The organism is Bacillus sp. L_1B0_5 (genome assembly GCF_000836715.1).
GTDB lineage: Bacteria > Bacillota > Bacilli > Bacillales > Bacillaceae_G > Bacillus_A > Bacillus_A thuringiensis_S.
In genome coordinates this window covers 57,672-115,342 of the sequence record NZ_JXIS01000014.1, presented here as the reverse complement: position 1 = coordinate 115,342, position 57,671 = coordinate 57,672, and the positions used below count along the sequence as shown (strand labels likewise).

The following is a 57,671-nucleotide window of genomic DNA, read 5'->3' as shown; positions in this document are numbered from 1 at the left end:
ACCTCTTTTTACTCTTTTCTCATAACTTCAAACTCTTCTGCGGTTAGCGTTTTTGATAATCCATATCGTTATTACCCATTTCCTTCAATTTATATATATCCATTAATAATATCCAAAATAAACCTTACGTAGTAAAATATAGCTTATTACATAAAAGGAGATTATATATGTTTAGCTTCCTTTGGATTGTTTATATGCCCCTTCTTGTTTTATGCGGATTTTTCGGTGGTATTTTTTTAATTATTACTAGTATTAAACATCGGAAATTATTTATTGGTTTAATGGGGGTACTTAGCTTTTCCTTTGTAACGCTACCTTTTGTTTTTTGGAGCATGGGGGTGAATAGCGAGACAATCCTCCCTATTTCAACTACTTTATATTGGATATTGTTTTCTTTAACTGGATTATCGGCAGGAGTAAGTGGATTACAAGCAAAAATTAAAAGTATACGCAACATAGGATTTATTATTTTTATTGCGGGACTACTGGGGGTTATTTTCTGGGAACTCATGTCTGCAGGTGATTCATTCTACATCTAATTGAATCCTTTTATAGGAAAACAAAAAGCAGGGAAATTAATTCCCTGCTTTTCTATTTGGTTTATTGCCTGATTGTAAGAAGAACGATAACACCCAAGCAATACCTGCTAGTATCGTTGCAATTAAGAAGGCATCGTTAATACCGTTAATTGCAGATAGCTTTGAAATTTGTCCATATAATAGTTGTGTGCTCATCGCATCTCCTGCTTGAGCTGATCCAGCTAAAGCAGCTAAGCTTTGACCCATGCCGTGTACTTTATCAACTAATATTGGGTTTGAAGTTGTTAACATGTTGCCGTAATCTGCTACGTGAGCAGTTGTTTGTTGCGTCATAAGTGTGATTAAAATCGCTGTTCCGATTGAACCAGCTACTTGTCTTGACGTATTTTGCGTTGCTGTACCGTGAGAAATTAATTTCATCGGCAGTGCGTTCATACCAGCTGTCATAATTGGCATCATAATGAATGACATACCAATTGAACGTATAATATAATCCGTCATAATAACACTATACGGTGTATCCATCGATAATTTTGTAAATTCATATGTCGCATAGGTCGTAATTGCCAATCCAATTATCGCTAATGGACGAATGCCATATTTATCGAATAATTTACCCGCTACTGGTCCCATGATCCCCATAATTAATGATCCTGGAAGAAGTAGTAAACCTGATTCAATTGGCGTAAAGCCGCGAATATTTTGCAGATATACTGGAAGTAATAACATACCTCCGAATAATGCCATCGTAACGATTGCATTAATTACTAAAGTAAAAGTAAATACTGGGTATTTAAACACTTGTAAATCAAGCATTTTATTGTCCGTTGTTAACTCTCTCCAAATAAATAATGCTAAACCAATTACACCAATGATAAGTGAAATAACAACTTCTGCACTAGTCCAACTATTATTTCCAGCCTCACTAAATCCGTACAGTAAGCTACCTAGTCCAATACTTGAACTAATTACACCAAATACATCTAATTTCGTTTTAGACACTGGCTGAGCGAGTGTAAAGAATTTTAAAGATAGGAACGTAATAATTAAACCGATAATAAACATCGCATAGAACATTAAATTCCAGCTATAGTTTTCAATAACCCAGCCTGTTACAGTTGGTCCAATAGCTGGCGCTAAAATCATTGCAACACCTAGTAATCCCATCGCTGCTCCGCGCTTATGAGGCGGGAATAACGTCATAAAGATGTTCATACCAACTGGCATTAAAATACCTGCACCGACCGCTTGAATAATACGACCTGTCATCATCATTGTAAAGTTTCCTGATATAGCACAAATGATAGACCCTACAGTGAAGAATAACATTGCTGCTACAAATAATTTACGATACGTAAATCGTGAAACTAAAAAGGCACTAATCGGTACTAAAATACCATTTACAAGCATAAATCCTGTAATTAACCATTGCGCCGTTGAAGTTGATACGTTAAATTCATTCATTAACGGAGGCAATGCAACGTTAATGATTGTTTGGTTTAAAATAGAAACGAACATGCCGAGAATTAATACTGTTACAACTGCTTTTACATTCACATTCTCTATAGGCATAGACGTTTGTTTTTTCGGCATTTCTTTTTCTTGTTTTACTTCTTCTTGCTTGCCTGTTTCTAATTCAACTACATTAGAAATTTCTACTTCTTGCTTTTGTTCATTTTCTTTTTCTTCTGCTTCTAGCTTACTTACTTCTATTTTACTTACGGCTGGGACTTGTTCTTCTCCCACGTTCGTTTTTTTCTTTCGTAAAAGACGATTTACAAGGAAGAAGACGATTATACAAAATAGTGCATATCCTACAATTGTAATTGAGGACATCTCATCTCCCCCTTACTTATGAATACGAACTGACACATTCATTCCAGGAACAATATTTACTGATTTACTATGATCTAAAGAAATTTTAACTGGTACAACTTGCTTTACTTTCGTATAGTTCGCTGTTGCATTACTTGATGGTAACATTGAGAATGTATTTGCTGTTGTTAATCCAACTTGTTCTACTTTCCCTGTTAACGTTGTATCTGGGTATGCATCTACATATACATCTACTGTTTGACCTTTTTGAACATCATCAATCACTGTTTCTTCAATGTTTGCTGTTACCCATAAATTGTTCATATCGAATGCGTAAGCAATCGGGCTACCAGCTCCAACGAAAGCATTTGTTGTTGCGTTTGATTGTACAACCGTTGCATTTTGTGGAATTGTTACATCTACTGTTTGTTCTCCATTAGCTGCCGCTACAGTAACAGCACCTAATTTATCGTTCTCATTATAATTTTTTCCTACTTCAGCTTTCCAGTCAGTTAGTTTACCTGCTACTGGCGAAGCAACCGGAATTACCTTTCCATCAATCTTTGCATTGTCTGTTTTCAAGTAATTTTCCGTTTGGTTGTAATAGTAATAACCGCCAATACCGCCGCCAACTAGTACAATTAATGTGATAATGTTGATAATTACCATTCTTCGAAACTGATTCATTGCATTCCTCTCCTTATATCGCATATAATTTTTTTCTAAACTATTTATGTCCTTATTGTTTAGATTGTTTAATTGTTAATTATATTAACCTTTTAACAAAAAAATCACACCATCTGCAGCGTAAATCGAAACTTATCTACCTGCGAGCGGTGCTGATTTCTGAAGGACTATCGTTTATAATTATAAATAATTATTTTGAATCTACAACCGACAATTTACGCATGAAATGTTGCTTAAACAACAATATAATACCAATATGTTGTTTAAGTATAGAAAATTAAACGAGGAGAAGTAAAATGTCTATTAAAAATACAAATGATCCACGTGTAAAGCGAACGAGACAACTCATTCAGGATGCTTTTGTCGCTTTAGTAGGCGAAAAAGGCTTTGAAAATGTAACTGTGCAACATATCGCAGAACGCGCTCCAGTAAATCGTGCTACATTTTATAGCCATTACCATGATAAATATGACCTATTAGACAAAAGTATTGAAGAAATGTTAGAGAAGCTAGCAGAAGTAATTAAACCGAAAAATAGAAATAAAGAAGATTTTCAACTTACATTCGATTCACCTCATCCTACATTTTTGGCTTTATTCGAACATATCGCAGAAAACGTGAACTTCTATAACGTTATGCTTGGGGATAAGGCTGCCGGAAACTATTCTTATAAAATGATGAAAACGATACAAGTGCATTTAACATTAAGCTTGTCTATTTCACAACCAGATGACGAAGATCTTATGGTTCCTCGTGATATTTTGATTAGTTATGTGACAGGGGCTCACATCGGAATGATTATGTCATGGTTAAAAAGAGGAATGATATATACCCCGCATTTTATGGCGATGCAATTAACTCGTTTAATTATTTTAGGCGCTCATACTGCAGCGGGATTAGAGCGACCTTTTTAAAACACAAAAAAGCGAAGGAAAATCTCCTTCGCTTTTTCTATTAATTAAATGTAATGTTATGTACAGCATCCTTATCAAGACGTTTAATAACTTCTACAATTAACTTTACTGCATTTTCATAATCATCACGGTGTAACATTGCTGCATGTGAATGGATATAGCGTGTTGCAATTGTAATTGCCATAGAAGGAATACCGTTTACAGCAATGTGAATCGCACCCGCATCAGTTCCCCCGCCGGCTACTGAATCATATTGATACGGGATTTGTAATTCATCAGCAACATCAACTACGAAATCACGTAAACCTGTATGTCCAATAACAGAAGCATCATATAAAATGATTTGTGGTCCATCGCCCATTTTACTTTGCGCTTCTTTTGACGTTACACCCGGTGTATCTCCAGCGATACCAACATCTACTGCGAACGCGATATCTGGTTTAATATAATTCGCAGATGTTTTTGCGCCACGAAGACCAACTTCTTCTTGTACAGTTCCAACGCCGTATACAACGTTTGGATGCTTTTCATCTTTTAATTGTTTTAATACGTCAATTGCAATTGCACAACCGATTCGGTTATCCCATGCTTTTGCGAGCAACATTTTTTCATTTTTCATCACTTGGAATTCAAAATAAGGTACAACTTGATCTCCTGGTCGTACGCCCCACTCCATCGCTTCTTCTTGGCTAGAAGCACCAATATCGATGAACATGTCTTTAATTTCAACTGGCTTTTTACGTGCTTCTGGAGGTAAAATGTGCGGTGGTTTTGAACCAATTACACCTGTTACATCTCCTTTACGCGTTACAATCGTCACGCGCTGTGCAAGCATAACTTGTGACCACCAGCCACCAACCGTTTGGAAACGAAGGAAACCTTTGTCATCAATTTGCGTAATCATAAAGCCAACTTCATCTAAATGACCTGCAACCATAATTTTTGGGCCGTTTTCTTCCCCTACTTTTTTCGCAACTAAACTTCCTAAATTATCAGTAGAAAGTTCGTCCGCAAACGGCTCAATATATTTCTTCATTACTTCACGTGGCTCACGTTCATTACCAGCAATACCACGTGCATCCGTTAATTCTTTTAGCATTGTCAATGTCGCGTCTAATTTTGTCATTGCCAACACCCTCCTTTTTCTTCAGTCAATTCATTATACAATAATTAAATTGAAATATTCAAAAATTAAATTAGTATCCTTGTGTTTGACGCTGATGATTAACTTCATTTTTATCTAAATACGCTTTTTCAATCTCTTCTTGCTCAAATTCAAGTGCTTGTCCAAGTCGAAGATAGCTCGTAAATAATTCAATATAGTTTGTAATAGATGGTTGATCTGTAAAACGAATTACTTTCGCATATGTGTCTAAGAAAATTTCCACTTGTGTTTTATTCGTTTGTGCACATTTATAGAATAGGAAGTTTTTATCAATACCTAAATCAATTCCGATTGATAAAATAAAATGCAAACCATCTACGTATTCTTCTAATATTACTTCACGTTCCGAAGCTGGTTTGTTGCTCCAATATTTAAAACAACGTGTTTCATTTGCAAGTTCTCCAATTTCTACAAGAAGAGCTAACATTTTTTCTTTTAACAATTTTTTCGGTTGTAAGTCATGTTCTTTTGCAATACGGTCATCTAATTCTTTTTGTAATTTAAATAGTTGTAGTAAGTCCATTCTATTGTCCTCCTCCAACATCGCATGTTACGCAACAATGTTGTTTCATCTCAAAGTTCATTATTATGTTTCAGTTCTTATGAATAAGTCAGCTATCTACCTCTTTATAAAATAGCTTGTCCTTAATTTGCAAATACGTTTCAGTCATCACTCTTAAATTGTTCATCTGATGAAAGTTCCATATCATCTTTCCATTATAGCAGTGTCGTTTCGGCTAGGAAAGATACTCTTCTTTCCAAACGTGCATAATTAAAAAAAGCCAGGAGGATTCTCCTGACTTCATATATATATTCTTCTATATCACTATAGTTTTTATGTTGATTTTGTCATATCGATAACAACACATCCGTTAGTCTTTAGAACTTCAAACTTCTCTCTGAATACAAACAAAAAACCTTAGAAGAAAATTCTTCTAAGGTTTCAACTAATTAATTAGTTAATGTTGTTTTTTGCAACTGTTGCTAATTCAGCGAAAGCTTTTTCGTCATGAACAGCTAAGTCAGCAAGCATCTTGCGGTTAACTTCGATGCCAGCATTTTTTAAACCGTGCATTAAGCGGCTGTAAGAAAGACCATTCATACGAGCTGCTGCGTTGATACGTGTGATCCATAATTTACGGAAGTCACGTTTCTTTTGACGACGGTCACGGAATGCATACATTAGAGATTTCATAACCTGTTGGTTAGCAACCTTGAATAATGTATTTTTTGAACCGTAGTAACCTTTTGCTAATTTTATAACTTTTTTACGACGTTGACGAGTAACTGTACCACCTTTTACTCTTGGCATAATATTACCTCCTAATTGTTCTATATATCAGCCGAACTTATTTTAAGTTGTCAAGCATTTGACGAATGCGTTTGAAGTCACCAGCGCTTACTACACCAGCTTTACGTAGTTTACGTTTAGCTTTTGTAGATTTGTTAGCGAATAAATGGCTTGTGTAAGCGTGAGAACGTTTCAGTTTACCTGATCCAGTCTTTTTGAAACGCTTTGCAGCGCCGCGATGAGTTTTTTGTTTAGGCATAGGTATTTCCTCCTCTATCTATTACTTATCGTTTTTCGGTGCTAAAACTAAGAACATACTGCGTCCTTCCATTTTAGGCTTAGATTCAACTGTACTAACTTCAGCACAAGCTTCTGAGAAGCGATCTAAAACACGTTGACCGATTTCTTTATGAGTAATGGCACGTCCTTTAAAGCGAATTGACGCTTTAACCTTGTCGCCTTTCTCTAAAAACTTGATAGCATTACGAAGTTTTGTGTTAAAGTCGTGTTCATCAATTGTTGGACTTAAACGAACTTCTTTCATGCTAATTACTTTTTGATTTTTGCGCTGCTCTTTTTCTTTCTTCTGTTGCTCAAAGCGGAATTTACCGTAGTCCATAATGCGGCATACTGGCGGTTTCGCATTTGGAGCAACTAATACTAAATCAAGATTAAGATTTGCAGCTAAGTCTAAAGCGTCATTACGAGACTTGATTCCAAGTTGATCGCCATTTGCGCCAACTAAACGTACTTCACGTGCACGAATTTGCTCGTTAATCATCATATCCTTGCTAATAGTAAGCCACCTCCAAGGTTTTCTCAGAACATATTTTGTAGTCATAGAACCCGACAAAAAAAAGTGCGGGCATACGACACCCACACTTGTAAAATCTTAAGTAAGAAATACATTTACCTGCTAACTGCGAATGCGTCCATCAGGTGAGAAGCGGGTGCTTCTACTTGTTCCACAAAACAATATTCTATTATCCTTGATGAGTTTATCATAGGACATGACGTCTGTCAAGAAGACGCGATGTGTTTTACTAACAACAAGAAATATTGTAACAAACAACTAACATACTTGCAATACTTTTTTATGATAAGTGTTACATGGTTATTTTTTCTAATTCTCCTCAAGTATATTACATAAAAAAGCCGCGGTATACCGCGGCTTTTTCTTATCGTTTTCCTTCTACTTTAATCATGTCAACAAAAGCATCTAATGCGATTGTTTCTGATTTTTGTTCACCATATTTACGTACGTTTACGCCGTTTTCAGTTACTTCATTGTCACCTACTACAAGCATGTACGGAATTTTTTGCATTTGTGCTTCACGGATTTTGTAACCGATCTTCTCTTCACGAGTGTCTAATTCAACACGGATACCCGCACGACGCAATTCGTCTTGTACTTTCTTCGCATAGTCTAAATGTACTTGCGGAGAAACTGGAATTACTTGTACTTGAACTGGAGCTAACCAAGTTGGGAATGCACCTTTGTATTCTTCAATTAAGAAGGCTACGAAGCGTTCCATAGTTGATACAACACCACGGTGAATTACAACTGGACGATGTTGCTTACCGTCTTCGCCAACATAAGTTAATTCAAAGCGTTCTGGAAGTAAGAAGTCTAATTGTACAGTTGAAAGTGTTTCGTCTTTTCCAAGAGCAGTACGGACTTGAACATCAAGTTTTGGACCGTAGAATGCCGCTTCACCTTCAGCTTCATAGTAATCAAGACCCATTTCATCCATAGCTTCTTTTAACATACCTTGTGCTTTTTCCCACATCTCATCATCCGCATAATACTTTTTAGTATCTGCTGGGTCGCGATAAGATAGACGGAATGAGTAGTTCTCTAAACCGAAATCTTTGTACACTTCTAGCGTTAAGTTTACAACACGTTTTAACTCTTCTTTAATTTGATCTGGACGAACGAAAATGTGCGCATCGTTTAAAGTCATTCCGCGTACACGTTGTAATCCAGATAACGCACCTGACATTTCATAACGGTGCATTGTTCCAAGTTCCGCAATACGGATTGGTAATTCACGGTAGCTGTGAATATCATTTTTATAAACCATCATATGGTGAGGACAGTTCATTGGACGAAGAACTAATTCTTCATTATCCATTTCCATTGATGGGAACATGCCATCACGGTAGTGATTCCAGTGACCAGAAGTTTCATATAACTCTCTACTTCCTAATACTGGAGTGTATACGTGATCATAGCCTAAGCTTGCTTCTTTATCAACGATGTAACGCTCGATAATACGACGAATTGTTGCACCCTTTGGTAACCAAAGTGGTAAACCTTGTCCTACTTTTTGGCTATTAGTAAATAGTTTTAATTCTTTACCTAATTTACGGTGATCGCGCTCTTTCGCTTCTTCAAGCATACGTAAGTGCTCATCTAATTCTGCTTTCTTAACGAATGCAGTACCGTAAATACGTTGTAACATTTTATTATTGCTATCGCCGCGCCAGTAAGCACCTGCAACGCTTAATAATTTAAACACTTTAATTTTCCCTGTAGATGGAAGGTGAACACCACGGCAAAGGTCGAAGAATTCGCCTTGCTCATAGATTGAAATAACTGCATCCTCTGGAAGATCGTTAATTAAATCTAATTTTAACTCATCACCAATTTCTTCAAAGCGACGAAGTGCTTCTGCACGTGGTACTTCGTGACGAACGATTTCTAAGTTCTCGTTCACGATTTTTTGCATTTCTTTTTCGATTTTCTTGAAGTCTTCAACTGTAATTGCTTCTTCCATATCAATATCGTAGTAGAAGCCATTTTCGATTACTGGACCAATACCAAGTTCAAGCTTAACATCTTTATATAAACGTTTTAACGCTTGTGCTAATAGGTGGGCTGTTGAATGGCGTAAAATGTATAAGCCATCTTCAGAATCTAATGTAATAATAGAAACTGCTCCATCTTCTTCGATTGGTGTAACAAGATCAATCATCTCATCGTTTAATTTTCCAGCCACAGCTTTTTTCTTTAAGCCTGGGCTAATAGAAGCTGCGATTTCTTCAGTTGTTACGCCTTTTGGAAACTCCTTCACAGCTCCATCAGGGAAAGTAATTTTAACTACATCTGCCATCACTGGTCACTCCTCTTTTTCTCAAAATAAAAAACACTCATCCCGTAAAAAGGGACGAGTGTTGAATTCGTGGTTCCACCCTTGTTCCAATTAACATAATCGTTAATTGCTCAAGTTCAACATAACGGTGTTGTCCGTTAGCAATTACTAAAAGAATCGTTCACTGCTAAAGTTTAGAGGTGGTAAGTAATAATCCCGTAATAGGAAGCTCACACCCTAAGGCTTCCCTCTCTGAAAATCGTAGAAAACTACTCATGTCCTCATCATGACATTTCAATATATTTCATTTATGTAGGTAATTATATGCTCAAAAACTTAGAAAATCAAGGGCGTTACCTTTATTTTTTAAATTTTTCACATTGCGCTCAAAATCATGTAATCCATGTAATTGGACCCGTTCTTGAAACACATTTCGCAAAGTAATAATCATATTATGGTCTTGTTCTTTCGTATATAAATAAATCTTTTTTGGCGAAATAGAAAGAAGCGGCGCAATTACTTTCGTATCAATATATACATCATTTTGTTTTAATAATTCCTCATCTATATATTGGACCAACTTCTCCTGTTTTAAACGTCTACCTTTATCATCATAAAAGATAAAGCTTTCATCAAAAACAAGATGCACACAGGACAATCGTGATTTACGGCTACTCACTTGTTGCCGAAGCGTCTCAATAAACATTTGGTATTCTTGTTCCATCTTATACTCATCAATTGCCACTTCCGCAAGTTTAGCCACCATTTCCCTATATGTACGAAGACGAAAACGGATATATGATGAAAACGAGAATGAGAGTGGATCACAAAGCCAATTATTTAAAGAAGACTTAATATATGACTCAAATGCGTTACGCGTTAAATCCTGAGCTACCCCTTTTCTTCTTCCCTTTAAAATCTCATGTGCCATGTGCAATATTTGATGACACTCTTCTTGTTCTTCATAAAAAAACTTTTCTTTTAAGATCGTATAAATCCACTCATTTTGTTTCACATTCACAATAAAATACACCATTACCGGCAATAAGATCTTTTCAATATAATTCGATTCACGTACTGGTATGTGAATCACCACTTTTTGTTCCTGTAAATACACACTCGTTTCCTTATATAATACTTCCGCTCTTTTCAGCAATTGTCTATATACGTGCATAGCATCATTTTTTTCTTCGAAGCAAATTTCAATCACTTTTGTCCCCCCTTTTATCCCTGCTCTAAAGGACTGTATCTATACGTTACAAATCCTATAAGAGTCCTTTCCGCGTGAAGTTCACTCTTAGTAGAATTACATTTCCTATCGTTAGAAAATCCACTCAATATGGCTTGCTAATTTTATATATATTAAGGGAGGGAGAAAAAAATGATACAAGCTACTATGAATTTTTTTATTGTATACTTTACTTATTACTAAAGGGAGGTATCTGAATGTTTGAATATAAATTCGTAAAAGTCGAATTTCATTGGGGGCTCACTCGCTCAAAACTAGCTGAAGACTACCAAGAAATTATTCAAGAACATGCTAGAGATGACTGGAGGTTCGTACAGATTGTTGCCCCTACGATTGGCAGTTCTGGACAACCTGAATATTTCGATCTCATATTTGAAAAGAAAATATCACTATAATACAAAAGAGCAAGCTTCTCAGCTTGCTCTTTTACTTATGACGACGGTTTTTCCCACCAATTGGAATTGGTTTCGCTAAATATTTAATTCGTTCCATAATACGTGCTGCCTTCATTTCTTCAGCCTCACCACGCTGTGTATACGTTAAATGATGTTCCAGTTGTTTAAAATCAAAATTAGACGTAAAGAACGTCGGTAAGTTTTCTAACATACGGAATTGCAAGATTGCACCAAGCACATCGTCACGCACAAAGCTCGACATCGCTTCTGCCCCGATATCATCTAACATTAGAACTTGTACGCGTTTAACCGCATCAATTTTTTCGCCAATCGAATTATCTTGAATCGAACTTTTAATTTCACGTAAAAATTCCGGGAAGTATACGAGCATCGAACTTATTTTCTTTCGAGCAAGCTCGTTCGCAATTGCTCCTAAAAGGTACGTTTTCCCTACACCAAATTTACCGTACAAATATAAACCTTGTGCTTTTTTTCCTGGTTCATATGTACTTAAAAATTCATTCGCTGCACCAATCGCATCGATACGTGCATTTAAATCAGAAGGGTCTAAGTTTTCCATAGTTGCCTGTAAAATATCCGTTGGCATATATACACTTTGAACGAGTTTTTCATATTTCTTTCTCTCGTCATATGCTACTTTTCTAACGCAGCGATCGTATTGAATATCAATCATTTTCCCTTGAATAACAAGCTTTGGCTCATACCCTTTCAGCATATTTTTACATGCACCCAAATCCGGACAATCTACGCAACCTACACTTTGTCCAATATATTCATATAACTTCACAAGACTGCGCTCAATCATAGAAGTCGTTACTTCACCTTTATGTTCGTCTATAAATTCTTTCACACGCGGATGCGCCATTACTTCTGCCTTTAATACTTCATATCTATTTTTAAAGTTTTCATTTTCCATTAATTTTGTAAATGAATTTTGAATATGCTCCATTTTCTCACCTCAAAGAGCGTTCATTCTCTTCTATTAATCACGCTTATATTTTTTTAACACTTCTTCTAATCGTTTTCGTTCATCTTCTAGCGTACTTGCATCTTTTTCTACACTTACATCTTTCTTCGCTGTTTCTTTCTCTTGTTCTTTCGGCTCTTCTTCCTTAAGCCAATCTGGCACCATTTCTTTTCGTACCGTTTTCTTCGCCGTACGGCCTTTTTTCTTCGTCTCAGCCCACTCTTGATATTGACGATTCTCTTCTTTCGCTAACGCCATCGCGTCCGCTACTGTGCCGACCTTTTTACGTGCCCAATGCCCAGCAATCTTCTCAACATACGTTTTCGCAAGTTTCATATCTGAGCGTAGCATAACGTAATAAATAAGTACATTCACAACTCCTGGTGTCAATTTTTGATTAATCATGACATCTTCAACAATTTGCAAGTCCGCTTTCGTTGCCTCTGCACCACCAGAAATCTCTTTCAATAGTTGTTTTGGCGAGATTTCCTCTAGCTGCTTTATTAGCATCTCCTCTTGTGATGAAGGCTCTTTCTCTTTCATCGTACGTGCAGCATGAGGCTGTACTCTTTCACTTAGTACCGGTAATGCTTGACCATTTTCAAATTGATACCAATCGCGCGCTCCTTTTCTAAGCCTTTCCATATCAATTGTTTGCATCTCTGTCACCGCACCAAGAACGATATTTTGCATCGATAACACATCTACACCATACACGTAAGCAAGTGTTATAACGCAGTCTCTTACTTGATCTGTAATCGCCTTTTTAGGAACAAGAGCGGACAATCCATCTACAAATAAAGAGAAATCAAAGAAATCATTCAAAACTTTCGGAGCGTCTCCCTTCTCGTTACTTGGCATAGTTGTCGTTTTTGGAATACGAAGGTCTTCTTGCGCATGCTCAAGCTGTCCTGGATTAAACGAACCAAACACATCATTGAAAGAGCGCGTAACATTTTCATAAGAAGCAAAATCAAATTCTTCTTCTAAGAAATATTGCTTTACTTGATTATATTTTGTCCGACTCAATCGATTGTATAAAAAGATACTTAAAACAATATCATCAAAAAACTGCTTCGGAGATAAAGGTGGTTGCAATTCATATATGAACATTCGAATATCTTTTTCTTTCTTAATATATACCTTCAAAAGCCCAATTGCCTCTAACTTTACTCGTTCCTCATATATTTCAGGAAGTTGCATTTGCATAGTCACCATAAGGGAATGATGTGTATTCTCTTTTCCAAATACACGATCTTGCTCTAGCTCCCCCCATAGTGTCATGTATAAGCTAAAAGCTCTACTACCTATTAACGGCTGATACAACATCGTTAATACTTTTCGGTCGTAATTATGCAGTAGCCCTTTCGCACTTACTTTATAACGATCAATCGGCAATAGCTCCATCCATGATTGTTTTTCCATTCTTGCTTTTCCTTTCTCTCATCCAATCTATCCTCTACTTCATTCGCTCTATCTTCATTATATAAATTCTTAGTGAAAAAGAGCTATTAGCTTACGCTTCTAGCTCTTTTATCCTATTACTTACGGTATGTAAAGAGAATAAAATACAACTTCTACTCTCTTTCTTTTTGCAGTATATCTTTTAATTCTTCAATAAATACATTTAAATCTTTAAATTGACGATATACAGAAGCAAAGCGTACGTAAGCAACATCATCAATATCGCGAAGTTCTTCCATAACAATTTCACCAATCATATCACTTTTCACTTCTGATATACCTAAATTACGCAGTTCACGTTCCACGCTTTGTGTTACTTCTTCTAATTGTCTTAAAGATACTGGTCTTTTTTCACACGCTTTAATTAAACCGCGTAAAATCTTTTCTTTATTAAACTCTTCTCTTGTGCCTTCTTTTTTAACAACGATAAGAGGTGACTCTTCTACCCTTTCAAAGGTCGTAAAGCGACTTAAACAACTTTCACACTCTCTTCTTCTTCGAATAGAGCGCCCCTCGTCTACCGGACGCGAATCTAACACTCTTGTACCATTATGAGAACAGGATGGACAACGCAATTCATTCACTCCTTTACACTATACTCTTTATTTTTCTCTACTCAATTCACCTAAAATATATATACAATATTATATAACTCATTCTAACTCTCTTACCACTTTAAGTTTCAGCGCACCACTTTATCATCTCATACTTAAAAATAAGATGGTATATAGGGCACTACCTCATTTGCAAGAGTCCAATTTATTCAACTAACAAGTACGTTATATTTTCCCTTTTTTATAAACTAAAAAAGAGGTGCATTATACACCTCTTTACATTTTAAATCAATTATGTTCTTTTTTAAAGAGCTTTTGTTTCTCTCTGCTTAATTTCGAAGCTACCAGTGCCTCGAGGAAGCTCGATGCTCTCACGCGTTTTCGCGTTTAAACCTTCTGCAATATATTCTGCAGCAACATTTGGATCAATACGATCCCCACAAGTATAAACATCAATACTTGCGTAACCGTGCTCCGGAAAGCTATGAATTGTTAAATGTGATTCTGAGATAATTACTACTCCACTTACACCTTGTGGTGCAAATTTATGGAAAGCAACCTCACGCACTTCAGCACCAGCTCTTAGTGCTGCATCCACAAATAATTGTTCAATATACGGCATGTCATTAAGCTTGTCGAAATCGCAATCCCAAAGTTCAGCGATCACGTGACGACCCATCGTATCCATAGTATCCATTCTACAGTTCCCCCTTGTAAATTTATTCTAACTGTTCGAATTGAAAACTAATTTGCAATTTGGCTTGCTCCACTACCACGGGGGAAAGTTAGTCCAGAGAGGTCCTAACCCTTTAAGTAGTGACTACGTACCTCAGCTCTTAAGTTTACGAGTGTTAGTATACTTTGTTTATTTTCATTTTGCAACAACAGTTTTTTCGATTTTCTGTCATATTTTCCTCTTTACTTTTCCCTAAAAAAAATAAACGATTCACAAATGCAGTAATCACAACGTTTCGTGGTATGTCCACTTTTTAAAATATACTTATATAATTTTTTTCCTTTTCAGAAAAAAATAAAAAAAGAGGGCAAATATTGCCTTGCCCTCTCCCTCATTCACTTAAATGTGTTGCACATTTTCTTGTTTCGCTAACTCTTCAACAACTAACGTTACAAGATCTACAACACGACGAGAGTAGCCCCACTCGTTATCATACCAAGCAAGTACTTTCACTTTACGATCACCCATTACCATTGTAGATAAACCATCAATAATAGCTGAGTGTGTATTTGTATTAAAGTCGATAGATACTAAAGGCTCTTCGCTGAATTCTACAATACCTTTTAACGCACCGTTTGCAACAGTTTTGAATGCATCGTTAATAGCTTCAACTGTTACATCACGTTTTACGTCTACTACTAAGTCAACAAGAGACACGTTTGGCGTTGGTACACGAAGTGCCATACCATGAAGTTTTCCGTTTAAATGCGGAAGAACTTTTGCTAGCGCTTTCGCAGCACCTGTCGTTGTCGGAATAATTGATTGTCCGCAAGCACGTGCTCTTCTTAAATCTTTATGTGGGTTATCAATATTTTTTTGGTCATTTGTATAAGCGTGAACTGTCGTCATTAAACCGTTTTCAATTCCGAACTGCTCATCTAACACCTTAACAACAGGCGCTAAACAGTTTGTTGTACAAGATGCATTTGAAATAACAGTATGTTTTGTAATATCTAATTGGTCTTCGTTCACACCAACTACAATTGTTACATCTTCATTTTTACCAGGCGCTGTTAAAATAACTTTTTTCGCTCCAGCTTCAACGTGAAGAATTGCTTTTTCTTTCGAATTAAATTTACCAGTTGCTTCAATTACAACTTCAACACCTAAATCTGTCCAAGGCAATTCCTTTGGATCGCGGTTGTTTAAAAGGCGAATCATTTTTCCATCAACTAATAAGTGATCTTCAAATGCTTCTACTGTTCCGTCAAACTTGCCATGAACTGTATCATATTTAATTAAGTGTGCTAACGTTTCAGATGGATAGCTTGCATTGATTGCTACAATTTCGAATGCGCTTTCTTTTATTGCTTGACGAAATACCATTCTCCCAATACGTCCAAATCCATTAATTGCCACACGAGTCATAATATGTTATCCCCCTTGAATGCGTTATACTATTTATCTCCAATCCCAATAATAGTATAACACAAAAAGGGGATATGTCACTAAGCATTTTCATTAATTTCACAATTTTTTAGTCAATAATGTTCCACTTCTTTAAAATTACCTGCAATTGTGTTTTCGTTCCCATAATTGTGCCATCATTATTTATCACTTCATCTGCATTTTTCACTTTTTCTGCTAACGGCATTTGAGATTGAATACGAGCTGTCGCTTCTTCTTCCGAAAAACCATTTCGTTTCATCAAACGTTCTAATTGTGTATCAGGCGTAACTGCTACAACTAAAATGCGGTCAACGAGACTTGTTAATTTGCTTTCAAATAAGAGAGGAATATCTAACACAATCGCTTGCATACCTTCTTTTATGTACATTTCCTTTTGTCTATTCATTTCCTCACGCACTGCAGGATGCACAATTTTATTTAACTGCAATCGTTTTTCTTCATTATAGAAAACGATGCTTCCCAATTTTGGACGATCCAGTTCCCCATCTTGTTGTATCACTTCCGCTCCAAACACTTCTACTATTTTGTTATATGCTGGTTTTCCTTGCTCTACAACTTCTCTTGCAATAATATCTGCATCAATAACTGGTATGCTCAGTTCACGAAACATTTCTGATACCGTACTTTTTCCGCTTGCAATGCCTCCCGTTAATCCAATTACTACTGTCATAATAATCCTCCTCATAATAAAAGGCGCGAAACTAATGTTCCACGCCCATACTTACATTTTCCAAATTCCAATAATGATGAGTAATACTCCAGGCAGGAATGTGAATTTTTGTAACCACTTCATATTTGATAAAACCGTTCCAAGTTTCATTCCAATAAATAAAAACAAAGAACTCATAACTGCAACTAATATCGCCATCATAGCGGGTGCATACCCTAATAAAGATGCACCAATTCCGGCACCAAATGAATCTACAGAAAGAGCTATACCAAGAAGTAATGCTTCTCCTGCAGAAATGGTGCCTGATTTATCAAAATCTGCAACAGTCGGTTTCCGTAAAATTTGAATCACTAGCCCTAGCGAGGCAATCTCTAATTTCCAGACCTTCTCCTCTTGCTTCGATTCTTCTTTTTTCTCACTTCGAAAAAATTGATATAATACCCAAATCCCTATTCCAATAAGAACAAGCCCACCGATACGCGTTGCGATAACAGGTGAAAATACTTTCGCGATCATATGTCCAATTCCCATTGAAACAAGCATAACAGCCGCTGAACACATTCCGATAATTATAATTGATCTTAGTGGAATTCTTACGCTTCTTAAACCATATGTTAGCCCTACACTACAGCTATCTAAGCTTAATGTAAAAGCTAATAAAATAAGAGATAAATAAAGGTACATCGGTAAGCTCCTCCCTTATACATAGCTCTGCTGTATGTATATGACAAATGCCTATCCGATGTTATCTCTTTTCTATATTCTTGGCTGACAAATTGGGCAGTAATGCGTTCCTCTTCCGCCAACAACTGTTTTTTCTAATATCGTACCGCAAGTTACACACGGTTCTCCTTTTTTTCCGTATACATTTAGGAGTTCTTGGAACGAACCAATTTGCCCTTGTGAGTTGATATACGTCCGAATTGTACTTCCGCCACGTTTTACTGCTTCGCCTAGCGTTGTAACGGTAGCCTCATAAATCCGCTCAATTTCTTCTACTGTTAAAGACGAAGCTTCTCGTTCCGGATGAATTCGAGAACGGAATAAGACTTCATCAACATATATATTTCCAAGCCCTACTAAAAGACGCTGGTCCAATAGCACAACTTTTATTTTACGATTTGTCTTTTTCAATCTTTCTTGTAAATACTGCGGTGTCAATTCAGCATCAAACGGCTCCGGACCTAAGTCAGCAAGAGGCATTTGGTTCATCTCTTCACCTTTCTTAAAGAGATGCATCGTACCAAACTTTCTCACATCTTTATAATGTAATTCAGTTCCATCTGTAAATAAGAAACGGACGTGCGTATGTTTATCAATCGGCTCATCCTCTTGATGTAGTAAAAACTTACCTTCCATACGCAAATGTGAAACAATAACATAATTTGTTACATATAGAAGCAAAAACTTTCCTCTTCGCTTTATATTTTCAATCTTCTCGCCTTTTAGCATTTCTTTAAAGATTTCTGCATCATCTGGTCGTTTCACTATTTTTGGATAAGTAACAATGACATCTTCAATCGTTTTTCCTGTTACAAGATTTTCAAGTGTCCGTCTGACGTTTTCAACCTCTGGTAATTCAGGCATTTCATCACTTCCTTATTTTGCGTCGTACCAAGTTGGACCGTAAGAATAATCAACTTTCAGCGGAACTGCGAGTTCAATTGCATGCTCCATTACTTCAGGTACAAGCTTCTCTAATTTTTCAATTTCTTCTTTTGGTGCTTCAAATATTAATTCATCGTGTACTTGCAGAAGAAGACGCGCTTGTAATCCTTCTTCTTCTAAACGATCTGCCATAATAATCATCGCTTTTTTAATAATATCTGCTGCAGTACCTTGAATTGGTGTATTCATCGCTGTACGCTCAGCGAAGCTACGTAAATTGAAATTACGACTCGTAATTTCTGGAATATAACGACGACGATTTAATAATGTAGCCACATATCCTTTTTGTTTCGCATCTTTTACGATGTCCTCCATGTATTCTTGTACACCAGGGAAACTTTCTAAATACTTTTCAATAAATTCCGCTGCTGCTTTTCTTGTAATTCCTAAGTTTTGTGAAAGACCATAATCACTAATACCATACACAATTCCGAAGTTAACAGCTTTCGCTTGTCGCCTCATATTTGAAGTTACTTCATCTTTTTCAACGCCAAATACATCCATAGCTGTTTTCGTATGAATATCCATGTCATGCTGGAATGCATCAACTAACCCTTTATCATTTGCAATATGAGCTAATACACGCAGTTCGATTTGTGAATAGTCAGCCGCATACATAATCCAACCTTCTTCTGATGGAACAAATGCCTGACGAATCTTTCTTCCTTCTTCTAATCGAATCGGGATATTTTGCAAGTTCGGATCCGTTGAACTTAATCGACCTGTTTGCGTTAATACTTGATTAAAGCGAGTATGAATTTTAGATGAATCTTCATGTACAACTTTCAGTAAACCTTCAATATAAGTTGAATTTAGTTTCCCTAATTGACGATAATGTAAAATGTTTGGAATAATCTCATGGCGATCCATAAGCTTTTCTAATACATCGGCTGACGTAGAATAACCTGTTTTCGTCTTTTTAATAACCGGTAAGTTTAAGTTCTCAAACAGAATTACACCAAGCTGCTTCGGTGAATTAATATTAAATTCTGTTCCCGCAAGCTTATAAATTTCCTGTTCCATTTCCTTTAATCTACCTGCAAGTTCTTCTCCCATATTACGAAGACGCTCCGTATCAACTTTTACACCTTTTACTTCCATATCAGCTAATACACGCGCAAGTGGCAATTCTAACTCTGTAAACAGTTCATATTGCTCATTCTTCTCTAACTCTTCAACGAATGTTTGCTTTACATCATATAATACATGCACTTTACGAGCTACATGCTCCGCTACTACATCTAACTCTGGAACAGCTCGTTTTGCACCTTTTCCGTAAACTTCTTCATCAGATTTCACAGCATGTGTTTCTTTCATTTTCGCTACAGTACGGAAATCTTTATCCGTATCGGCTGGATCAAGTAAATAAGCAGCGATTAATAAATCAAAATCAATCCCTTGAATATCTATCCCATTCCATTTAAGTGCAACGATCGCTCGCTTCGCATCAAATGTATGCTTTCTCATTTCTCCATTTGCAAGCCATGCTTTAAAAGCATCCGATGCAAGAGCAATATCCTTCTGAATAAAGTAGCAACCATTTTCATTTTGAATACCAAAGCCTTGAATGTCCGCCTTATGATAATTATCTTCTTGCACTTCAACAATAAGTGCACTATCTTGCTGAAGCATTTCTTCTGTAACTTCTTCCACAATATCAAATGTAATATCATCTAATTCAGCTGGAGCTGTTTCTTCTGGCGTAACGCCTAATTTATTTAAAAGAGATGTAAATCCTAAACTCTCGAACATTGGAATCACATCACTTGCTTCATATCCTTTATACGCCATATCATCCACATGAACTGTAATCGGTGCATCTGTAATAATAGTCGCAAGATCTTTACTCATAAGAGCTTGTTCTTTATTTTCTTCCAGTTTTTCTTTTAATTTCTTCCCGCTTACTTGATCTAGATTTTCATACACTTCTTCAACCGTTCCAAACTGTGTTAACAATTTAATCGCCGTTTTTTCACCAACTCCTGGTACACCCGGAATATTATCTGATTGGTCTCCCATTAAACCTTTCATATCGATAATTTGCTTTGGTGATAAGCTATATTTTTCAAATAAAGCTTCTTTCGTATATTCATCTACTTCCGTAATCCCTTTTCGCGGAATACATACAAGCGTGTTATCAGAAACAAGTTGAAGTAAATCTTTATCTCCTGAAATAACTTTTACACTTGCTCCTTGTTCACTCGCTTCTTTTGCTAGCGTTCCCATAATATCATCCGCTTCATAATTTTCTAATTCATAACGCGGTACGTTGAATGCATCCAGCATCTCACGAATAAACGGGAACTGCTCTGATAATTCAGGTGGAGTCTTTTGACGTCCTCCTTTATACTCACTATACGTTTTATGACGGAATGTCGTTTTACCCGCATCAAATGCTACTAACATATGCGTCGGTTTTTCTTCCTCTAATATTCTCATTAACATCATTGTAAAACCGTAAATTGCGTTCGTATGTATACCTTTGTCGTTATTTAAAAGCGGTAGTGCAAAGAAAGCACGATACGCGATATTATTACCATCTACTAATACGACCTTTTTTTCCAAATCAGAAACCTCCCCATACAAATTTGAAATGATTTTTCTCATAGAAAAAAACCGTTCCTTTCCTCTCTCTATATTAACATGACTAATAGAGAGAAGAAAAATAACGGTTATTTTCTTTCATATATAAAACAGACTTATATTGGCATAAAGGGAAGTGACGAGAACAGCTTAACTATTCTCGTCCAAAATTACTCCTTGGATGAAGGGGTTTTCATGTATTATATTAACAGAGCTTTATTAATATTTAATTAAGCCATTGTTAATATATTGTAAACATCCTTCATCCTATTTTTCAGTAGCTGATTTTGGTAAAACAACTGTAAATGTTGTCCCTTCCCCAACTTCACTATCCACTGTAATTGTACCGTGATGCGCCTCTACTAAATGCTTTACAATTGATAATCCAAGGCCTGTACCACCAGTATTTCTACTTCTCGCTTTATCCACTCGGTAAAAGCGTTCAAAAATACGCGGAATTTCCTCTTTACTAATACCAATTCCAGTATCCGATACTTTTATATAAGCATTATATTTATCTTCCGCTAACTCTACTGAAACAACGCCTCCAGCCGGTGTATATACAATCGCATTATTAATTAAATTAATAAAGATTTGTTTCAAACGACTTGGATCTCCAATAACAGAGGCACGTTTTAATACATTCACTTGTAAAGAGATTTCTTTTTCTCCTGCCTTATTATCAAGCACCATATGAATATCTTCAAGTAGCCCCTTCATGTCAACGGTTCCCATATTTAATTTAAATCCTTGTTGTTCGATTTTCGACAAATCTAATAAATCTTCAATTAACCCTTGCATACGCTCACTTTCTTTTAAAATAATGTGCAAGAAATGTTCGCAGAATTTTTTATTATCCATCGCTCCGTCTAAGAGTGTTTCTGAAAAACCTTTAATAGAAGTAATCGGTGTCTTTAATTCATGAGAAACATTCGCTAAAAAGTCTTTTCTCATTTGTTCTAATTTCTTTAACTCTGTTATGTCATGGAATACGAGAACAATCCCTTTCCATTCATGGTTTGTCCCGATAATCGGCGCTCCATATACTTCGAAATGCTTCCGCTCAATTCCAAGTGGCAATAACATTTGTTTACGCACTTTCACTTCTGTCATAAAGATTTCTTCTACAAGCTCAATAATTTCTGTATGATGAAACGATTCATAATATAAGCGATCTAAATATTCTTCATCTGTTACGTGGAAAGTTTCCTTATAAGAGCGGTTTACAAGGTTTATATATCCGCGGCTATCAATTAAAATCATTCCGCTTCCCATATTTTCAATTAACGTATGCAGACGATCTTGCTGCATTTCTTGTTCAAGTGTCATCTCTTGTAAGTTACGAGCTAAAATATTAATCGCTTTACTCAGCATTCCTGTTTCATCCGAATGACTTTCGTATGCACGCGCTTTATAATTCCCCTTTGCCAATTCAATTGCAACTTTCGTAACCGATTCAATTGGCCTAATATATTGCCCTGTAATTTTCATACCTAAAAATACAACTACAAGACAAGCAATGACAAATCCGATAATTAATAATCCCCACGTTTTTTGATGTACGTCTTTTAAAGGATCGATTGTACTTTTCACCAAAACGTATCCTTGTTTTCCTTCTACATCTTGAACGAACACCGCATGATAAAATTCATTCTTTCGATCTGTCTCTTTCGTAATCACTTTACTTCGTTGTTTTGCCAATTCCGAAGTAAGTTCTTTAATCGTCTCTGGACTAAATGCCAATTCTTGTCCTTTTCTATATTGAACTTTCTTTTTTTCATCCACAAATACGATAGAAGCTGGTATTTTTTCTTCTAACTTTTCAAATACGTATGGATTTTTTAAGACATTATCAAAACCTTGCTCTTCTGCTAACGCCGCAACATACTCCGTCTCTTTTACCATTCTCTCTTTAGCATGATCTATATAGTAGTTTTCAAACACAGTTTCTAGCAATAAACCTAGTCCAACTAAAATAAATACAATAAGAGAAACAAATGTAAAAAGAAGCCTGGAACGAAATTTATTCATTCCCTTTTGGCTCCTCTAATTTATATCCTAAACCACGTATCGTTTTAATGTACGTCGGTTTTTTCGTATTTTGTTCAATTTTATCGCGCAAATGGCTAATATGAACATCAACAATTCGCGTATCACCAGCAAAATCATAATTCCATACAGCACTTAATAATTGATCACGCGTCAACACGCGACTTTTATTTTTCGCAAGATACACAAGTAGTTCAAATTCTTTTGGTGTTAATTCAAGCTTTCTTCCTTGGAAATAAGCCTCATAAAACTCCGGTAAAATTTTAAGTTCTGCAATTGTGATGCTATCTTCATCTGGCGCTTCTGCAACTTGTTCTTCTTGTTGTAATTTCGTGCGGCGCAAAATCGCCTTCACACGAGCAACAACTTCCCTTGGACTAAATGGCTTCGTCATATAATCATCTGCCCCAAGTTCAAGGCCTAGCACCTTATCAAACTCATCATCTTTTGCCGTTAACATTAAAATCGGCGTCATAACGCGCTGCAATCGTAATTCTTTACACACTTCCATACCATCCATTTTCGGAAGCATTAAATCTAATATAATTAAATCTGGGCGTTCTGTTGTCGCTTTTTGAAGCGCCATTTCTCCATCCATCGCTGTTATAACTTCAAACCCAGCTTGTTGTAAATTAAATTCGATTAAAGTTAAGATAAATTCCTCATCATCAACTACTAAAATACGATTGTTCATTCTTTTCCTCCAAGTTATAGACTTGAAACCTTCTTCATCCTAGTATTTTCCCCGTTATTCTCATCATACTAGAAAACAGGGTCCCTCTCAATATAATTGTCTATTCATGGAGATCGTTTGTTTAGAATTGAGAAAATAGACGTAATTACACTTTACCTGCAACTACACAGGATTTTGCCAAACTTTATAGATTACTCTCTCTTCTTTAAAGCTCACTTCCGTATGAACTATAAAATCTTGATTTTGCGCTAGGAAAAACGCAAGCGCATACGCTATTTTATAATCTGGTGTTTCATATCCATCAAATACTCTTCCATACATTTCATTTGCAACGCCGTCTGCTCACACTTCAGCTTCTCGTATCGTTTCAAAGATAACTTCTTCTTTTTCCACCTCATCTTAAAGAATCATTCCTTCCATTGACTTAAATTATTAAATTATAATATAGTAAATATTTTTAATTTAATAATCCGAATATAAAAAAGAAGGTTCTATTATGCGACTATTACTACCTATTTTAACTTTAGTAGTAACATGTTTCCTTACTTTTAACGTACCGAGCTGGGATACGATTAAAACGGGGTGCTCAGAATTTGCTGAAGGGTTCAAAGAAGGATTCTTCAACTAAAAATAGCGCTAGCATCCTTATTCACGGTATGCTAGCGCTATTCATATTTTCATCTTTTAAAAATTATCTAATGCTTTTTCCATAATGGAAACAGATTTATAAGGTGGCGTTACTGTTAATGAACCCTTTACAACAGTTTCTCCTTTTTCATCATGAGCAGATACAAGCATATCAATTGTATGTTCCTCCTCAGAAACAGCCACAACTTCAAAGTGGATTTGTAACGTTTCATAATGGTGAACATGCTTCACGAACGTAAGGTCCTTCCTAGTAATATGACTTCCTGGACCCGGTAAATATTTCGTAACTGCCGTTGTAATCATTCCCGTTAGCATAATGCTTGGTACAATCGGCTTTTCATACGGAGTTTGGGATGCGTAATCATGCTGAATATATAATGGATTGGCATCATTCGTTAACCCTAAGTACAATAACAAATCTTTATCCTCAATTTTTTCAGTGATAGATAATTTCTCTCCTACTGTAATCTCATCCATTTTACGACCAATTTGAACTTTTTTCTTTAACATGTTACAACCCCCTCCGATTTTTTCACCTTATTATCCTACTAAAAGCGATACCTTATCCGAAATTTACTATGATGAGGGCAATGTATAGTATAAATCTATAGTTTCATTATAGGATACTACAAATGATAGCGTTTTCATATTATTTCAAAAAAACAATTCGGTAAATAGTAGAAAAAGATTCGGAATCCCGAATCTTTTTCACTACTATTCAATTATTAAACAAGAACTTTCATTACGTTACGTACAGATTCTACAGAGCGATCTAACGCTTCTTTTTCATCTGCAAGAAGTTCTAATTCAATAATTTTTTCAATTCCGTTACCACCTAGAATTACTGGTACCCCTAAGTAAAGGTCACTATAACCATACTCACCTTCAAGGTACGCAATAGCTGGTAATACACGGCGTTGATCTTTTAAGATTGCTTCTGTCATTTCAACTAAAGAAGCTGCTGGTGCGTAATATGCACTACCGTTTCCTAATAAGCCTACAATCTCACCGCCACCTTTACGTGTACGTTCTACGATTGCTTCTAAACGCTCTTTCGGAATTAACGTTTCTAACGGAATACCGCCTGCATAAGAATAACGCACAAGAGGTACCATGTCGTCACCGTGTCCACCAAGAACAAATCCTGTAATGTCTTTCACAGAAAGATTTAATTCTTGTGCGATGAATGTACGGAAACGAGCTGTATCTAATACGCCCGATTGGCCGATAACACGCTCTTTCGGGAATCCCGCTTCTTTAAATACAGAATATGTCATTGCATCAACTGGATTTGTTAATACAACAATAATCGCATTTGGTGAATGTTTTGCAATGTCGCGCGTAATACTTTTCATAATTTTAGAGTTCGTTGCTACTAAGTCATCACGGCTCATACCAGGCTTACGTGCAATACCTGCTGTAATAACGACAACGTCAGAATCAGCAGTATCTGCGTAATCAGATGTTCCAATAATGTTAGCATCAAAACCTTGTACTGGGCTCGCTTCTAACATATCTAACGCTTTCCCTTTTGTTGGATTTTCCAGTTGTGGAATGTCCACTAATACAACATCTGCAAGTTCTTTTTGTGCTAATAAGAATGCCGTTGTTGCTCCTGTAAATCCTGCACCGATGACTGAAACCTTCTTGCGTTTGATTGTCATAATTTACCCCCCGCTTTAATTATGCGTTTTTGATTATCGCTACATCCATGTTTTTAATAAGCTCATTAGCAAACTCAGAACATTTCACTTCTGTTGCGCCTTCCATTAGGCGAGCAAAGTCATATGTTACTACTTTTGATGCAATTGTTTTCTCAACTGAATCTGTTACTAATTTCGCCGCTTCATTCCATCCTAAATGTTCTAGTAATAATACACCTGAAAGAAGAACAGAAGATGGGTTTACTTTATCTAAACCTGCATATTTTGGAGCTGTACCATGTGTAGCTTCAAAGATAGCATGTCCAGTCACATAGTTAATGTTTGCACCAGGTGCAATACCAATTCCACCTACTTGTGCAGCAAGTGCATCAGAGATATAGTCACCATTTAAGTTCATTGTTGCAACAACATCGAACTCACGTGGACGAGTTAAAATTTGTTGTAAGAAGATGTCTGCAATAGAATCTTTTACGATGATTTTTCCAGCCACTTCAGCGTCTGCCATCGCTTTATTTGCTGCATCTTTACCATCTTTTTCAACGATGCGATCATATTCAGCCCAAGTAAATACTTTGTCGCCGAATTCTTGTTCCGCTACTTCGTAACCCCAGTTTTTGAAAGCACCTTCTGTAAATTTCATAATGTTTCCTTTATGAACTAATGTAACAGAAGAGCGTTTTTCGTTAATTGCATATTGAATTGCAGCACGAACAAGACGCTTTGTCCCTTCTTCTGAGATTGGTTTAATACCAATACCAGATGTTTCTGGGAAGCGGATTTTATTAACACCCATTGCTTCTTTTAAGAAAGCAAGAACTTTTTCTGCTTCTGGAGATCCTTGTGCATATTCAATTCCAGCATAAATGTCTTCTGTATTTTCACGGAAAATAACCATATCAGTATCTTCCGGACGTTTTACAGGTGAAGGAACACCTTCAAAATAACGAACTGGACGTAGACATACATATAGATCTAATTCTTGACGAAGTGCTACGTTTAGAGAACGAATACCACCGCCAACTGGAGTTGTAAGTGGACCTTTAATTGCGATTAAATATTCGCGAATTAAATTTAAAGTTTCTTCTGGTAACCACTCGCCTGTTTGGTTGAATGCTTTTTCCCCTGCAAGCACTTCTTTCCAAACGATTTTCTTCTCACCATCATAAGCTTTTTCAACTGCTGCTTCTATTACGCGAGATGCAGCTGCCCAAATATCAGGACCAATTCCATCTCCTTCAATAAATGGAATAATCGGATTGTTTGGTACATTCATAACACCATTAGTTACAGTAATTTTTTCACCTGTCGTCAATGTGATAACCCCCATGTTTGAAATTTCATATGTATGAAACTGAGGGAATAACCCCTCAGTTCAAACCGTTAGTCAAATTAAAATATTCTAATCATTACATCTTTCCGAAAAAATCAGACTTTTGAAAGCGTATTTTCACTATCGAAATAGTGTTTTTTGCTTATCTTTGTGCGATTGGAACATACACTTGATGCGTTGGTCCATTATAATCAGCACGCGGACGGATTAAACGGTTATTTTCATATTGTTCTAGAATATGAGCTAACCAGCCTGACATACGGCTAATTGCAAAAATAGGTGTAAATAAGTCATGGTCAATTCCTAAACAATGGTATACAGAAGCTGAATAGAAATCAACATTTGGTGGAAGACCTTTTTCTTTTGTTACAATGTCTTCAATTTTGATAGACATATTATACCATTTGTCTTCTCCTAAAAGCACGCATAATCTCTTAGACATTTCACGTAAGTGTTTTGCACGCGGATCACCTTGCTCATACACACGGTGACCAAAGCCCATGATTTTCACTTTATTTTGAAGAGCATTATGAATATATGATTCTACATTTTCTTCTTCGCCAATTTCAGTTAACATCTTCATTACATTTTCATTCGCCCCACCGTGAAGAGGACCTTTCAATGCACCGATTGCTGCTGTAATACCAGAATATACATCTGAAAGTGTAGCTACGCAAACACGTGCAGTAAATGTAGAAGCGTTTAACTCATGATCCGCATGAAGTACAAGCGCCTTATCAAAAGCTTCAATTTCAACTTCATTTGGCTCGCGATCATTTAACATGTACAAGAAGTTTGCAGCTAATGATAAATCTTTTCTTGGCTCAACAATATCTAAACCTTTACGGATTCTCGCGTAAGCAGCAACTAAAGTTCCCACTTGAGCCTGTAATTTAACCGCTTTCAAATAATTAGACTTTTCATCCATAATTTCAGCGCTCTCATCGTATAATGATAGCATGGAAATTGCAGTTCGTAAAACAGACATCGGATGTGCAATTTTTAAATCTACTTGTTTCAAATATGTTAAAATCTCACCTGGAACTTTATAGTATTCAGATACAATTTCATTAAATTCCGCTAGTTCTTTTTCATTAGGAAGCTTGCGGTGCCATAATAAGTACACTACTTCTTCAAACGTAGCATTCTCAGCTAAATCATCAATATTATACCCAACATAAGTTAATGTATCATCAATAATAGAGCTCACAGATGATGTTGTTGCTACTACCCCTTCTAAACCTCGAATAACAGTCATGACATTCTCTCCTTTTCCTGAAAATTCTCCCAACCTTGCTCCTTATATCTATTTGCTCCCCTTATGAATTATGAACGCCCGTTCACTCTTTAGGCAAGCAAAATGCACGATCATGCAAATTTGTTGCGATGTTCCCCTCTTATTGTCCATTGTTTACATGGAAAGCATGAGCGTGAATGTCTCCCCGAATCCTCACGCTCAAAACAACAAGTTAGTGAGGAAAATAAATTCCGAAGAGTTTTATGATAAAAACAACATAAAACAATATCATTATAAAATTGTTTTATGTTGTTTTTATTTTATCTGGTGTAAAGTCTCTGCTGTTATGTAACTTTTCAAAGTTTCTAATCCTATTATAAACAATTATCTGACTTTTGTGAACAGAAAGAATTCAAAAATTTTATATTACTATAAAATTTCTCATTTAAACATCTGTATAATACTCATAACCGCATAGGCAATTCCAGCCCCAATTAAAGGCCCTACAGCAACCCCATTAAATAACGCGACCGCTATAATTGTCCCAAAAACAAGCGCAGTTGTAATATGAGGATCCGTCGTCAATAATTGTACGCCGCCTTTTGCTAACAAAGCGACTGCTACACCTGAAGCTAAAGCAATCCACGCATAATACGATTTCGCTGCTTCTCCAAGTTGTTTAAAACCTATTTCCCCCGTCGCAATCGGTACTAGCACCGCTATTGTAATGACCGTTACACCTAGGTTAATTCCTTTCGTTTGTAAATAAGGAAAGACCTTATCTCCTAAAAACGTAAACTTCAATAAAAATAACACACCAATAGCTACAGTAAGCGATTGGTTTTTAGCAATAAGTCCTATAATAAGTAGTATGAATAAAAATAAAGTTGACTGACTAATCATGTTTGCACTTCCTTTCTGAAAATAATGAACTCATTTCCAAACAAAAATACCTTTAAACCTATCGTTATACATGCTATACAGATGCCTATTTATCGATAACACCTTCAATTTTTTATGCATTTTACAATTAAAAAAAGAGACTTTCTCCAAAAAAATTTAAGCATGTATACATTTTTGAAAACAGTCGTCTCTTCTTTCTTTTCTAATAAGAAACAGGTAAAATAAAAAGAAGAGAAAATGAAGTTTTTACCATATAGTAGTAGCATCACCAACAGGCTTTCACAGCCATTCATATACCGAAAAAAGCAGGCTAAATCCATCATTCCACTATAACATAAAGTAAAACTTTAATCAGTTGGGCATCTTCCGCTGATTATTGACCTTCACCAATTGGGCTTTGGCGGGAGATTTACTGCCGATAAAGTGAGACTTTAATCAGCAGAGCACGCTAGTTATAAGTTGAACGAATTAGGATAATCCAAATCGGAATGGGAGGTATACATCTTTGAACCGAAACTTACTATATATGATATTGCGACTCATATTTGTCATTGTAGCAACGGTAGCTGGGTTTTATGTCTTACTATACATGTCAGGGCTTATCTATCCTTTTATTATCGCTTTTGCATTTGCTTATTTGATTAATCCTGTCGTCAATTTCCTTAATCAAAAACTACAATTTCCTCGTGCACTAGCAGTACTCGTTAGCTTAATTCTCGTATTTGGAGCTATCGTTGGACTTGTTACATATCTTGTAACTGAAGCAATATCTGCCACAACATACTTACTACAACTTGTTACAGTAAAGTTTCCAGATATCGTTACATTCGCTCAGCAATTTGCACTTAATCATATTATGCCTCTCTACGATGATTTAATCTCTAAATTTAATCATCTTGGAGAACCCCAGCGCTATACAATTACACAAAACATTCAAAACTTAGGAACAGAAGCAACGACACAAATGAAAGAACTTTTAACCGCCATTATAAGCGGGTTAACGAATTTCATTAGTGCACTGCCGACAACTTTAACTGTCCTTGTATTCATTTTATTAGCCACTTTCTTCATTAGTTACGATTGGCACCGTCTTGCTCAGAAAGCAAGAAAGTTACTACCAAATCGTGTACATGGATACGGAAAAACTATTTTTGTCGACTTAAAAAAAGCTTTGTTTGGTTTTGTGAAAGCACAACTTACACTCGTATCTATGACAACCGTCATTGTACTGATCGGACTTTTAATATTACGCGTACCATACGCCATTACTATTGCGATTATTACAGGAGTTGTAGATTTACTACCCTATTTAGGCACAGGCGCAGTCTTCGTTCCATGGGTTATATACGTATTTTTCACTGGCGATACCGCATTCGCCATTGGTCTTCTCATTTTATACATCGTCGTGATTGTCCAAAGACAAATTATGGAGCCGAAAGTACTTTCATCTAACATCGGTCTCGATCCATTAGCAACACTCGTCGCTCTATTTGTCGGCTTTAAGCTTTTTGGCTTTTTAGGATTAATCATCGGTCCAGTCACCTTAGTACTACTTAATACATTACACAAAGCTAATGTCTTCCATGACTTGTGGAAATATATTAAAGGTTCACCTTCAAAATAACAGTTTCTAATCCATACAAAAAACCAAGCTGTAATCAGTGGGAATTTTCCACTGATTATTCCTTTCACTTATTTTTCACACTACTCACACGCAACAAGAGCATTACCCAGAAAAAGGATAATTCTCTTGTTTTTTTGCATAAAAAACACATTTCCTAACTGAAAATACATTTTTATTCTATTTTATCTATAATTATTACTTACATTTATTACTTTTTATGTAAATGAATAAATATACAAAACTGCATAAAATAAGACTCCAACTAACAATTCCCACCTTTTACATGAATTCTTTACACCAATCGCTCCTTTATATACGAAAGCAAAACTTTAATTTAGCTGCATTTCGCACCATCTTATTCATCCAAATTAATAGCATTAAAAAATCACATGTTTAATCGAAGCACAACAAGAGTTCAAACGAAAATTATATAGCAAATATAATAAGCAGACGTTTTGTTCATCCCCCCACATCAAACACTTACGAGCATCCCAGCTTTGAGATAGAAATTCCACACCCTACAAATAACGCGGTAAAGCAAAGCGGCCCTCTCCTCTTACAAGACAAAAAAATAGCACTTAGATCGTTATAATCTAAGTGCTACTTCTGAATGATAATAGTAGAGTTCTTTCTAAACTTCCATTCCATCCACTTCATAACAAGCGGCTTCAATAAAGCTCTCGTAACAGGGATCACGCAGATAAACCCTAGCACATCTGTCACATAACCAGGAAGCACTAAGAGAATACCTCCTACAAATACAAAAATGCCATCTAGCACTGCCTCACCTGGCATTTCCCCTCTATTCAACTTAGATTGAATCTCTCCAAGCACTTTAAATCCTTGTCTTTTCGCCAAATACACACCTACAACACCTGTAAATACAATCATAGCGAACGTAGACCATAAACCTATTACATGACTTGATCCGATTAAGACCATAATCTCAATCGCCGGTATTAAAATAAACAAGAATAGTAACCACTTCATAGTTCTACACCTCTCTCACAACTCACTTTTAACGCCCTCACAACGCCTATATACATCATATGAAATATAATACCCTTTCATATTAAAACCCATAACAAACAGCTTTTAAAAGCAATTCTAGGCATTTTAAGCTAATTCTATCTCGTTTTTGTGTAAAAAAAAGAGAAGGACTCCGATCCTTCTCTCCGTATTACTTATAGCACTTCCGCATGTCCATTATAAACAATTCCGCGTGCTGCATCAACTGTTACTTCTTGGCCATTTTTTAAAGTTGCTGTTACGCCGTTTACACCAACGATAACAGGAATACCGATTGATACGCCTACAACAGCAGCATGGCTTGTTAAGCCACCTTCTTCTACAACTAAAGCAGCAGCTTTTTCGATTGCAGGAATCATATCTTTATCAGTACTTGTTGTAACAAGGATATCACCTTCGTTTACGTTCGCTACAGCTTCAGCAGCTGTTTTTGCTACAACTACTTTACCTTTCGCAGCTTTACGACCGATTCCTTGTCCTTTAGCAACTTCTTCACCAACAACGTGGATTTTCATTAAGTTTGTTGTACCAGTTTCAGCAACTGGAACACCAGCAGTAATTACTACAGTATCTCCAAGGCCGATTAGACCTGCATCCATACCTGTTTGAATTGCTGTATCTAACATTTCGTCAGTTGAAGCTGCGCGCTTCTCAGCCATAAATGCTTGTACACCCCAAACAAGTGCAAGACGACGCCCTACTTGCTCGTCAGATGTTACAGCTACGATTGGAGATTTTGGACGGTATTTAGAGATCATTTTCGCAGTATGTCCACTTTCTGTTGGAGCTACGATTGCAGCTACATCAAGAGCAAGTGCTGTATGCGCAACAGATTGGCTAATTGCATCTGTAATTGTTGGAGTGAACTCTTTAATACGTTTTTTGAACATATCTTCGTATTGTAATGATTTTTCAACACGTACTGCAATGTTAGCCATCATTGTTACTGCTTCTACTGGGTATTGACCAGCAGCTGTTTCACCTGAAAGCATGATTGCATCTGTACCATCGAAGATTGCGTTAGCTACGTCACTTGCTTCCGCACGAGTTGGACGTGGGTTACGTTGCATAGAATCTAACATTTGTGTCGCAGTAATAACTGGTTTACCTAACACGTTACATTTTTTGATTAGACGTTTTTGTACTAATGGTACTTCTTCTGGTGGAATTTCTACACCCATATCACCACGAGCTACCATTAAACCGTCAGAAACTTCTAAGATTGAATCGATATTGTCGATACCTTCTTGGTTTTCGATTTTCGGTACGATTTGGATGTATTGAGCGCCATGCTCTTCTAATAATTCACGGATTTCTAATACGTCAGACGCTTTACGTACGAATGAAGCTGCGATGAAATCAACTTTTTGCTCGATACCGAAGATGATATCTTTTACGTCTTTTTCAGTGATACCAGGAAGCTTAATGCTTACGTTTGGTACGTTAACACCTTTTTTATTTTTTACAGTTCCACTGTTAAGAACTTTTGTACGGATATTTCCGTCAGCTTTTTCGATTACTTCTAGTTCGATAAGACCGTCATCGATTAGAATGCGAGAACCTGGGTCCACATCATCATAAAGACCAGCATAAGATACAGAGAACTTCTCTGCAGTACCTAATACTTGCTCAGTAGAAAGAACTACTTCTGCACCTGTTACAAGCTCAGCTTGTCCGTCTACGAAGTCGTGAGTACGGATTTCTGGACCTTTTGTATCAAGTAAGATACCAACTGTTTTACCAGTTTTCTTTGAAGCTTCACGAATGTTTTTAATACGAGCGCCGTGCTCTTCATGGCTACCATGAGAGAAGTTTAAACGAGCAACGTTCATACCCGCTTCCATTAATTGTTCTAATTTCTCAATACTTTCACTAGCAGGACCTATAGTACATACAATTTTAGTTTTACGCATATTGCACCTCCGAAAATTATGAAACCGTTCCCAAATATCCGACATTACGCCGATTAGATGGATAATTCTTTAGATAATTGATACATATCTTTATCGATTGTATGCTTTTGAGCTAACGCCTCGATAATGTCATGATCAACAAGTTTATTATCTTGAATACCTACACAACGTCCACCTTTACCAGCAATTAACAACTCAACTGCTCTTGCACCAAGACGACTTGCTAATACACGGTCTTGTGCACTTGGTGATCCACCACGTTGTACGTGACCTAATACAGTTACACGAGTATCAAAGTTTGTTGCTTCTTCAATGTGCTTACCGATGTCAATTGCACTTCCAACACCTTCAGCTACAATGATAATACTGTGTTTTTTACCACGTTCGCTACCACGTTTTAGACGAGCGATTACATCATCCATGTCATACTCTTCTTCTGGAATTAAAATCGTTTCTGCACCATCAGCTAAACCAGCCCATAATGCGATATCTCCAGCATGACGTCCCATTACTTCAATAACATATGTACGTTCATGAGATGTAGCTGTGTCACGGATTTTATCAATTGCATCAATAACAGTATTTAGAGCTGTATCGAAACCAATTGTGAAGTCTGTTCCAGGAATATCATTGTCGATTGTACCTGGTACACCAACACATGGGAATCCTTGTTCAGTTAATTTTTTAGCACCTTGGTAAGAGCCATCTCCACCAATAACAACAAGTCCTTCGATACCATGTTTCTTTAATTGCTCGATACCTTTTAGTCGTACTTCTGGGTCTTTAAACTCAGGACATCTTGCTGTATATAATTTCGTACCACCGCGGTGGATAATATCGCCAACAGAACCAAGTTCTAATTTTTCAATGTGACCAGAAATTAATCCAGCGTATCCATGGTAAATACCATATACTTCAATATCATGGAAAATCGCTTTACGAACAACTGCACGAATGGCAGCATTCATACCAGGTGAATCTCCACCACTTGTTAATACACCAATACGTTTCATTTGTACTCACCTCATAAAGATTATTTGCCTTATAATAAAATAACACGAAAAAATATAAAAACACAATGGAGAAGATGTGTCTTTTCATAATAAAAACGTGCATTCGCGAAGAGGAACGCACGCTTTTCTTATTTTATCCCAATGGAAGCGTTTGAAAACGAAACTTGCCCAATTTTCATATATTTTTCATAACGTTTTTCGATTAATTCATCTTTCGAAATTCCGTTTAATTGTTCAAAAGTTTTTCTAATCATTAAGTCTATATTTTCTGACTGTTTCAAAAGATTACGGTGAGCTCCACCTTTTGCCTCTGGAATAATTTCATCAATTACACCTAATTCTTTCAAATCTGCTGCTGTAATTTTCATTGCTTCTGCAGCTTCCTTCGCTTTTCCTGCATCTTTCCAAAGAATTGCCGCTGCACCCTCTGGTGTAATAACAGAATAAGTGGAATTTTCTAGCATATGAATATAATCTCCTACTCCAAGACCTAGCGCACCACCACTACCGCCTTCACCGATAACGATACAAATAACTGGTACCGTTAAACCTGCCATCTCAAATAGATTGCGGGCAATAGCTTCACTTTGTCCACGTTCTTCAGCTGCTTTACCAGGATAAGCTCCCTTCGTATCGATGAAACAGATAATAGGACGATTAAACTTTTCCGCTTGTTTCATGAGACGCAGTGCTTTTCGATATCCTTCCGGATGAGGCATTCCAAAGTTACGGCGAATATTTTCTTTCGTATCTTTTCCGCGCTGATGCCCAATTACAGTTACAGGCATCCCTTTATATTTCGCAATGCCGCCGACAATCGCTGCATCATCGCCAAATAGACGATCTCCATGACATTCGAAAAAATCAGTAAATAAGTGCTCAATATAATCGAGCGTTGTCGGTCGTTCTGCATGACGAGCAATTTGAACACGGTCCCATACTTTTAGATTGCCGTATATATCTTCCTCTAAATTTTCTAGCTTTTCTTCCAAAATACGAATCTCCTCACTGAAGTCCATCTGGCTGTTTTTCGTATAGTCTTTCAGTTCACGAATCTTATTTCTTAGCTCAACAACTGGTTTTTCAAATTCTAGCTCTGCCATACAGCCATTTCCCCTCCTTGATGAACTTCTAAAATCTTGCGAAGCGATTCTCTCATATCATCACGATGCACCACCGCATCTAATTGACCATGATCTAGTAAGAATTCTGCCGTTTGGAAATCTTCCGGTAGTTTCTCACGCACCGTTTGTTCAATTACACGTCTACCAGCAAATCCGATAAGTGCACCTGGTTCTGCAAGATTATAATCACCAAGTGAAGCGAAACTCGCTGAAACCCCGCCCGTCGTTGGGTGAGTCATAACAGAAATAAATAATCCTCCTGCATTACTATGCTTTTTCAAAGCTACGCTTGTTTTTGCCATTTGCATTAAACTTAATATACCTTCTTGCATACGGGCACCACCCGAAGCAGTAAAGATAATAAATGGAACTTGTAAGTCGTACGCCTTTTCAACCGCACGGGCGATTTTTTCTCCTACTACAGAGCCCATGCTCCCCATTCGAAAACGAGAATCCATTACTGCAACAACAACAAGCATGTCATCAATTGTTCCTTCACCAGTTACAACCGCTTCGTTCAATTCAGTCTTCTTACGATCGCTCTCTAGTTTCTCTTCATAACCCGGAAACTCGAGTGGATTTAATGAAACCATTTCTTTGTCATACTCACGGAATGACCCTTCGTCCAATATACTATCAAGACGTTCCCATGCATTCATAGGATGATGATATCCACAATTCACACATACTTTTAAATTTTTTAGAAGTTCTTTCGTATACATGATTTTTTTACATTCCGGACATTTTGTCATAACGCCATCTGGCACATCTTTTCGTACTTGTTCTGAAGGTATTGCAGCGTACTTTTTCTTTTTCACGAATAAATCTCTTAGCACAATTTGACCCCCTTCGTTGAGAGCTAAGGTTAGCGTAAGAAGAAAATGGGGCTAACACCAAAGTTTGATGTTAGCCTTATCTTCTCAATCTGTCTAATAACCTCACTCTTTACGTTTAACTTTAACCGCTACGCGGTAGAATGTTTGTCATAACGTGTCATGGTCATTTCGACAAATTTTATACATTACGAGTGAAACTGTATATTCTCTACTAATTCATCGTAAATTTTTAGTGCATCATTTTCTTGTTTTTCTTCCAAAGTAGCATAAAGCTTTCTATACATATCGATAGTATCTCTTGAAACTTTACAAGAAAGAGTTGCTACGTAATCATTTACGATCATCCAAATGCGATATAGTAAATAATTATCGACTTGTTCAATAAGTGTTTTAAAGAACGTTTGATGAAGCGTTGGGATTGAGCTTTCATTTTCTTCAAGTACTTGGTGTAATCTACTTAGTACTTTAGAAAACGTTTCTTTCGGTAAATTACATACAATTCGAATCATATCTTTCTCAAGTAATCGTTTTGTTTGTAATAAATCACGAATTGTTTTCTCATCTTGCAATAAGAACGGAGCAATTAATTGTACAAGACCGTTATCATAAAAGTTTCGAATAAACGTCCCTTCACCACGTCTCGTTTCAATCAATCCTACCAGTTCTAAAGCACGCAATGCTTCTCTTACAGAGGAACGTCCTACGTTTAAGCGTGAACTTAACTCACGCTCAGACGGCAAACGATCCCCCGCTACCAATCCATCCTCTTCCATAATGGAACGGATTTTTTTTACAATTTCGAGATATACTTTTGTATTTGATGATGTCAATGGAAATTCCTCGCTTATTCTTTACCAATCAGCGCTAATTGTTTTGTTTTTTCAGCGATCTCATTTGGATCTACTTGACGGCGAGCTACTCCTGTCTCCATTGCTGCTTTTGCAACGTAAGACGCTACTTGAGGCGCTACACGCGCGTCAAATGGTGCCGGAATGATATAGTCTGCATTTAACTCATCTTCTGCTACAAGCTCAGCAATAGCCTGTACAGCTGCCATCTTCATTTCTTCGTTAATTTGTGTCGCATGTACGTCAAGTGCACCGCGGAAAATACCAGGGAACGCCAGTACATTATTTACTTGATTCGGGAAGTCAGAACGACCTGTTCCAACAACAGCTGCGCCCGCTGCTTTTGCCAATTCTGGCATAATTTCTGGAACTGGATTCGCCATTGCAAAAATAATCGCATCGTCATTCATTGTACGAACCATCTCTTCTGTTAATGCACCTTCTGCAGATACACCAATGAATACGTCCGCACCTTGTACAACATCAGCTAAAGAACCTTCTATACGATTCTTATTTGTATATTTTGCAACTTCATCCTTCACCGGATTCATACCTGTAGGACGACCATCATAGATTGCCCCTTTACGGTCACACATAATAATGTCGCGTACACCATAGCGATATAAAAGTTTAATAATTGCAATACCTGCTGCACCTGCGCCATTTGCGACAACTTTAATGTCAGACATTTTCTTTCCAACTAATTTCAGTGCATTTACAAGACCTGCTACTGTTACGATAGCTGTTCCGTGTTGATCATCATGGAAGATAGGAATATTTGTTTCTTTTTTCAAACGCTCTTCAATAATGAAGCAGTTTGGTGCTGCGATATCTTCTAAGTTAACGCCGCCAAAAGTTGGCTCCATTAATTTTACAGTTTCAACAATTTTATCTACATCGTTTGTATTTAAGGCAATTGGGAATGCATCTACACCAGCAAAGCTCTTGAATAATACAGCTTTACCTTCCATTACTGGAAGAGATGCTTCAGGTCCAATGTTACCAAGACCAAGTACAGCTGTTCCATCTGTAACAACTGCTACCATATTTCCCTTCATCGTATATTCATATACCTTACTTTTATCGTCATAAATTTCTTTACAAGGTTCTGCAACCCCTGGAGAATATGCAAGACTTAAATCTTTTGCATTTTCTACTTTTACTTTTGATACAGTTTCTAATTTTCCTTGATGCACTTTATGCATGTGAAGTGCTTCTTCACGAAGTGTTGACAAACTATCCACTCTCCTCAAATTATTCTTGCTGATATCAATTTCTCCAAGTGGTCTGACCACGAACACTACTACTATAATAATCGAAGTGTAGGGAAATTGTCCATTATATTTTCACAACTACATTTTCTTCCCCGACAATTTCACGAAGTGCTCCTAAACATTCTTCACTTGGATGAATCGATAAACTTCGAGATAATTGTACCATTTTATGTTCCTTTTCATAATAAATTAGTACTTTCGCAAAACCTGAATAGTCGAACAATATTTTCGTAACCTGATTTAAAAGCTTTTTCTCATACTGAGACGGCAATTTCACGTAAACAGATGCATCTTTCTTTTCTTCATACACATCCATTTCCTCTAGCGGATATAGTCCATTTACAATCCACTGCAGCTTATGATTTCTTAGCTCAATCGTACCGTCAACTAAAACAATTGCTCCTTCTTGTAACTTATCCGAGAAATGTATATACGTTTCCGGGAAGAGGACCGCTTCCATTTCATCATTTTGATCACAGAATGTAATAAATGCCATCTTTTGAAACTTTTTCGTACGAATCACTCTCACACTTGTTATATACACAATGGCTCTTTGTACTTTTTTCTTATGTCGCATCGCCTGAGCGAGAGATGGAATTTCTAATTCTTTTGCTAACTTTACATACTGCGCAGTCGGATAACTTGATAAATAAAAGCCAAGTGCTTCTTTCTCTTTATTTAGTTGTTCAATAAAAGATAGCTCTTCTCCTTGTACGTATTTTGATTTTGGAACAGCATCTCCTAAATCACGCGCGAGATTTGCGTACTCCAACGCCCCTTTAAGACTTTTCCATAAATTTGTTCTCGAAACACCAAAATCATCAAAACATCCCGACCAGACGAAAGCTTCTAAATTGCGCTCTGTTACAAACTTTGATGGCATACGGAGACAAAATTCAAATAAATCTTCGAACATTCTTTTCTCTCGTTCTTCTAATAATGCCGTCACTGTAGCCATTCCAATATTTCGAATCGAAAGTAAACTGTAACGTATCGCATTCCCCTCTATTTGGAAGTTGTAACCACTTTTTTGAAGAGACGGCGGCAAAACATGAAAACCTTTTCGCTTCGTTTCTCGTATATACTGTACAATTTTATCTTCATTTCCAATTGCACTTGATAATAGTGCCGTCATAAATTCCAGCGTATAGTTCGCTTTTAAGTAGGCAAGCTGATATCCGATCATACTGTAAGCTACAGCGTGACTTCGGTTAAAACCGTAATTCGCAAATCTTACAATTAAATCGTAAATTTTCTCAGCAGACGTCTCATCGTAACCATTTTGCAAACAACCTTGGACAAAATGCTTACGTTCCTGATCTAAAATATCACGATTTTTTTTACTCACTGCACGGCGCAGTAAATCTGCTTCACCGAGCGAAAACCCTGCTAACTTCGATGCAATTTGCATAATTTGTTCTTGGTATACAATGACGCCGTATGTTCTTTCTAAAATTGGCTTTAAATCCGGATGTAAATATTCAATTTTTCTTTTTCCATGTTTCGATTCAATAAAGGTCGGTATCTGTTCCATCGGTCCCGGTCTGTATAATGAGTTAACAGCTACGATATCTTCAAACTCATTCGGTTTTAACCCGCGAAGTACATTTCGCATACCACCTGATTCAAGCTGGAATACACCTGTTGTATCCCCTCTCCCTAATAATTGGAACGTCTTTTCATCTTGAAGAGGTAAGTTTCTTATATCAATTTCTTTCCCTGTTTTATTCGCGATAAATTTTATAATATTTTCAAGTAACGTTAAATTACGCAGTCCTAAAAAGTCCATCTTAAGCAACCCAAGTTCTTCTAGTGCATCGGCTGGATATTGCGTAACATAAACATCGTTATGTCCTTCTTGAATTGCTACACTGCCTGTTAGCGGTTCTTGACTCATAATAACGCCAGCCGCATGAATAGACGTATGACGTGGTAAACCTTCTACACGTTTTGCGATTTCAAACACACGCTCATGCAGAAGATTCCCTTGTATAAACTCACGAAGTGATTGTGATTCTTCATATGCATCTTTTAACGTTATACCAAGCTTTGATGGGATAAGTTTTGAAAATATATCAATATCTCGCGGCGGAAGCCCCATTACGCGGGCAATGTCTCTAATTGCCGCTTTTGCTGCAAGCGTACCAAACGTTACAATTTGCGCAACACGGAGCTGACCGTATTTATCTTTCACATAGCGAATCATCTCATCACGTCTTACGTCTGGAAAATCAATATCAATATCGGGAAGCGTCACACGTTCAGGATTTAAAAACCTTTCAAATAATAGATCGTATTCAATCGGATCAATATCTGTAATTTCTAATACGTATGAGACGAGTGAACCAGCTGCCGATCCACGACCTGGTCCTGTTAAAATATGATTTTCATGTGCATACTTCATAAAATCCCATACGATGAGGAAATAATCACTAAATCCCATACGAGAAATAACATTTAATTCATGATTTAAACGCTTTATATGCACTTCTTTCGGCGCACCATATCGTTTCCGCAAACCTTCTTCACAAACACGACGCAAGTATATATCACTCGTTTCATTAGACGAAACAGGAAACTTCGGAAGTTGATTTACATGGAACGGTATTTCTACTTGGCAACGCTCTGCAATTTTCATTGTATTTTGGATTGCTTCCGGCGCATGGGAAAATAGTGCTTCCATTTCATCCGATGACTTTAAATAATATTGATCTGTTTTCAGCCTCGGCCTATCTGGATCAGTCATTTTCGTTCCACTTTCAACAGATAGTAAACATTCGTGAACAAGTGCGTCACTTTGATTGATATAGCGCACATCGTTTGTTGCAACGACTGGAATATTAACCCTACTAATAAATTCAGGTAGTTTCTCTTGTAAAAGCAACTCATCTTGAATCGCATGATGCTGCAAACTCATATAAAAATGGCCGAACATATTTTGATATGTGCGAGCTACTTCTTCAGCCTGACTCTCATTGTCTTCTAGTAATAATTGCTCAATTTCGCCATCTTTACCTGGTGAAATAGCAATTAATCCTTTCGCATAATGCGCAAGCCACTTCTTAGGAATACCTTCTTTGGACTTTGTCATAATACTGCTAGAAATCTTTAATAAATTTTGGTAGCCTATTTCATTCTCAGCAAGTAATACAAGCGGATAAGACCTTTCTTCTTCTTCACTAAAAATAGAAGCGGTTAATCCAATAACAGGCTGTATACCATGTTTCTTACATGCTTTATAAAACGGAATAACGCCATACATAACATTTTCATCCGTAATAGCCAGCGATGAAAAACCAAGTTCTTTCGCCCTGACTACAAGCTCATCAATTTTACAAGCACTTTTTAATAAACTAAAAACGGTTTGACATTGTAAATGCACAAACTTCACTGTTGTACCCTCTCTTTACCTATTTGACTACTTTTATTATAGGTGATGAGGAAAGCGGAAATCAAAACATACTTCTTATACTTTGTCCATATATATGAAGAAGAAAGGGGAATGACGATGGATGTAAGAGAACATACTTTTTTCTCTCTGCTTATTATTAGTTATTTTATTGCCTTTGGGGTTATACTTGGCGGTTCATTAATTGGTGGATTTGGTGCGTTTCTTATCGGAAAACCGGCTCTAACTTACATTAATCAATTCGCCCAAAATTTAAGAATTTGGGCACTCGTTGCAGCAATCGGCGGAACATTCGATACCTTTTATAGCTTTGAAAGAAGTTTCTTTGGCGGAGATATGAAAGATATCGTAAAACAAATTCTCCTTATTTTTTTCGCAACTGGTGGTATGCAAACAGGTCTCATTATTATTAAATGGCTAACGCAGGAACATGTATGAGAGTACCAAGTGCCAATACAGCAAAAAGATGGTACTTAGTATTAGCTGGTGCTGCTGTTGGAGGCGTGTTGAGCTGGTTTATTTTTTTGTACATATACGGTGTTTTTCAAGAAGAACAAGCTAGTAAAATAGCAGAACAAAGAGAAATTATAGAAAAACAAGAAGCAAAGCTCCACGTCCTTCTCGAAGATCAAGAAAAATTGAACACTGAAAATAAACGGCTCTTAACCATTCAAGAAATTAAAATAAAACTTATCAATCGAGAAAAATACGATTTAGACAATCTTACACTCGAAAATATGACTACATCTATCCATAATGACCTCCAGCATCTTTTAACGAAAAACATTCAAAGTATCGCAAAAAATAAAGACCTACTCAAAAAGGTAATCGAAAACAAAACGTACAAACATTACGATCGACTATACCGTTTTAAAGTCGATACAATATCTTTTGATACAGTGCTTGAAATTAGCATTACTATAGAGAAAGAAAAATAAAGAAGGAGGGCTTTAGCGCCGCTCCTTCTTTTCGTTCTAACATATAATCTCTTATTTACAAATCTCACGTAAATCAGCAAAAAGACGATCCGCTTCTTCCCAAGAAGATGCCTTGGCACCAGAAGCCATCGGATGTCCTCCGCCGTTATATTGCATTGCCAATTTGTTTATAACTGGTCCTTTTGAACGAAGACGAACACGAATTACGTCGTCTTCCTCTAAAAATAGAACCCACGCCTTTAATCCGTCAATATTGCCAAGCGCTCCAACAACACCAGATGCTTCAGAAGGAAGTACATCAAATTCTTCTAATACTTCTTTCGTTAATTTAATGTAAGCTGCTCCTCCTTCTACCATCGTAAAGTTCTGTAAAATATAACCGTTTAAACGAGCAATTTTTTCTTTTGTCTTATACATTTCATTGTATAAATCTGTGAATTTCACACCCATGTCAACAAGCTCACTTACGTAACGAAGTGTTTTTGCTGTCGTATTTGGGAATAAGAAACGACCTGTATCTCCAACAATTCCCGCTAAAATAAGACGAGCTGCTTCTTTTGTTATTTTTAATCCTTTATCTTTTCCATACGTGTAAAACTCGTAAATCATTTCACTTGTAGAACTCGCTGTCGTATCTACCCATGTAATATCTCCATATGGATCTTCATTTGGATGATGATCAATTTTAATTAACATCTTCCCTTTTGTATAGCGTTGATCGTCAACACGTTCTTGATTCGCAGTATCACAAACAATAACAAGCGCATTTTCGTATACACTATCTTCAATATCATCCATTACTCGTAAGTATGCTAGTGACGGTTCATTGTACCCAACCGTATAAATATTTTTCTCTGGAAACGATTCTTGTAGAATTGTACCAAGACCACCCTGTGAACCTAATGCATCTGGATCCGGACGCACGTGGCGATGAATAATAATTGTATCAAACTCTTTAATTGCTCCTAAAATTTGCTCATGCATATGTATAATCTCCTTTTTAATCAACTTCTTCACTTTATCCTCCATTATAACGGAAAGTATTTCATACATGCGAACAATTGCTTTATAATAAAAGTTAGAAAGTTTAGATATTTCTTTTTTCTTTTCTATTATTTTTCACAAAGCGATGGGAGTGTTCATTATGCCAGTATTAGTCTTCTGTATTATCGTCTCATTTATGTTGTACCTCTTTTACAAAACAAAATACTTTCGTACAAACCGCCCAATGGAAAAAGGTTGGCTCTCAGGAAAATCCGCAATGGCACTCGGTTCATTCGTTTTATTTTTCGGGGTAAACCAATTCTTTTTAGAACTTTCAACCGCCCGTATTATTGTTGGTGTTTTATTCGTTCTATTTGGTAGTGCAAGTGTATTTAATGGATTTCGCCAATACAAACACTTCTTACCATTAGCAGTTAAAGAAGCCGAAGTCTATGAAGCAACATAAAAAAAGCATCAATATTGTGATGCTTTTTTACGTCCCTTAACTTTCAAAATCATATATGCAACAAACGCAGATGGTATATTAAATGGGTTACCTTGTACGTGAAAATGTAATTGTTCTTCTCCAAAAGACATTTTTTCATATAGCTCTCGCTGAGATAATCCTGTCTTTTCCTTTTTTTCACGTAAACCTTGTAAATATAAATATTGGATCGGTATCATTACAAGGAAGTAAAATAGTGCGATACTACCAAAAAAGAGTACTGTTGATGACATAATGTATACCACCTTCCAAAAATCCATTTTCTTACAATATAATCATAACACAATATACAACAAAATTGAATTACTATTCTGTCTTTTGTCACATTACTTTCCCACTAGCTTTTCCACTCCATCTAAAATCATGCCTTTCAAATTTAAAACAACAAAAAAGATGGAACAAATCAAAACGATTTGTTCCATCTTTTTATTTATCGATTAACTGCACCATAAGTAATGCTTTTCCAACGACATTACCATCATGATGCACCTCTACATCGACCTTACCAAATTTACGTCCAATTTCTAATACTTTCGGATGAACGGATACAACATTATCAATTTGAACTGGTTTTACGAAATAAATCGTTAAGTTTTCAACAATTAAATCGCTTTTCTTTTGCGCACGAATGACGCGATTTGTCGCTTCTGTCACAATTGTTGCAAATACACCGTACGATAACGTTCCGATTGAGTTCGTCATTTGCGGCGTCACTGAAAATTGATATAGATGCTCATTTTTCGCTTCTTTTGGCGTCATAAATTGATTCGTTACAATATCATCAATTGTTTCTCCAACTTGTGGCTGACGTTGAATCATTTGCAGTGCCTGAAGTACATCTTGACGGCTAATAATACCTTGCAGTTTATTTCCTTCCTCAACGACAGGAAGTAATTCAATTCCTTCCCACACCATCATACGTGCCGCAGCTGCGACAGACATTTTACCATTCACTGTAATTGGGTGTTTTGTCATTACTTTATCAATTGGTGTTTCTTTCGCTACACCGATCATGTCTTTTGAAGTTACGATTCCTAGCACTTTTTTATTTTCATCGACAATTGGATATCTTCCGTGCATTGTCTCTTCATTATATGCATGCCATTGCTGTACTGTATCATGCGGCTTTAAATATAACGTTTCTTCAATTGGTGTTAAAATATCCTCAACAAGTACAATTTCTTTCTTAATCAGTTGATCATAAATTGCACGGTTAATTAACGTTGCGACCGTAAATGTATCGTAGCTACTTGAAATAATCGGCAGCTTTAATTCATCTGCTAATTTCTTCACATGATCTTCCGTATCAAATCCGCCCGTAATTAATACAGCGGCTCCAGTTTCTAGCGCTAATTGATGTGCATTCGTACGGTTACCAATAATGAGTAAATTCCCAGCTTCTGTATAGCGCATCATCGCTTCTAATTTCATAGCTCCGATTACGAATTTATTTAATGTTTTATGTAGTCCTTCTCTGCCCCCAAGTACTTGACCGTCGACAATGTTAACGACTTCTGCATATGTCAGTTTTTCGATATTCTCTTTCTTCTTTTGTTCAATTCGAATTGTTCCGACACGTTCAATTGTACTAACATATCCTTTATTTTCTGCATCTTTAATTGCACGGTAAGCTGTCCCTTCACTTACACTCAAATCTTTCGCAATTTGTCTTACAGAAATTTTATGGCCTACTGGCAGGCTATTAATATGTTCTAAAATTTGGTTATGCTTGGTAGCCAAATGGTTTCACCATACTTTCTTTTCCCTAAATTCTTCATGTGTTGTACTTTCAGTATACTATATTTTCAAAACTGTTACACTCTCTCTTTGCATACCTGTACTATTTTTTTTATAACAAAATGACTCTTACATTCCACCAGTCATTCTATGACAACAATGTAATGCTTTTGTCATCTCATTCGATAGTTCGCCCACTTGATTCCCTATACAATGAAGACAAGAAATAAAACAAAGGAGCGAACACATGATGAAAAAACTTTTAGAGGTTGTAGGTGCTGTATTTTTAGCTTTCGTAGATGGGAAAAAAGTTGCAATGGAATTGAATGAAACACCTGAACAACCACGTACCAAAAGAAAAGAATCACCAAAACAAATACAAGCATTAAAAGCTGTCCTACACACGTAAAAAACCCTTCACTTTTCTTTTCAAATGAAGGGTTTCTTTTCTATAGTGTAATACTTTCTCCAGCTTCTAATACTTTCCCTGTACAATTTTGTAGCTTTTCTACAAATTGATATGGATCTTGTTCAATAACTGGGAACGTATTGTAATGCATCGGTACAACAGTTTTCGCATTAATCCATTTTGCCGCTAGTACAGCATCTTCTGGTCCCATTGTGAAATTATCGCCAATTGGTAAAAATGCTAGATCAACTTTATTCAATTCCCCAATTAACTTCATATCAGAGAATAGTGCAGTATCTCCTGCGTGGTACACTGTTTTCTCTTCTGCTGTAAATAAAATACCTGCTGGCATACCTGTATATGTAATCGTCTTATTTGCTTCATCAATATAACTAGAGCCGTGGAATGCTTGTGTAAACTTCACTTTTCCGAAGTCAAATTCATGTGAACCACCAATATGCATCGGATGTGTATTTACACCTTGCCAACTTAAAAATGTTGCTAGTTCAAATGGCGCTACAACAACTGCATTATTTTTCTTCGCAAGTTCTACTGTATCTCCAACATGATCACCGTGTCCATGCGATAAAAGGATTGCATCCACTTTTACATCTTCAGCTTTTAAATCTGTTTTCGGATTACCTGTTAAAAACGGGTCAATTAAAATAACTTTTCCATTCGCCTCAATTTTCACGACTGAATGTCCATGATAAGATACTTTCATTATTACATTCCTCCCCTATTCACATTCTCACTTTTTATTCTACATGATTTTTCAATTCCCTGTCTTTTCTAACATCTATTTACTTGTCATAACGCTTTCTTCCGAGTTAAAGTTATATTTGTAATTAAATATCTCGGGGGTGCCAATCGATGAATGCTAGATTAGAAAATTTAATGCAATGGCTAAAAGAAAAAAACGTAGAAGCTGCGTTCTTAACTTCTACACCGAACGTCTTCTACATGACGAACTTCCACTGTGAACCGCATGAAAGATTACTTGGTATGTTTGTATTCCAAGAAAAAGAACCTATTTTAATTTGTCCTAAAATGGAAGAAGGTCAAGCACGTAACGCTGGCTGGGCACATGAAATTATCGGATTTACTGATACTGACAGACCATGGGATATGATTGCAAAAGCAATTAAAGACCGCGGCATTAATGCAAATGCAGTTGCAATTGAAAAAGAACATTTAAACGTAGAGCGCTACGAAGAATTAACGAAATTATTCCCAAATGCAGCTTTCAAATCAGCTGAGGAGAAAGTTCGCGAACTTCGTTTAATTAAAGATGAAAAAGAACTTTCTATTTTACGCGAAGCAGCTAAAATGGCGGACTACGCTGTTGAAGTTGGTGTAAATGCAATTAAAGAAAACCGCAGCGAGCTAGAAGTATTAGCAATTATTGAACACGAATTAAAAACAAAAGGCATACATAAAATGTCATTTGATACGATGGTATTAGCGGGTGCAAACTCTGCTCTTCCACACGGTATTCCTGGCGCAAACAAAATGAAGCGCGGTGATTTCGTACTATTTGATTTAGGTGTAATCATTGAAGGTTATTGCTCTGATATTACACGTACAGTAGCATTCGGTGAGATTTCTGAAGAGCAAACTCGCATTTACAACACTGTACTTGCTGGACAACTACAAGCAGTTGAAGCATGTAAACCAGGTGTTACACTTGGCGCAATCGATAACGCTGCTCGTTCTGTTATCGCAGATGCAGGTTACGGAGACTTCTTCCCGCACCGACTTGGTCATGGACTTGGAATTAGCGTACACGAATATCCAGATGTAAAAGCTGGTAACGAGTCTCCATTAAAAGAAGGTATGGTCTTCACAATCGAACCTGGTATTTACGTACCAAACGTAGGTGGCGTTCGTATTGAAGATGATATTTACATCACAAAAGACGGATCAGAAATTTTAACGAAATTCCCGAAAGAATTACAATTTGTAAAATAATAAAAAGGCAGCGTGAATGCTGCCTTTTTTTATTTCTCTACTATTTCAAATTTCTCTACAATCATTCTTGCTGGATAACTTTCAAGTATTTGAGAAAACCATACTTTTATTTTATCCCCTGTTTTTAACTGTTTACATGCGCCTTTGTCCTTAAAGCTCAAGACAATATGTGATGGATGCTCTTTATTCATTTGTTGTTCTATATAATTTTGTAACTCTACTTTTGTTTCAAACGTTTTATCATCGGCAAAAAAAACCGTGTCATTTCTTAATATGATATACCCTTCTTTAGGGACTTCTTTTACCGTTACTTGCTCTACTTGTTTTGTAGTACACGCTGATAATATGACTAGAAATACACTTAAAAACATAACAATTTTCATATGCCTATTCATTTTTAACTCCTTACTCTAGGCTATTTCAAATTTAGCACCATCTTCTCCTCATACTTATCATCCCATTTAATTACAACTTCTATCGGTTCATCTTTAGATAGAGGTGCACAACTTACACAAGAAGATTTCATTTCAACCCTTGCTCCTTTATGAACTTCTGACGTTTGTGTCATTGTACTAAAGGCTCCATTAATAGCAATCTCTAAGTTTTTAAATTCTGTCTTTCCATCCCCACCCTTATATTGAAACGTAAACATTCCATCTTCACTGTCATCCTTAATATGCCCTTTATATTGTCCAGTCCAACTTTTGCTCTCGCTAGAAAAATTAACATACGAAATGGAACAGCTTCCTAAAAAGAAAATACTAATAAAAAAGAATAATGCTCTCTTCATAATGCCCCCTCCATTCAAATGCACTTATTTATTGTCTATTTCTTCCTCTTATTATATTATAAAAATACAGAATTTTCTAAAATAGGGGGGTTATATGTTACAACAACAGTTAGAAAAAATTCGTAATAATAATTACATACTGGATAACACACTTAACATTGATTCTTTAAGTTCCAATATGCTTGAGCAAATTGGCGATACTGATAGCTATTTAAGGGACAAACTCATCTACTCTACTTTTTCTCATCTCATCAAGAAGGACTACCTTTCACACACACAATTACAGAAACTATTATTAGAAAGCATCGGTGAAAAATATTTATTGTATAAGATTCATTCAGATGATGAAGATGCTGTATTTACTCGTGCATTTACGACCTTATTAATTGCGCTCATTATAGATGCAGATACAACTCATAATTTCTTATCACAGAATGATATTTTAACTGTAAAAGATCAATTAATTCTATATATGAACAATGAACATGATTTCCGCGGATATGTGCAAGACCACGGCTGGGCACATAGTATCGCACATGCTTCCGATACATTTGAGGCGCTTGTTCATAGTCCTAAATTAGAAACTTTACATTACGAAGAGATATTAAAAACTTTGTTAAACAAAGTTTTTGTCCATTCTATTTACTATAAATACGAAGAAGACGAGCGTCTCGTTTATCCGATTGTCGCAATGCTGCAAAATGGCCTGAAAGAAGAAATACTCATATTAGCCCTTCGTGACTTAGTAGCTCAATTACCGGTCCAAAAACAAGCACTACCTATTGAATCGTACGAGTTTCTATATGGAAATACAAAATCTTTCTTACGTAGCTTATTTTTCAGACTACGCACACTTTCTATATGTGAAGAAACCGAATTCGAAATTGAAAAATTGCTACAAGAGCTTCCAAAATATTATTAAAAAAGAAGGCCACTCAAAAAGTGCCTTCTTCTATTTCACTAATATTTAATTGAAATTTCACGATCCAAACTGAGAAAAGGTGGACAAGAAGCGCGAACGCCATACATGCTCCACTTAAAAAAGTTAGTATAGGATGCGAATACACGTGCCCCAACCCATAGGATATCGCCACGAAAAACATTGTTATGTAAATATAAATTGCTCCATGTATTTGCCTCATATAAACCTCCTTTTCCCATATTATAACATAAATTTTCTGATTATTCACATTAATTACTCGTAATCAATATTTCTCAACTGTTACACCTCTTACAGCAGCCTTAATATACGGTGACCCTTGTAAACTTTGTAAATCCTCTGTTTTTCCTGTTACGACTATACCGTATATTGGTAAGTCTTTTGGTTTGGTGTTTTTTATTTCTTTATCCCGCATTAACGGGCAGTAAGACCTCACATCAAAATTCAGCGGAAGCAAGAAGTTAGACGGGGGATGAACCCCACACTGATTAAAGTTTCACTTTATAGTTTATCCTAAAATATTCTCAGTATCTCTCTTTATTTTCACTTAAAGACATCCAAATGCAACTTTTATAAATTGTTTCATAATAAAAAGCACATCCATTTTGATGCGCTTCTCTGAAATACTATTCTATTATTTCATCGCTTCCTTCACAACATCTTGAATCATAACAACTTCTGTTTTCATATCAATAGACGGTGCTTCTTCATCGATACATTCATACCAAAATGCTAAGTGCTTTTTATCAATTTCATGCTGCGAATTTTCGACAAAAATACCACCTTCTCCTTGCACAGAATACCAATATAAGTACTCTTCTCCATCTCTTATTTCCCGGAAAATTGTCTCAACGTACATTTTTTCGTCGTTTAATGTCAAAAGCACTTCTTTCAAATTGTCATTAAGAAGCTGCATCCATTCATCTACTCGATGACTCTTACCAGGCTTAACTTTAAATCTTGTTAATTCTACATTCATTTTTATTCCCCCGTTTTCTTACGTACAAACAAACTATATTCTATTGGATGATAAAAACTTAATTTACTAGCTAATTTTTGCGAAGGAATATTGTCTACATAACAATCCCAGCTCGGTATAATGTCATTTTGCATGCAATGTTCAATGAACCTTGTTGCAACAGCTTGAGCTAATCCTTTCCCTTGATGCGCTTCATGTGTTGCAATATCTATTTCAGCAAAACCATTCCCGCTAAATATTGAGACGCATTCAGCTACAATTATCCCATCTTGTTCTATACAAAATCCAAAACCACTGTTCAAAAACGTTTCTTTTGATCCCCAATACTCTTTGTAGTACTCCTCTTTAAATTCACTGCTGCGCTCTATATCTCTTCTATCAATACGCTTCACTTCATATGTATTTTTGTTAAAATCTCGTTGGCTCTCTTCAAAGGTTACGCTTTGAAATTTCATTCGCTGGATGTTCCGAAGTACATTACTAAAACGCTCTTCTATCATCATTTCCCACTCTTCACTCGAAGTGAACAGTGTAAATCTCTTCTCTGTTTTTTCAATAGCCGTTTTTAAATATGAAAATAACTCTTCGTTATAATTTTGATCATCCGTATCACCAAATAAATAATAGATACCATTAGCTGTAATAATTAATCCTGCTGTTAATTGCCCGTTTATAAAAACCTCAACCATCTATCATTTGATCACATACCGCATAAGCAAACGTCGTCGTTCTTGTATTACCTTCTAAAACCGGAAGAACTTTTCTATAATCGGCTACAGATAATTTTTTCATAATTGCTCCACTTTAATCGTATCAGCCTCTATATGTTCAAAACAAAGATTTACCGTTCTCTTTAATGCTCTCGTTCTATGAATCGTACATGCTGGAATTAAAATAGAATCATTTGGCTTTAAAACCGCTGTTTCTCCATCTTCAAAATCAATAAGTAATTCTCCCTCTAGCACAATAAATAATTCATCCGAATTAGAATGATAGTGCCAATCATATTCACCAGTAAATACAGCGATTCGTAAACAATGACTGTTTATATTTGAAACGACGAAGTTTTTATGTTGATCTTGAATGTCTTTTGTTAATTCTATTAAGTTCACAGTTTCCATATTTCGTCCCATCCTTTCATTAGTCGTTCTTCTGAAAAATCAACTTAATCTCCACCACCTCCGCAATCTCCTCCACCATCACTTGAGCTACTACAATCACTGCTACTGTAGTCACCGAATCCACTTGATGAGCTTGAAGCGTATGAAGATTTTTTGCTTCTTTTTCTATCTTTTTTACTTTCATGACTAGGCCATACTTTATTAAATAATATAAAGAATAAGACTAATTCTATTGCGAAAAGGATATAGCCTAAAATATTCTCAATAATATTCGGGGTTATATCAAAACTGTAAAACACCCCACCTGAATAAAGACACAAAATGATATACAGAGCCATACAAATATATCGAAATGTTTTTTCTATCATAAGGACTACTTTATTTGAAATAGGTATGTTCTGTTCCTGTTTTTTCTTTATATACCTTTGTCTCTTTGCCTGCTTTTTCTTCCTCTTTTTACTCCCCATCCAATCCCCTCTTTTTATTATATAATTCTAAATTATCACAATAAAAATCGATTTACACCAATAAAGTGAAACTTTGATCAGTGGGGGGGGGTTATTCATCCCCCCACTGATTATTAGTTGAACCAATCGGGCTTTTACGGGCAGTTGATCCCCCACCTAACTTCTTTGCTTCCGCTGAATTTTTGGGTGGGGGTCTTACTGCCCGTTAATGCGGGATAAATAACAATTATTCACATGTTATTTCCCCATATAAAAAAGACCCTCCTTATGAAAAGGAAGGTCTCAAATGTATTTCTATTATGATAAAGCAGGAGCTTTTTCAAGTAGCTCTTTCGCATCAGCGTATTGTAAGCCGTGAGCTTCTGCAACTGCTTCGAATGTTACATAACCATCTAATGTGTTAATACCTTTTAGTAATGCAGTGTTGCCTAAACAAGCATCTTTATAGCCTTTGTTAGCAATTTGCACTGCATATGGTACTGTTACGTTAGTTAATGCAAGAGTTGATGTACGTGGAACCGCACCTGGCATATTAGCAACTGCATAATGAACAACGCCATGTTTTTCGTAAGTTGGGTTGTCGTGAGTTGTAATACGGTCAGTTGTTTCGAAAATACCACCTTGGTCAATCGCGATATCTACAACGACAGAACCTGGTTCCATTGATTGAATCATTTCTTCTGTTACAAGTTTTGGCGCTTTTGCACCTGGAATTAATACTGCTCCAATAACAAGGTCAGATTCTTTAACAGCTTCTGCAATGTTGTATGGATTAGACATTAATGTTTTTACTTGGTTACCGAAAATATCATCTAATTGACGAAGACGTTCTGCACTTAAGTCGATGATTGTTACATCTGCACCTAAACCTACTGCAATCTTAGCTGCATTTGTACCAGCTTGACCACCGCCGATGATTGTTACTTTGCCGCGTTTTACCCCTGGAACGCCTGCAAGTAAAATACCTTTACCGCCTTTGTTTTTCTCAAGGAATTGTGCACCGATTTGTGCAGACATACGACCAGCTACTTCACTCATAGGTGCAAGTAATGGTAAAGAACGATTGTCTAATTGTACTGTTTCGTATGCGATTGATGCAACTTTGTTATCGATTAATGCTTTCGTTAATTCTGGCTCTGGAGCTAAGTGTAAGTATGTGAATAAAATTAAACCTTCACGGAAATAGCCGTATTCACTTGCTACTGGCTCTTTTACCTTCATAACCATATCTTGATTCCATGCTTCTTCAGCAGTTTCTACAAGTTTCGCACCAGCTTGTACGTATTCTTCATCCGTAAAGCCAGATCCTAAACCTGCTCCTTTTTGAACAAAAACTTCATGACCATTTTGTACTAAATGTACTGCTCCCGCTGGCGTCATTGCCACACGGTTTTCATTGTTTTTAATTTCTGTTGGAATACCGATACGCATGATTAGTTCCCCCTTGAGTTATGAAATGACCCCTGAATCATTTTTTAAAGCGCTTTCTACGCTCTTATATTTTAACATAATATCTCAATATTTGACAAAAAAATAATACAAGTTTTCCGATAGATTTAATTTTATATTAAAGGACAGTATTATCCGCACCTATCAGCACAATGGATAAACTGTCCAATTATTCGAAACTTCATCATATTTTATTCTATCGATGTCTATGAATAACATCCACTGCACCAGTCACTTCGATAATTGTACCGGTAATCATATCGGAATCGTCCTCACATAAAAACGAAATGGTTCTTGCAATATCTTCACCTGTTCCAGATCTACCAATCGGTGTGTTATGCTCTTTTAGCTGACGTGCTTCTTGAATAGTTGCCTCTTTCATATCGCCAATAATATCACCAGGACATACCATGTTCGCAGTAATACCATACTCCGCTTCTTCATAAGCAACTGTTTTCGTTAATGAAACAAGTCCTACTTTCGCTGCCGCAAAAGCTGAGCGATAAATCCATCCCGGTGCACTATCCGCCCCTTGAAATCCGTAATTAATAATACGGCCAAAGTTCTGTTTTCTCATGACCGGAACGACAAGTTTTAATAAATGAAATACCGCTGTTAAATTTCCCTGAATCATTTCATTCCATTCATCTTCTTCATAATCAACTAACTTTTTTCGTTCAAATACATATGGACCAGCATTATTAATTAAGAAATCAATTTTGCCAAAACGGCTTATCGCTTCTTCTACTATTTTATGTAAATCTTCCTTTTTCGTGACATCCGCTTGCACGAATTGTAGACGCTCTTCCATATTTTTATATGTTTCTTTCAACTTTTCCATAGCCGTGATATCGCTATGATACGTTACTGTTACTGAATATCCTTTAGCCAATAACTTTTCTGTTACTTGCTTTCCTAAACCTTTCGTACCGGCTGTAATGAGCGCGTGTCTCACAAAACTGCCTCCTTTTAAATTGCTATACTTCATATGTAACAAGTTCTCGCTCCAATTACAACTAAAATGAATTGAAACAGAGTTTTCAAAATTCTGTAACGTTTCTGGCAAGCACGTTACCAAAATTTGTTTTATAATTAAGTTGTAAACAGTTATAAAACAGATTGGGAGGAATTGACTATGAATAATACATATACAAATATTTTAATCGCGGTGGATGGTTCTAAAGAAGCAGAAAAAGCCTTTAAAAAAGCAATTCAAGTCGCAAAGCGCAACAATGCAACATTAACAATCGCTCATATCGTTGATGTAAAAGCGTACTCAGCAGTAGAGGCTTATAGCCGTGCAATTGCTGAACGTGCAAATCTATTTGCAGAAGACTTATTAGAAGACTACAAAAAAACTGCGCTTGAAGCTGGTCTTGAAAAAATTGAAACTGTATTAGAATTTGGTAATCCTAAATCTAAAATTTCAAAAGAAATCGCTCCAAACCATAAAGTAGATTTAATTATGTGTGGTGCGACTGGTTTAAATGCTGTTGAACGCTTCCTAATCGGTAGCGTCTCTGAACATATTATTCGCTATGCGAAATGCGATGTCCTTGTTGTTCGTGGTGATGAGGAGCAAGGTGATCTTTAATTTATAGATAAAACACCAAGTCCACATAGGCTTGGTGTTTTTCATTTTATCAACTTCACTATAAACACAAGACATGCTACGACAACAACGGTAATTGCCAATACATAAGGCGGCAGAAACTTCAAAGACCATAATGCCATCATGATTGTCGCAACTGTTAAATACGTTTGCTTTGCATCTTCTGTCATTTTTTTACGAAGTAAGAAGACGTACAAATAGCCAATTGGCGGCGTAATGAAGCAAAGAACATATATGATTTTTGATTTTAAATACCATTTTTGTTCTCCAAGTTTCTTTATATCCCCTTCTATTCTCTTATGCTCTTGTTCTCTCGCTTCTTCTAAAAGTGGATTTTCCTCTTCTCCTCGCTTTTCTTTCATATAAGGAAGAAAGTGCATAAAAAAATAGTATGCGAATACGAACGCGCCAAATCCAATATTTAATCTTTCTAATGGAATATGCTCACTAAAAAAAGCAGCAGTAAGCACTAAAGACAAACAGTACGTCATCATCCAAAATGAACGTTTTCTCTTTTTCCGTTCCATTTCTTTTTTACCTTGTATATCTTTTCTTTTCGAAAGCCATATAGAAATAAAGCAATCTACTACAAATAGAATAAAGATAAATATCCCAACATCTACTGTTTCTACATCCTTAAATGAAAAGACATTCGGGAATGCAGCGTGTAATACGATTAGCGTGTACAAAATTACCCCTATAAAATAAAGTGAAACTTTAATCAGTGGGGTTTTGTTCCTCCCCCACTGATTATTAGTTGAACCAATCGGGCTTTTACGGGCAGTTGATCCCCACCTAACTTCTTTCCTTTCGCTGAATTTTGAGGTCGGGGTCTTACTGCCCGTTAATGCGGGATAAATACGTCTCATTTTTCATCCCTTTCTTATTTCCTAACATTACGTTAACATACATTTTTTAGAAATAGACGGACAAAATATATATGTGTAAAAA

At 36.4% G+C, this 57,671-nt stretch carries 59 protein-coding genes, 2 pseudogenes and 2 other annotated features; of the genes and pseudogenes, 12 read left to right on the top strand and 49 right to left on the bottom strand.

The features are described 5' to 3' along the window. Positions 1–167 precede the first annotated feature (167 nt). Positions 168–539 carry a hypothetical protein gene (locus tag RT27_RS04780; protein ID WP_016080110.1) on the top strand — a complete coding sequence of 124 codons (372 nt, stop codon included), beginning with the start codon at positions 168–170 and terminating at the stop codon, positions 537–539. Between the two features lie 36 nt (positions 540–575). Here the strand turns inward: RT27_RS04780 and RT27_RS04775 are convergent, their stop codons facing one another. Both RT27_RS04775 and RT27_RS04770 read right to left on the bottom strand, forming a co-directional pair. Beyond that, positions 576–2,375: a DHA2 family efflux MFS transporter permease subunit gene (locus RT27_RS04775; RefSeq protein WP_016080109.1), complete on the bottom strand. Its 1,800-nt coding sequence runs from the start codon at positions 2,373–2,375 to the stop codon at positions 576–578. Between the two features lie 12 nt (positions 2,376–2,387). Further along, positions 2,388–3,041 (bottom strand): HlyD family efflux transporter periplasmic adaptor subunit, encoded by a 654-nt coding sequence (locus RT27_RS04770; RefSeq protein WP_016080108.1) that lies wholly within the window; start codon positions 3,039–3,041, stop codon positions 2,388–2,390. Between the two features lie 296 nt (positions 3,042–3,337). On the opposite strand from RT27_RS04770, the gene RT27_RS04765 reads away from it, so the two are divergent. Further along, positions 3,338–3,955 carry a TetR/AcrR family transcriptional regulator C-terminal domain-containing protein gene (locus tag RT27_RS04765; RefSeq protein WP_000023661.1) on the top strand — a complete coding sequence of 206 codons (618 nt, stop codon included), beginning with the start codon at positions 3,338–3,340 and terminating at the stop codon, positions 3,953–3,955. Positions 3,956–3,995: 40 nt separating this feature from the next. On the opposite strand, the gene RT27_RS04760 is transcribed toward RT27_RS04765, so the two are convergent. The 7 genes from RT27_RS04760 to ytxC form a co-directional block, all read right to left on the bottom strand. Next, complete coding sequence (locus tag RT27_RS04760) at positions 3,996–5,081, bottom strand: M42 family metallopeptidase (protein ID WP_000163554.1); 1,086 nt, start codon at positions 5,079–5,081, stop codon at positions 3,996–3,998. Between the two features lie 70 nt (positions 5,082–5,151). Beyond that, on the bottom strand, positions 5,152–5,643 hold the full coding sequence (locus RT27_RS04755; protein ID WP_000365050.1) for a dUTP diphosphatase: 492 nt from the start codon (positions 5,641–5,643) through the stop codon (positions 5,152–5,154). A 432-nt stretch (positions 5,644–6,075) separates the two neighbouring features. Beyond that, positions 6,076–6,432 carry a 50S ribosomal protein L20 gene (rplT, locus tag RT27_RS04750; protein WP_001138362.1) on the bottom strand — a complete coding sequence of 119 codons (357 nt, stop codon included), beginning with the start codon at positions 6,430–6,432 and terminating at the stop codon, positions 6,076–6,078. 37 nt (positions 6,433–6,469) lie between these two features. After that, positions 6,470–6,670, bottom strand: a complete 201-nt coding sequence (gene rpmI / locus RT27_RS04745; RefSeq protein WP_001125945.1) for a 50S ribosomal protein L35 — start codon at positions 6,668–6,670, stop codon at positions 6,470–6,472. Positions 6,671–6,691: 21 nt separating this feature from the next. Then, the gene (gene infC / locus RT27_RS04740; protein WP_000973215.1) at positions 6,692–7,195 is read right to left on the bottom strand and encodes a translation initiation factor IF-3; all 504 of its coding nucleotides are present in this window, start codon (positions 7,193–7,195) and stop codon (positions 6,692–6,694) included. Positions 7,196–7,258: 63 nt separating this feature from the next. Further along, positions 7,259–7,379 (bottom strand) — a sequence feature (ribosomal protein L20 leader region). A gap of 210 nt (positions 7,380–7,589) precedes the next feature. Next, on the bottom strand, positions 7,590–9,527 hold the full coding sequence (gene thrS, locus RT27_RS04735) for a threonine--tRNA ligase (protein WP_000786077.1): 1,938 nt from the start codon (positions 9,525–9,527) through the stop codon (positions 7,590–7,592). A 47-nt stretch (positions 9,528–9,574) separates the two neighbouring features. Continuing rightward, positions 9,575–9,803, bottom strand: a binding site (T-box leader). A gap of 31 nt (positions 9,804–9,834) precedes the next feature. After that, positions 9,835–10,716, bottom strand: coding sequence for a putative sporulation protein YtxC (ytxC, locus tag RT27_RS04730; RefSeq protein ID WP_016080107.1), 882 nt, complete (start codon positions 10,714–10,716; stop codon positions 9,835–9,837). 236 nt (positions 10,717–10,952) lie between these two features. On the opposite strand from ytxC, the gene RT27_RS04725 reads away from it, so the two are divergent. Beyond that, on the top strand, positions 10,953–11,150 hold the full coding sequence (locus RT27_RS04725; protein WP_000464454.1) for a DUF4177 domain-containing protein: 198 nt from the start codon (positions 10,953–10,955) through the stop codon (positions 11,148–11,150). 31 nt (positions 11,151–11,181) lie between these two features. Here the strand turns inward: RT27_RS04725 and dnaI are convergent, their stop codons facing one another. The 12 genes from dnaI to RT27_RS04665 all read right to left on the bottom strand — a co-directional run bounded on the left by dnaI (position 11,182) and on the right by RT27_RS04665 (position 24,287). Continuing rightward, complete coding sequence (dnaI, locus tag RT27_RS04720; RefSeq protein ID WP_016080106.1) at positions 11,182–12,120, bottom strand: primosomal protein DnaI; 939 nt, start codon at positions 12,118–12,120, stop codon at positions 11,182–11,184. A 33-nt stretch (positions 12,121–12,153) separates the two neighbouring features. Beyond that, on the bottom strand, positions 12,154–13,563 hold the full coding sequence (locus RT27_RS04715) for a replication initiation and membrane attachment family protein (protein ID WP_043935409.1): 1,410 nt from the start codon (positions 13,561–13,563) through the stop codon (positions 12,154–12,156). Positions 13,564–13,715: 152 nt separating this feature from the next. Next, complete coding sequence (gene nrdR, locus RT27_RS04710) at positions 13,716–14,177, bottom strand: transcriptional regulator NrdR (protein ID WP_001203687.1); 462 nt, start codon at positions 14,175–14,177, stop codon at positions 13,716–13,718. A gap of 283 nt (positions 14,178–14,460) precedes the next feature. Then, entirely contained in the window at positions 14,461–14,844 is a 384-nt protein-coding gene (speD, locus tag RT27_RS04705) for an adenosylmethionine decarboxylase (RefSeq protein ID WP_002003660.1), read from the bottom strand. 387 nt (positions 14,845–15,231) lie between these two features. Further along, positions 15,232–16,260 (bottom strand): glyceraldehyde-3-phosphate dehydrogenase, encoded by a 1,029-nt coding sequence (locus RT27_RS04700; RefSeq protein WP_000198974.1) that lies wholly within the window; start codon positions 16,258–16,260, stop codon positions 15,232–15,234. Between the two features lie 109 nt (positions 16,261–16,369). After that, on the bottom strand, positions 16,370–16,972 hold the full coding sequence (coaE, locus tag RT27_RS04695) for a dephospho-CoA kinase (protein ID WP_029443389.1): 603 nt from the start codon (positions 16,970–16,972) through the stop codon (positions 16,370–16,372). A 51-nt stretch (positions 16,973–17,023) separates the two neighbouring features. Further along, positions 17,024–17,656, bottom strand: a complete 633-nt coding sequence (ytaF, locus tag RT27_RS04690; RefSeq protein ID WP_029443390.1) for a sporulation membrane protein YtaF — start codon at positions 17,654–17,656, stop codon at positions 17,024–17,026. Between the two features lie 72 nt (positions 17,657–17,728). Continuing rightward, positions 17,729–18,559, bottom strand: a complete 831-nt coding sequence (mutM, locus tag RT27_RS04685) for a DNA-formamidopyrimidine glycosylase (protein ID WP_016080104.1) — start codon at positions 18,557–18,559, stop codon at positions 17,729–17,731. 12 nt (positions 18,560–18,571) lie between these two features. After that, positions 18,572–21,205, bottom strand: coding sequence for a DNA polymerase I (gene polA, locus RT27_RS04680; protein ID WP_016080103.1), 2,634 nt, complete (start codon positions 21,203–21,205; stop codon positions 18,572–18,574). A gap of 285 nt (positions 21,206–21,490) precedes the next feature. Next, a complete protein-coding gene (gene phoR / locus RT27_RS04675) occupies positions 21,491–23,254 on the bottom strand; it encodes a sensory box histidine kinase PhoR (protein ID WP_001032099.1) in 1,764 nt (587 codons plus the stop codon). Next, the gene (gene phoP, locus RT27_RS04670) at positions 23,247–23,966 is read right to left on the bottom strand and encodes a two-component system response regulator PhoP (protein ID WP_001065220.1); all 720 of its coding nucleotides are present in this window, start codon (positions 23,964–23,966) and stop codon (positions 23,247–23,249) included. The genes phoR and phoP overlap by 8 nt, the downstream gene beginning before the upstream one ends. Before the next feature lie 162 nt (positions 23,967–24,128). Then, entirely contained in the window at positions 24,129–24,287 is a 159-nt protein-coding gene (locus RT27_RS04665; RefSeq protein WP_048563967.1) for a hypothetical protein, read from the bottom strand. 175 nt (positions 24,288–24,462) lie between these two features. Between RT27_RS04665 and RT27_RS36060 the strand changes: the two genes are divergently transcribed. Beyond that, the gene (locus RT27_RS36060; protein ID WP_001238014.1) at positions 24,463–24,594 is read left to right on the top strand and encodes a hypothetical protein; all 132 of its coding nucleotides are present in this window, start codon (positions 24,463–24,465) and stop codon (positions 24,592–24,594) included. Positions 24,595–24,650: 56 nt separating this feature from the next. Here RT27_RS36060 and RT27_RS04660 read toward each other — a convergent pair whose 3' ends face one another. From RT27_RS04660 to RT27_RS04640, 5 genes are all read right to left on the bottom strand, one after another. Next, positions 24,651–25,124 carry a MaoC/PaaZ C-terminal domain-containing protein gene (locus RT27_RS04660; protein WP_000914181.1) on the bottom strand — a complete coding sequence of 158 codons (474 nt, stop codon included), beginning with the start codon at positions 25,122–25,124 and terminating at the stop codon, positions 24,651–24,653. Positions 25,125–25,339: 215 nt separating this feature from the next. Then, positions 25,340–26,278 (bottom strand): malate dehydrogenase, encoded by a 939-nt coding sequence (gene mdh / locus RT27_RS04655; protein WP_000153232.1) that lies wholly within the window; start codon positions 26,276–26,278, stop codon positions 25,340–25,342. Positions 26,279–26,297: 19 nt separating this feature from the next. Beyond that, positions 26,298–27,590 (bottom strand): NADP-dependent isocitrate dehydrogenase, encoded by a 1,293-nt coding sequence (gene icd / locus RT27_RS04650; RefSeq protein ID WP_000206893.1) that lies wholly within the window; start codon positions 27,588–27,590, stop codon positions 26,298–26,300. Positions 27,591–27,750: 160 nt separating this feature from the next. After that, complete coding sequence (gene citZ, locus RT27_RS04645; RefSeq protein WP_000503651.1) at positions 27,751–28,899, bottom strand: citrate synthase; 1,149 nt, start codon at positions 28,897–28,899, stop codon at positions 27,751–27,753. Between the two features lie 387 nt (positions 28,900–29,286). Then, positions 29,287–29,748, bottom strand: coding sequence for a DUF441 domain-containing protein (locus RT27_RS04640; RefSeq protein ID WP_000625507.1), 462 nt, complete (start codon positions 29,746–29,748; stop codon positions 29,287–29,289). A 505-nt stretch (positions 29,749–30,253) separates the two neighbouring features. Between RT27_RS04640 and ytvI the strand changes: the two genes are divergently transcribed. Then, positions 30,254–31,372, top strand: a complete 1,119-nt coding sequence (ytvI, locus tag RT27_RS04635) for a sporulation integral membrane protein YtvI (RefSeq protein WP_006926492.1) — start codon at positions 30,254–30,256, stop codon at positions 31,370–31,372. A gap of 600 nt (positions 31,373–31,972) precedes the next feature. On the opposite strand, the gene RT27_RS04630 is transcribed toward ytvI, so the two are convergent. The 8 genes from RT27_RS04630 to dnaE all read right to left on the bottom strand — a co-directional run bounded on the left by RT27_RS04630 (position 31,973) and on the right by dnaE (position 42,800). After that, on the bottom strand, positions 31,973–32,362 hold the full coding sequence (locus RT27_RS04630) for an FxsA family protein (protein ID WP_043935408.1): 390 nt from the start codon (positions 32,360–32,362) through the stop codon (positions 31,973–31,975). A gap of 194 nt (positions 32,363–32,556) precedes the next feature. Further along, positions 32,557–34,314 carry a pyruvate kinase gene (gene pyk / locus RT27_RS04625; protein ID WP_029443394.1) on the bottom strand — a complete coding sequence of 586 codons (1,758 nt, stop codon included), beginning with the start codon at positions 34,312–34,314 and terminating at the stop codon, positions 32,557–32,559. 53 nt (positions 34,315–34,367) lie between these two features. Continuing rightward, the gene (gene pfkA, locus RT27_RS04620) at positions 34,368–35,327 is read right to left on the bottom strand and encodes a 6-phosphofructokinase (protein ID WP_000821156.1); all 960 of its coding nucleotides are present in this window, start codon (positions 35,325–35,327) and stop codon (positions 34,368–34,370) included. 128 nt (positions 35,328–35,455) lie between these two features. Further along, positions 35,456–36,430, bottom strand: a complete 975-nt coding sequence (gene accA, locus RT27_RS04615; RefSeq protein WP_000818801.1) for an acetyl-CoA carboxylase carboxyl transferase subunit alpha — start codon at positions 36,428–36,430, stop codon at positions 35,456–35,458. Further along, positions 36,418–37,287, bottom strand: coding sequence for an acetyl-CoA carboxylase, carboxyltransferase subunit beta (gene accD / locus RT27_RS04610; protein WP_000942856.1), 870 nt, complete (start codon positions 37,285–37,287; stop codon positions 36,418–36,420). Before accD ends, accA begins: the two co-directional genes overlap by 13 nt. A 185-nt stretch (positions 37,288–37,472) precedes the next feature. Then, positions 37,473–38,117, bottom strand: a complete 645-nt coding sequence (locus tag RT27_RS04605) for a GntR family transcriptional regulator (protein ID WP_016080099.1) — start codon at positions 38,115–38,117, stop codon at positions 37,473–37,475. 14 nt (positions 38,118–38,131) lie between these two features. Continuing rightward, a complete protein-coding gene (locus RT27_RS04600) occupies positions 38,132–39,340 on the bottom strand; it encodes a malic enzyme-like NAD(P)-binding protein (protein WP_162200710.1) in 1,209 nt (402 codons plus the stop codon). Positions 39,341–39,473: 133 nt separating this feature from the next. Next, positions 39,474–42,800, bottom strand: coding sequence for a DNA polymerase III subunit alpha (dnaE, locus tag RT27_RS04595; protein ID WP_043935407.1), 3,327 nt, complete (start codon positions 42,798–42,800; stop codon positions 39,474–39,476). Between the two features lie 42 nt (positions 42,801–42,842). Between dnaE and RT27_RS04590 the strand changes: the two genes are divergently transcribed. Together RT27_RS04590 and ytrI are read left to right on the top strand one after the other, a co-directional pair. Then, positions 42,843–43,256: a YtrH family sporulation protein gene (locus RT27_RS04590; RefSeq protein ID WP_002005839.1), complete on the top strand. Its 414-nt coding sequence runs from the start codon at positions 42,843–42,845 to the stop codon at positions 43,254–43,256. Continuing rightward, the gene (ytrI, locus tag RT27_RS04585) at positions 43,253–43,756 is read left to right on the top strand and encodes a sporulation membrane protein YtrI (RefSeq protein WP_001265736.1); all 504 of its coding nucleotides are present in this window, start codon (positions 43,253–43,255) and stop codon (positions 43,754–43,756) included. Before RT27_RS04590 ends, ytrI begins: the two co-directional genes overlap by 4 nt. Before the next feature lie 51 nt (positions 43,757–43,807). Here the strand turns inward: ytrI and RT27_RS04580 are convergent, their stop codons facing one another. Further along, on the bottom strand, positions 43,808–44,740 hold the full coding sequence (locus RT27_RS04580) for a bifunctional oligoribonuclease/PAP phosphatase NrnA (protein WP_043935406.1): 933 nt from the start codon (positions 44,738–44,740) through the stop codon (positions 43,808–43,810). 160 nt (positions 44,741–44,900) lie between these two features. On the opposite strand from RT27_RS04580, the gene RT27_RS04575 reads away from it, so the two are divergent. Continuing rightward, positions 44,901–45,206: a YtpI family protein gene (locus tag RT27_RS04575; RefSeq protein ID WP_016080095.1), complete on the top strand. Its 306-nt coding sequence runs from the start codon at positions 44,901–44,903 to the stop codon at positions 45,204–45,206. 8 nt (positions 45,207–45,214) lie between these two features. On the opposite strand, the gene RT27_RS04570 is transcribed toward RT27_RS04575, so the two are convergent. Both RT27_RS04570 and RT27_RS04565 read right to left on the bottom strand, forming a co-directional pair. Continuing rightward, complete coding sequence (locus RT27_RS04570; protein WP_016080094.1) at positions 45,215–45,478, bottom strand: DUF3949 domain-containing protein; 264 nt, start codon at positions 45,476–45,478, stop codon at positions 45,215–45,217. A gap of 193 nt (positions 45,479–45,671) precedes the next feature. After that, positions 45,672–46,985: a CBS domain-containing protein gene (locus RT27_RS04565; RefSeq protein WP_016080093.1), complete on the bottom strand. Its 1,314-nt coding sequence runs from the start codon at positions 46,983–46,985 to the stop codon at positions 45,672–45,674. 244 nt (positions 46,986–47,229) lie between these two features. On the opposite strand from RT27_RS04565, the gene RT27_RS35125 reads away from it, so the two are divergent. Then, a complete protein-coding gene (locus tag RT27_RS35125; protein ID WP_000976304.1) occupies positions 47,230–47,391 on the top strand; it encodes a hypothetical protein in 162 nt (53 codons plus the stop codon). Positions 47,392–47,431: 40 nt separating this feature from the next. Here RT27_RS35125 and RT27_RS04560 read toward each other — a convergent pair whose 3' ends face one another. Beyond that, positions 47,432–48,115 carry a metal-dependent hydrolase gene (locus RT27_RS04560; RefSeq protein WP_000868922.1) on the bottom strand — a complete coding sequence of 228 codons (684 nt, stop codon included), beginning with the start codon at positions 48,113–48,115 and terminating at the stop codon, positions 47,432–47,434. 149 nt (positions 48,116–48,264) lie between these two features. Between RT27_RS04560 and pepQ the strand changes: the two genes are divergently transcribed. Next, the gene (gene pepQ, locus RT27_RS04555) at positions 48,265–49,362 is read left to right on the top strand and encodes a Xaa-Pro dipeptidase (RefSeq protein WP_000994037.1); all 1,098 of its coding nucleotides are present in this window, start codon (positions 48,265–48,267) and stop codon (positions 49,360–49,362) included. A gap of 29 nt (positions 49,363–49,391) precedes the next feature. On the opposite strand, the gene RT27_RS04550 is transcribed toward pepQ, so the two are convergent. After that, positions 49,392–49,757 (bottom strand): DUF3221 domain-containing protein, encoded by a 366-nt coding sequence (locus RT27_RS04550; protein WP_016080091.1) that lies wholly within the window; start codon positions 49,755–49,757, stop codon positions 49,392–49,394. Between the two features lie 20 nt (positions 49,758–49,777). Further along, on the bottom strand, positions 49,778–50,152 hold the full coding sequence (locus RT27_RS04545) for a hypothetical protein (RefSeq protein ID WP_043935405.1): 375 nt from the start codon (positions 50,150–50,152) through the stop codon (positions 49,778–49,780). Positions 50,153–50,246: 94 nt separating this feature from the next. Between RT27_RS04545 and RT27_RS04540 the strand changes: the two genes are divergently transcribed. After that, positions 50,247–51,074 carry a DUF2785 domain-containing protein gene (locus RT27_RS04540; protein WP_043935404.1) on the top strand — a complete coding sequence of 276 codons (828 nt, stop codon included), beginning with the start codon at positions 50,247–50,249 and terminating at the stop codon, positions 51,072–51,074. A 13-nt stretch (positions 51,075–51,087) separates the two neighbouring features. Here the strand turns inward: RT27_RS04540 and RT27_RS04535 are convergent, their stop codons facing one another. The 8 genes and pseudogenes from RT27_RS04535 to RT27_RS04505 all read right to left on the bottom strand — a co-directional run bounded on the left by RT27_RS04535 (position 51,088) and on the right by RT27_RS04505 (position 56,096). Then, positions 51,088–51,294 carry a hypothetical protein gene (locus RT27_RS04535; RefSeq protein ID WP_001248905.1) on the bottom strand — a complete coding sequence of 69 codons (207 nt, stop codon included), beginning with the start codon at positions 51,292–51,294 and terminating at the stop codon, positions 51,088–51,090. A gap of 63 nt (positions 51,295–51,357) precedes the next feature. Further along, a pseudogene (locus tag RT27_RS34755) lies at positions 51,358–51,504 on the bottom strand (anti sigma factor C-terminal domain-containing protein); the annotation flags it as partial. 222 nt (positions 51,505–51,726) lie between these two features. Next, positions 51,727–52,071 (bottom strand): DUF6176 family protein, encoded by a 345-nt coding sequence (locus RT27_RS04530; RefSeq protein ID WP_043935403.1) that lies wholly within the window; start codon positions 52,069–52,071, stop codon positions 51,727–51,729. Between the two features lie 2 nt (positions 52,072–52,073). Continuing rightward, positions 52,074–52,863: pseudogene (locus RT27_RS04525) on the bottom strand (GNAT family N-acetyltransferase). Beyond that, positions 52,860–53,192: a cupin domain-containing protein gene (locus RT27_RS04520; RefSeq protein WP_000450933.1), complete on the bottom strand. Its 333-nt coding sequence runs from the start codon at positions 53,190–53,192 to the stop codon at positions 52,860–52,862. Before RT27_RS04520 ends, RT27_RS04525 begins: the two are co-directional and overlap by 4 nt. Positions 53,193–53,236: 44 nt before the next feature. Further along, positions 53,237–53,659, bottom strand: a complete 423-nt coding sequence (locus RT27_RS04515; protein ID WP_043935402.1) for a hypothetical protein — start codon at positions 53,657–53,659, stop codon at positions 53,237–53,239. 297 nt (positions 53,660–53,956) lie between these two features. Beyond that, complete coding sequence (ald, locus tag RT27_RS04510; protein ID WP_001219402.1) at positions 53,957–55,090, bottom strand: alanine dehydrogenase; 1,134 nt, start codon at positions 55,088–55,090, stop codon at positions 53,957–53,959. Between the two features lie 214 nt (positions 55,091–55,304). Beyond that, on the bottom strand, positions 55,305–56,096 hold the full coding sequence (locus tag RT27_RS04505) for an SDR family oxidoreductase (protein ID WP_042969124.1): 792 nt from the start codon (positions 56,094–56,096) through the stop codon (positions 55,305–55,307). A gap of 147 nt (positions 56,097–56,243) precedes the next feature. Between RT27_RS04505 and RT27_RS04500 the strand changes: the two genes are divergently transcribed. Next, positions 56,244–56,702, top strand: coding sequence for a universal stress protein (locus tag RT27_RS04500; protein ID WP_001066672.1), 459 nt, complete (start codon positions 56,244–56,246; stop codon positions 56,700–56,702). 41 nt (positions 56,703–56,743) lie between these two features. On the opposite strand, the gene RT27_RS04495 is transcribed toward RT27_RS04500, so the two are convergent. Next, on the bottom strand, positions 56,744–57,442 hold the full coding sequence (locus tag RT27_RS04495; RefSeq protein WP_043935424.1) for a hypothetical protein: 699 nt from the start codon (positions 57,440–57,442) through the stop codon (positions 56,744–56,746). Between the last annotated feature and the right edge of the window lie 229 nt (positions 57,443–57,671).

What these genes read in the sequence shown, in the direction of transcription:
- RT27_RS04780 (WP_016080110.1), top strand. Translation starts at nt 168, where the DNA reads ATGTTTAGCTTCCTTTGGATTGTTTATATGCCCCTTCTTGTTTTATGC.
- RT27_RS04775 (WP_016080109.1), bottom strand. Translation starts at nt 2,375, where the DNA reads ATGTCCTCAATTACAATTGTAGGATATGCACTATTTTGTATAATCGTC.
- RT27_RS04770 (WP_016080108.1), bottom strand. Translation starts at nt 3,041, where the DNA reads ATGAATCAGTTTCGAAGAATGGTAATTATCAACATTATCACATTAATT.
- RT27_RS04765 (WP_000023661.1), top strand. Translation starts at nt 3,338, where the DNA reads ATGTCTATTAAAAATACAAATGATCCACGTGTAAAGCGAACGAGACAA.
- RT27_RS04760 (WP_000163554.1), bottom strand. Translation starts at nt 5,081, where the DNA reads ATGACAAAATTAGACGCGACATTGACAATGCTAAAAGAATTAACGGAT.
- RT27_RS04755 (WP_000365050.1), bottom strand. Translation starts at nt 5,643, where the DNA reads ATGGACTTACTACAACTATTTAAATTACAAAAAGAATTAGATGACCGT.
- rplT (WP_001138362.1), bottom strand. Translation starts at nt 6,432, where the DNA reads ATGCCAAGAGTAAAAGGTGGTACAGTTACTCGTCAACGTCGTAAAAAA.
- rpmI (WP_001125945.1), bottom strand. Translation starts at nt 6,670, where the DNA reads ATGCCTAAACAAAAAACTCATCGCGGCGCTGCAAAGCGTTTCAAAAAG.
- infC (WP_000973215.1), bottom strand. Translation starts at nt 7,195, where the DNA reads ATGATGATTAACGAGCAAATTCGTGCACGTGAAGTACGTTTAGTTGGC.
- thrS (WP_000786077.1), bottom strand. Translation starts at nt 9,527, where the DNA reads ATGGCAGATGTAGTTAAAATTACTTTCCCTGATGGAGCTGTGAAGGAG.
- RT27_RS04725 (WP_000464454.1), top strand. Translation starts at nt 10,953, where the DNA reads ATGTTTGAATATAAATTCGTAAAAGTCGAATTTCATTGGGGGCTCACT.
- dnaI (WP_016080106.1), bottom strand. Translation starts at nt 12,120, where the DNA reads ATGGAGCATATTCAAAATTCATTTACAAAATTAATGGAAAATGAAAAC.
- RT27_RS04715 (WP_043935409.1), bottom strand. Translation starts at nt 13,563, where the DNA reads ATGGAAAAACAATCATGGATGGAGCTATTGCCGATTGATCGTTATAAA.
- speD (WP_002003660.1), bottom strand. Translation starts at nt 14,844, where the DNA reads ATGGATACGATGGGTCGTCACGTGATCGCTGAACTTTGGGATTGCGAT.
- RT27_RS04700 (WP_000198974.1), bottom strand. Translation starts at nt 16,260, where the DNA reads ATGACTCGTGTGGCAATTAATGGATTTGGACGTATTGGGAGAATGGTA.
- coaE (WP_029443389.1), bottom strand. Translation starts at nt 16,972, where the DNA reads ATGACAGTAGTAATTGGATTAACGGGAGGCATTGCAAGCGGAAAAAGT.
- ytaF (WP_029443390.1), bottom strand. Translation starts at nt 17,656, where the DNA reads ATGTACCTTTATTTATCTCTTATTTTATTAGCTTTTACATTAAGCTTA.
- mutM (WP_016080104.1), bottom strand. Translation starts at nt 18,559, where the DNA reads ATGCCTGAATTACCAGAGGTTGAAAACGTCAGACGGACACTTGAAAAT.
- phoR (WP_001032099.1), bottom strand. Translation starts at nt 23,254, where the DNA reads ATGAATAAATTTCGTTCCAGGCTTCTTTTTACATTTGTTTCTCTTATT.
- phoP (WP_001065220.1), bottom strand. Translation starts at nt 23,966, where the DNA reads ATGAACAATCGTATTTTAGTAGTTGATGATGAGGAATTTATCTTAACT.
- RT27_RS04665 (WP_048563967.1), bottom strand. Translation starts at nt 24,287, where the DNA reads ATGTATGGAAGAGTATTTGATGGATATGAAACACCAGATTATAAAATA.
- RT27_RS36060 (WP_001238014.1), top strand. Translation starts at nt 24,463, where the DNA reads ATGCGACTATTACTACCTATTTTAACTTTAGTAGTAACATGTTTCCTT.
- RT27_RS04660 (WP_000914181.1), bottom strand. Translation starts at nt 25,124, where the DNA reads ATGTTAAAGAAAAAAGTTCAAATTGGTCGTAAAATGGATGAGATTACA.
- mdh (WP_000153232.1), bottom strand. Translation starts at nt 26,278, where the DNA reads ATGACAATCAAACGCAAGAAGGTTTCAGTCATCGGTGCAGGATTTACA.
- RT27_RS04640 (WP_000625507.1), bottom strand. Translation starts at nt 29,748, where the DNA reads ATGATTAGTCAGTCAACTTTATTTTTATTCATACTACTTATTATAGGA.
- RT27_RS04630 (WP_043935408.1), bottom strand. Translation starts at nt 32,362, where the DNA reads ATGAAGTGGTTACTATTCTTGTTTATTTTAATACCGGCGATTGAGATT.
- pyk (WP_029443394.1), bottom strand. Translation starts at nt 34,314, where the DNA reads ATGCGTAAAACTAAAATTGTATGTACTATAGGTCCTGCTAGTGAAAGT.
- pfkA (WP_000821156.1), bottom strand. Translation starts at nt 35,327, where the DNA reads ATGAAACGTATTGGTGTATTAACAAGTGGTGGAGATTCACCTGGTATG.
- accA (WP_000818801.1), bottom strand. Translation starts at nt 36,430, where the DNA reads ATGGCAGAGCTAGAATTTGAAAAACCAGTTGTTGAGCTAAGAAATAAG.
- RT27_RS04600 (WP_162200710.1), bottom strand. Translation starts at nt 39,340, where the DNA reads ATGCATAAAGTGCATCAAGGAAAATTAGAAACTGTATCAAAAGTAAAA.
- ytrI (WP_001265736.1), top strand. Translation starts at nt 43,253, where the DNA reads ATGAGAGTACCAAGTGCCAATACAGCAAAAAGATGGTACTTAGTATTA.
- RT27_RS04580 (WP_043935406.1), bottom strand. Translation starts at nt 44,740, where the DNA reads ATGCATGAGCAAATTTTAGGAGCAATTAAAGAGTTTGATACAATTATT.
- RT27_RS04575 (WP_016080095.1), top strand. Translation starts at nt 44,901, where the DNA reads ATGCCAGTATTAGTCTTCTGTATTATCGTCTCATTTATGTTGTACCTC.
- RT27_RS04570 (WP_016080094.1), bottom strand. Translation starts at nt 45,478, where the DNA reads ATGTCATCAACAGTACTCTTTTTTGGTAGTATCGCACTATTTTACTTC.
- RT27_RS35125 (WP_000976304.1), top strand. Translation starts at nt 47,230, where the DNA reads ATGATGAAAAAACTTTTAGAGGTTGTAGGTGCTGTATTTTTAGCTTTC.
- RT27_RS04560 (WP_000868922.1), bottom strand. Translation starts at nt 48,115, where the DNA reads ATGAAAGTATCTTATCATGGACATTCAGTCGTGAAAATTGAGGCGAAT.
- pepQ (WP_000994037.1), top strand. Translation starts at nt 48,265, where the DNA reads ATGAATGCTAGATTAGAAAATTTAATGCAATGGCTAAAAGAAAAAAAC.
- RT27_RS04550 (WP_016080091.1), bottom strand. Translation starts at nt 49,757, where the DNA reads ATGAATAGGCATATGAAAATTGTTATGTTTTTAAGTGTATTTCTAGTC.
- RT27_RS04545 (WP_043935405.1), bottom strand. Translation starts at nt 50,152, where the DNA reads ATGAAGAGAGCATTATTCTTTTTTATTAGTATTTTCTTTTTAGGAAGC.
- RT27_RS04540 (WP_043935404.1), top strand. Translation starts at nt 50,247, where the DNA reads ATGTTACAACAACAGTTAGAAAAAATTCGTAATAATAATTACATACTG.
- RT27_RS04535 (WP_001248905.1), bottom strand. Translation starts at nt 51,294, where the DNA reads ATGAGGCAAATACATGGAGCAATTTATATTTACATAACAATGTTTTTC.
- RT27_RS04530 (WP_043935403.1), bottom strand. Translation starts at nt 52,071, where the DNA reads ATGAATGTAGAATTAACAAGATTTAAAGTTAAGCCTGGTAAGAGTCAT.
- RT27_RS04520 (WP_000450933.1), bottom strand. Translation starts at nt 53,192, where the DNA reads ATGGAAACTGTGAACTTAATAGAATTAACAAAAGACATTCAAGATCAA.
- RT27_RS04515 (WP_043935402.1), bottom strand. Translation starts at nt 53,659, where the DNA reads ATGGGGAGTAAAAAGAGGAAGAAAAAGCAGGCAAAGAGACAAAGGTAT.
- ald (WP_001219402.1), bottom strand. Translation starts at nt 55,090, where the DNA reads ATGCGTATCGGTATTCCAACAGAAATTAAAAACAATGAAAACCGTGTG.
- RT27_RS04505 (WP_042969124.1), bottom strand. Translation starts at nt 56,096, where the DNA reads ATGAAGTATAGCAATTTAAAAGGAGGCAGTTTTGTGAGACACGCGCTC.
- RT27_RS04500 (WP_001066672.1), top strand. Translation starts at nt 56,244, where the DNA reads ATGAATAATACATATACAAATATTTTAATCGCGGTGGATGGTTCTAAA.